The organism is Devosia ginsengisoli (assembly GCF_007859655.1).
GTDB classification, from domain to species: Bacteria; Pseudomonadota; Alphaproteobacteria; order Rhizobiales; family Devosiaceae; genus Devosia; species Devosia ginsengisoli.
The window spans coordinates 962,770-1,018,163 of sequence record NZ_CP042304.1; the positions used below are offsets into that span (position 1 = coordinate 962,770).

51 protein-coding genes, 2 tRNA genes and 4 pseudogenes (2 of these 57 only partly in view) are annotated in these 55,394 nt (G+C 64.6%); 33 read left to right on the forward strand and 24 right to left on the reverse strand.

Going from position 1 to position 55,394, the window contains the following annotated elements:
- Positions 1–741 carry the final stretch of a glucose-6-phosphate isomerase gene (gene pgi / locus FPZ08_RS04705; RefSeq protein ID WP_146288910.1) on the forward strand. It extends 897 nt beyond the left edge of the window, so only the last 741 of its 1,638 coding nucleotides appear in the window; the start codon falls outside the window, past its left edge; the stop codon is at positions 739–741.
- Positions 742–784: 43 nt separating this feature from the next.
- The gene (gene map / locus FPZ08_RS04710; RefSeq protein ID WP_146288911.1) at positions 785–1,540 is read left to right on the forward strand and encodes a type I methionyl aminopeptidase; all 756 of its coding nucleotides are present in this window, start codon (positions 785–787) and stop codon (positions 1,538–1,540) included.
- A 220-nt stretch (positions 1,541–1,760) separates the two neighbouring features.
- On the opposite strand, the gene FPZ08_RS04715 is transcribed toward map, so the two are convergent.
- The 5 genes from FPZ08_RS04715 to FPZ08_RS04735 all read right to left on the reverse strand — a co-directional run bounded on the left by FPZ08_RS04715 (position 1,761) and on the right by FPZ08_RS04735 (position 7,057).
- Positions 1,761–2,288 carry a hypothetical protein gene (locus tag FPZ08_RS04715; RefSeq protein ID WP_146288912.1) on the reverse strand — a complete coding sequence of 176 codons (528 nt, stop codon included), beginning with the start codon at positions 2,286–2,288 and terminating at the stop codon, positions 1,761–1,763.
- A 208-nt stretch (positions 2,289–2,496) separates the two neighbouring features.
- Entirely contained in the window at positions 2,497–5,022 is a 2,526-nt protein-coding gene (locus FPZ08_RS04720) for an autotransporter outer membrane beta-barrel domain-containing protein (protein WP_146288913.1), read from the reverse strand.
- A 17-nt stretch (positions 5,023–5,039) separates the two neighbouring features.
- Positions 5,040–5,927 (reverse strand): hypothetical protein, encoded by an 888-nt coding sequence (locus FPZ08_RS04725; protein WP_146288914.1) that lies wholly within the window; start codon positions 5,925–5,927, stop codon positions 5,040–5,042.
- A gap of 188 nt (positions 5,928–6,115) precedes the next feature.
- Positions 6,116–6,190: transfer RNA gene (locus FPZ08_RS04730), tRNA-Lys, on the reverse strand.
- A 78-nt stretch (positions 6,191–6,268) separates the two neighbouring features.
- Positions 6,269–7,057 carry a hypothetical protein gene (locus tag FPZ08_RS04735; RefSeq protein WP_146288915.1) on the reverse strand — a complete coding sequence of 263 codons (789 nt, stop codon included), beginning with the start codon at positions 7,055–7,057 and terminating at the stop codon, positions 6,269–6,271.
- Positions 7,058–7,199: 142 nt separating this feature from the next.
- On the opposite strand from FPZ08_RS04735, the gene glmU reads away from it, so the two are divergent.
- Positions 7,200–8,555, forward strand: coding sequence for a bifunctional UDP-N-acetylglucosamine diphosphorylase/glucosamine-1-phosphate N-acetyltransferase GlmU (glmU, locus tag FPZ08_RS04740; protein WP_146288916.1), 1,356 nt, complete (start codon positions 7,200–7,202; stop codon positions 8,553–8,555).
- 1 nt (position 8,556) lies between these two features.
- Positions 8,557–10,384: pseudogene (gene glmS, locus FPZ08_RS04745) on the forward strand (glutamine--fructose-6-phosphate transaminase (isomerizing)).
- A gap of 32 nt (positions 10,385–10,416) precedes the next feature.
- Here glmS and recG read toward each other — a convergent pair.
- Both recG and FPZ08_RS04755 read right to left on the reverse strand, forming a co-directional pair.
- Positions 10,417–12,525, reverse strand: coding sequence for an ATP-dependent DNA helicase RecG (recG, locus tag FPZ08_RS04750; RefSeq protein WP_146288917.1), 2,109 nt, complete (start codon positions 12,523–12,525; stop codon positions 10,417–10,419).
- A 22-nt stretch (positions 12,526–12,547) separates the two neighbouring features.
- Positions 12,548–13,453, reverse strand: a complete 906-nt coding sequence (locus FPZ08_RS04755; RefSeq protein WP_146288918.1) for a LysR family transcriptional regulator — start codon at positions 13,451–13,453, stop codon at positions 12,548–12,550.
- Between the two features lie 98 nt (positions 13,454–13,551).
- Here FPZ08_RS04755 and FPZ08_RS04760 point away from each other — a divergent pair, with 98 nt between their 5' ends.
- The 4 genes from FPZ08_RS04760 (at position 13,552) to FPZ08_RS04775 (ending at position 19,300) form a co-directional block, all read left to right on the forward strand.
- Complete coding sequence (locus tag FPZ08_RS04760; protein WP_146288919.1) at positions 13,552–14,562, forward strand: YeiH family protein; 1,011 nt, start codon at positions 13,552–13,554, stop codon at positions 14,560–14,562.
- A gap of 94 nt (positions 14,563–14,656) precedes the next feature.
- Positions 14,657–14,935, forward strand: coding sequence for an FAD assembly factor SdhE (locus FPZ08_RS04765; protein WP_246132806.1), 279 nt, complete (start codon positions 14,657–14,659; stop codon positions 14,933–14,935).
- Positions 14,932–18,417 carry a transcription-repair coupling factor gene (gene mfd, locus FPZ08_RS04770; RefSeq protein WP_146288921.1) on the forward strand — a complete coding sequence of 1,162 codons (3,486 nt, stop codon included), beginning with the start codon at positions 14,932–14,934 and terminating at the stop codon, positions 18,415–18,417. The genes FPZ08_RS04765 and mfd overlap by 4 nt, the downstream gene beginning before the upstream one ends.
- Positions 18,418–18,562: 145 nt before the next feature.
- Positions 18,563–19,300, forward strand: coding sequence for an invasion associated locus B family protein (locus FPZ08_RS04775; protein ID WP_146288922.1), 738 nt, complete (start codon positions 18,563–18,565; stop codon positions 19,298–19,300).
- Between the two features lie 178 nt (positions 19,301–19,478).
- Here the strand turns inward: FPZ08_RS04775 and FPZ08_RS04780 are convergent, their stop codons facing one another.
- The 3 genes from FPZ08_RS04780 to FPZ08_RS04790 are packed head-to-tail and all read right to left on the reverse strand — an operon-like array spanning position 19,479 to position 21,549.
- Positions 19,479–20,630 carry an FAD-dependent monooxygenase gene (locus tag FPZ08_RS04780; RefSeq protein WP_146288923.1) on the reverse strand — a complete coding sequence of 384 codons (1,152 nt, stop codon included), beginning with the start codon at positions 20,628–20,630 and terminating at the stop codon, positions 19,479–19,481.
- A complete protein-coding gene (locus tag FPZ08_RS04785; RefSeq protein WP_186767209.1) occupies positions 20,627–21,097 on the reverse strand; it encodes a DUF6691 family protein in 471 nt (156 codons plus the stop codon). Before FPZ08_RS04785 ends, FPZ08_RS04780 begins: the two co-directional genes overlap by 4 nt.
- Positions 21,097–21,549, reverse strand: coding sequence for a YeeE/YedE family protein (locus FPZ08_RS04790; RefSeq protein ID WP_146288924.1), 453 nt, complete (start codon positions 21,547–21,549; stop codon positions 21,097–21,099). The genes FPZ08_RS04785 and FPZ08_RS04790 overlap by 1 nt, the downstream gene beginning before the upstream one ends.
- A gap of 179 nt (positions 21,550–21,728) precedes the next feature.
- On the opposite strand from FPZ08_RS04790, the gene FPZ08_RS04795 reads away from it, so the two are divergent.
- The 8 genes from FPZ08_RS04795 (at position 21,729) to FPZ08_RS04825 (ending at position 26,949) form a co-directional block, all read left to right on the forward strand.
- Positions 21,729–22,610 carry a TerC family protein gene (locus FPZ08_RS04795; protein ID WP_146288925.1) on the forward strand — a complete coding sequence of 294 codons (882 nt, stop codon included), beginning with the start codon at positions 21,729–21,731 and terminating at the stop codon, positions 22,608–22,610.
- Positions 22,607–23,578, forward strand: coding sequence for a quinone oxidoreductase family protein (locus FPZ08_RS04800; RefSeq protein ID WP_146288926.1), 972 nt, complete (start codon positions 22,607–22,609; stop codon positions 23,576–23,578). The genes FPZ08_RS04795 and FPZ08_RS04800 overlap by 4 nt, the downstream gene beginning before the upstream one ends.
- A gap of 182 nt (positions 23,579–23,760) precedes the next feature.
- Positions 23,761–23,848 (forward strand) — tRNA-Ser (locus FPZ08_RS04805).
- 50 nt (positions 23,849–23,898) lie between these two features.
- Entirely contained in the window at positions 23,899–24,105 is a 207-nt protein-coding gene (locus FPZ08_RS04810) for a hypothetical protein (protein ID WP_146288927.1), read from the forward strand.
- Positions 24,106–24,224: 119 nt separating this feature from the next.
- Complete coding sequence (locus FPZ08_RS21845; RefSeq protein WP_156460475.1) at positions 24,225–24,401, forward strand: hypothetical protein; 177 nt, start codon at positions 24,225–24,227, stop codon at positions 24,399–24,401.
- A gap of 223 nt (positions 24,402–24,624) precedes the next feature.
- Complete coding sequence (locus tag FPZ08_RS04815; RefSeq protein WP_146288928.1) at positions 24,625–25,293, forward strand: 5-oxoprolinase subunit B family protein; 669 nt, start codon at positions 24,625–24,627, stop codon at positions 25,291–25,293.
- A gap of 2 nt (positions 25,294–25,295) precedes the next feature.
- Positions 25,296–26,186, forward strand: coding sequence for a 5-oxoprolinase subunit C family protein (locus FPZ08_RS04820; RefSeq protein WP_186767210.1), 891 nt, complete (start codon positions 25,296–25,298; stop codon positions 26,184–26,186).
- A gap of 1 nt (position 26,187) precedes the next feature.
- A complete protein-coding gene (locus FPZ08_RS04825) occupies positions 26,188–26,949 on the forward strand; it encodes a LamB/YcsF family protein (RefSeq protein WP_186767211.1) in 762 nt (253 codons plus the stop codon).
- A 207-nt stretch (positions 26,950–27,156) separates the two neighbouring features.
- On the opposite strand, the gene FPZ08_RS04830 is transcribed toward FPZ08_RS04825, so the two are convergent.
- The 5 genes and pseudogenes from FPZ08_RS04830 to FPZ08_RS04850 form a co-directional block, all read right to left on the reverse strand.
- On the reverse strand, positions 27,157–27,912 hold the full coding sequence (locus tag FPZ08_RS04830; RefSeq protein ID WP_246132874.1) for an ABC transporter ATP-binding protein: 756 nt from the start codon (positions 27,910–27,912) through the stop codon (positions 27,157–27,159).
- Between the two features lie 14 nt (positions 27,913–27,926).
- A pseudogene (locus FPZ08_RS04835) lies at positions 27,927–28,690 on the reverse strand (ABC transporter ATP-binding protein).
- 12 nt (positions 28,691–28,702) lie between these two features.
- Positions 28,703–29,851, reverse strand: coding sequence for a branched-chain amino acid ABC transporter permease (locus tag FPZ08_RS04840; RefSeq protein WP_146288932.1), 1,149 nt, complete (start codon positions 29,849–29,851; stop codon positions 28,703–28,705).
- A gap of 1 nt (position 29,852) precedes the next feature.
- Positions 29,853–30,884: a branched-chain amino acid ABC transporter permease gene (locus FPZ08_RS04845; protein WP_146288933.1), complete on the reverse strand. Its 1,032-nt coding sequence runs from the start codon at positions 30,882–30,884 to the stop codon at positions 29,853–29,855.
- A 166-nt stretch (positions 30,885–31,050) separates the two neighbouring features.
- Positions 31,051–32,409 (reverse strand): substrate-binding protein, encoded by a 1,359-nt coding sequence (locus FPZ08_RS04850; protein ID WP_146288934.1) that lies wholly within the window; start codon positions 32,407–32,409, stop codon positions 31,051–31,053.
- Between the two features lie 181 nt (positions 32,410–32,590).
- On the opposite strand from FPZ08_RS04850, the gene FPZ08_RS04855 reads away from it, so the two are divergent.
- From FPZ08_RS04855 to FPZ08_RS04875, 5 genes are read left to right on the forward strand one after another with little or no spacing between them, the layout of a single operon-like run.
- Complete coding sequence (locus FPZ08_RS04855) at positions 32,591–32,995, forward strand: helix-turn-helix domain-containing protein (RefSeq protein ID WP_146288935.1); 405 nt, start codon at positions 32,591–32,593, stop codon at positions 32,993–32,995.
- Positions 32,881–34,212, forward strand: coding sequence for a helix-turn-helix domain-containing protein (locus FPZ08_RS04860; protein WP_146288936.1), 1,332 nt, complete (start codon positions 32,881–32,883; stop codon positions 34,210–34,212). Before FPZ08_RS04855 ends, FPZ08_RS04860 begins: the two co-directional genes overlap by 115 nt.
- Before the next feature lie 56 nt (positions 34,213–34,268).
- Positions 34,269–34,652, forward strand: a complete 384-nt coding sequence (locus FPZ08_RS04865) for a response regulator transcription factor (protein WP_146288937.1) — start codon at positions 34,269–34,271, stop codon at positions 34,650–34,652.
- Positions 34,653–34,665: 13 nt separating this feature from the next.
- Positions 34,666–34,869, forward strand: coding sequence for a hypothetical protein (locus tag FPZ08_RS04870; protein ID WP_146288938.1), 204 nt, complete (start codon positions 34,666–34,668; stop codon positions 34,867–34,869).
- Positions 34,869–37,568, forward strand: a complete 2,700-nt coding sequence (locus FPZ08_RS04875; protein ID WP_146288939.1) for a sensor histidine kinase — start codon at positions 34,869–34,871, stop codon at positions 37,566–37,568. Before FPZ08_RS04870 ends, FPZ08_RS04875 begins: the two co-directional genes overlap by 1 nt.
- Positions 37,569–37,571: 3 nt before the next feature.
- On the opposite strand, the gene FPZ08_RS04880 is transcribed toward FPZ08_RS04875, so the two are convergent.
- The gene (locus FPZ08_RS04880) at positions 37,572–38,399 is read right to left on the reverse strand and encodes an ion channel (RefSeq protein ID WP_146288940.1); all 828 of its coding nucleotides are present in this window, start codon (positions 38,397–38,399) and stop codon (positions 37,572–37,574) included.
- Between the two features lie 79 nt (positions 38,400–38,478).
- On the opposite strand from FPZ08_RS04880, the gene FPZ08_RS04885 reads away from it, so the two are divergent.
- Positions 38,479–38,979, forward strand: coding sequence for a DUF1993 domain-containing protein (locus FPZ08_RS04885; RefSeq protein WP_146288941.1), 501 nt, complete (start codon positions 38,479–38,481; stop codon positions 38,977–38,979).
- Positions 38,980–38,985: 6 nt separating this feature from the next.
- On the opposite strand, the gene FPZ08_RS04890 is transcribed toward FPZ08_RS04885, so the two are convergent.
- Positions 38,986–39,816, reverse strand: coding sequence for a FecR family protein (locus FPZ08_RS04890; RefSeq protein WP_146288942.1), 831 nt, complete (start codon positions 39,814–39,816; stop codon positions 38,986–38,988).
- Between the two features lie 217 nt (positions 39,817–40,033).
- Here FPZ08_RS04890 and FPZ08_RS04895 point away from each other — a divergent pair, with 217 nt between their 5' ends.
- From FPZ08_RS04895 to FPZ08_RS04905, 3 genes are all read left to right on the forward strand, one after another.
- Entirely contained in the window at positions 40,034–40,780 is a 747-nt protein-coding gene (locus FPZ08_RS04895) for a glycosyltransferase family 2 protein (RefSeq protein ID WP_146288943.1), read from the forward strand.
- A gap of 139 nt (positions 40,781–40,919) precedes the next feature.
- A complete protein-coding gene (gene fliK, locus FPZ08_RS04900) occupies positions 40,920–42,623 on the forward strand; it encodes a flagellar hook-length control protein FliK (RefSeq protein WP_146288944.1) in 1,704 nt (567 codons plus the stop codon).
- Positions 42,620–42,892, forward strand: coding sequence for an EscU/YscU/HrcU family type III secretion system export apparatus switch protein (locus tag FPZ08_RS04905; protein ID WP_146288945.1), 273 nt, complete (start codon positions 42,620–42,622; stop codon positions 42,890–42,892). Before fliK ends, FPZ08_RS04905 begins: the two co-directional genes overlap by 4 nt.
- Positions 42,893–42,942: 50 nt before the next feature.
- Here the strand turns inward: FPZ08_RS04905 and FPZ08_RS04910 are convergent, their stop codons facing one another.
- Positions 42,943–43,362: a hypothetical protein gene (locus FPZ08_RS04910; RefSeq protein WP_146288946.1), complete on the reverse strand. Its 420-nt coding sequence runs from the start codon at positions 43,360–43,362 to the stop codon at positions 42,943–42,945.
- A gap of 178 nt (positions 43,363–43,540) precedes the next feature.
- Between FPZ08_RS04910 and FPZ08_RS04915 the strand changes: the two genes are divergently transcribed.
- Both FPZ08_RS04915 and FPZ08_RS04920 read left to right on the forward strand, forming a co-directional pair.
- Complete coding sequence (locus FPZ08_RS04915; RefSeq protein ID WP_146288947.1) at positions 43,541–44,071, forward strand: DUF2076 domain-containing protein; 531 nt, start codon at positions 43,541–43,543, stop codon at positions 44,069–44,071.
- Positions 44,072–44,156: 85 nt separating this feature from the next.
- Complete coding sequence (locus FPZ08_RS04920) at positions 44,157–44,630, forward strand: hypothetical protein (RefSeq protein WP_246132807.1); 474 nt, start codon at positions 44,157–44,159, stop codon at positions 44,628–44,630.
- 15 nt (positions 44,631–44,645) lie between these two features.
- Here the strand turns inward: FPZ08_RS04920 and FPZ08_RS04925 are convergent.
- Both FPZ08_RS04925 and FPZ08_RS04930 read right to left on the reverse strand, forming a co-directional pair.
- A pseudogene (locus FPZ08_RS04925) lies at positions 44,646–45,107 on the reverse strand (cell wall hydrolase); the annotation flags it as partial.
- A gap of 92 nt (positions 45,108–45,199) precedes the next feature.
- Positions 45,200–45,538 (reverse strand): hypothetical protein, encoded by a 339-nt coding sequence (locus FPZ08_RS04930; RefSeq protein WP_146288949.1) that lies wholly within the window; start codon positions 45,536–45,538, stop codon positions 45,200–45,202.
- Between the two features lie 187 nt (positions 45,539–45,725).
- On the opposite strand from FPZ08_RS04930, the gene FPZ08_RS04935 reads away from it, so the two are divergent.
- Positions 45,726–46,061, forward strand: coding sequence for a hypothetical protein (locus FPZ08_RS04935; RefSeq protein WP_146288950.1), 336 nt, complete (start codon positions 45,726–45,728; stop codon positions 46,059–46,061).
- Here FPZ08_RS04935 and FPZ08_RS04940 read toward each other — a convergent pair.
- Positions 46,053–46,676, reverse strand: coding sequence for a 5'-methylthioadenosine/S-adenosylhomocysteine nucleosidase (locus tag FPZ08_RS04940; protein WP_146288951.1), 624 nt, complete (start codon positions 46,674–46,676; stop codon positions 46,053–46,055). The two genes, FPZ08_RS04935 and FPZ08_RS04940, sit on opposite strands and share 9 nt — an antisense overlap.
- A gap of 90 nt (positions 46,677–46,766) precedes the next feature.
- Between FPZ08_RS04940 and FPZ08_RS04945 the strand changes: the two genes are divergently transcribed.
- On the forward strand, positions 46,767–47,063 hold the full coding sequence (locus FPZ08_RS04945) for a hypothetical protein (protein WP_146288952.1): 297 nt from the start codon (positions 46,767–46,769) through the stop codon (positions 47,061–47,063).
- A gap of 11 nt (positions 47,064–47,074) precedes the next feature.
- On the opposite strand, the gene FPZ08_RS04950 is transcribed toward FPZ08_RS04945, so the two are convergent.
- Positions 47,075–48,097 carry an ABC transporter substrate-binding protein gene (locus FPZ08_RS04950; RefSeq protein ID WP_146288953.1) on the reverse strand — a complete coding sequence of 341 codons (1,023 nt, stop codon included), beginning with the start codon at positions 48,095–48,097 and terminating at the stop codon, positions 47,075–47,077.
- A 197-nt stretch (positions 48,098–48,294) separates the two neighbouring features.
- On the opposite strand from FPZ08_RS04950, the gene FPZ08_RS04955 reads away from it, so the two are divergent.
- Positions 48,295–49,647 carry an MFS transporter gene (locus FPZ08_RS04955; RefSeq protein ID WP_146288954.1) on the forward strand — a complete coding sequence of 451 codons (1,353 nt, stop codon included), beginning with the start codon at positions 48,295–48,297 and terminating at the stop codon, positions 49,645–49,647.
- Here the strand turns inward: FPZ08_RS04955 and FPZ08_RS04960 are convergent.
- Positions 49,644–50,861 carry an MFS transporter gene (locus tag FPZ08_RS04960; RefSeq protein ID WP_146288955.1) on the reverse strand — a complete coding sequence of 406 codons (1,218 nt, stop codon included), beginning with the start codon at positions 50,859–50,861 and terminating at the stop codon, positions 49,644–49,646. The two genes, FPZ08_RS04955 and FPZ08_RS04960, sit on opposite strands and share 4 nt — an antisense overlap.
- A 229-nt stretch (positions 50,862–51,090) precedes the next feature.
- Between FPZ08_RS04960 and FPZ08_RS04965 the strand changes: the two genes are divergently transcribed.
- On the forward strand, positions 51,091–51,528 hold the full coding sequence (locus FPZ08_RS04965; RefSeq protein WP_146288956.1) for an FKBP-type peptidyl-prolyl cis-trans isomerase: 438 nt from the start codon (positions 51,091–51,093) through the stop codon (positions 51,526–51,528).
- A gap of 114 nt (positions 51,529–51,642) precedes the next feature.
- A pseudogene (gene greA / locus FPZ08_RS04970) lies at positions 51,643–52,126 on the forward strand (transcription elongation factor GreA).
- A 27-nt stretch (positions 52,127–52,153) separates the two neighbouring features.
- Here the strand turns inward: greA and FPZ08_RS04975 are convergent.
- On the reverse strand, positions 52,154–53,038 hold the full coding sequence (locus tag FPZ08_RS04975; protein ID WP_146288957.1) for an AraC family transcriptional regulator: 885 nt from the start codon (positions 53,036–53,038) through the stop codon (positions 52,154–52,156).
- 362 nt (positions 53,039–53,400) lie between these two features.
- Here FPZ08_RS04975 and FPZ08_RS04980 point away from each other — a divergent pair, with 362 nt between their 5' ends.
- On the forward strand, positions 53,401–55,394 hold the 5' portion of the coding sequence (locus tag FPZ08_RS04980) for an autotransporter domain-containing protein (protein WP_146288958.1). Its footprint extends 139 nt past the window's final position; 1,994 of the gene's 2,133 nt are visible here — the first part of the coding sequence; its start codon is at positions 53,401–53,403; its stop codon lies off the right edge, out of view.

The window sequence follows — 55,394 nt, forward strand, 5'->3', positions numbered from 1 at the left end:
CATTTCCTCTCGGCGCCGCTGGAGGACAACCTGCCCGTCATCATGGGCCTGCTGGGCGTGTGGTATCGCAATGTCTGGGGCTTCTCGACCCATGCGGTCATTCCCTATGACCAGCGGCTGAGCCGCTTCCCCGCCTATCTGCAGCAGCAGGACATGGAATCGAACGGCAAGTCGGTGACGCTGGCGGGCAAGCCGGTCGGCTGGTCCACCGGGCCGATCGTGTGGGGCGAGCCGGGCACCAATGGCCAGCATGCCTTTTTCCAACTGATCCATCAGGGCACCGATGTCATTCCGGTCGATTTCCTGATCGCGGCGCGACCGCATGAAAACCTGCCGCCGCATCACGACAAGCTGGTGGCCAATGTGCTGGCGCAGTCTGAAGCGCTGATGCTGGGCAAGAGCGAGGCCGAAGTGGTGGCCGAACTCAAGGCACAGGGCCTGGATAAGGCGGCCATCAAGGCGTTGACGCCGCATAAGTTGTTCCCCGGCAATCGTCCGTCCAATACGCTGTTCTACGAGCAACTGACGCCCGAGACGCTCGGCTCGCTGGTGGCGCTCTATGAGCACAAGGTGTTCACCCAGGGCGTGATCTGGAACGTCAATTCCTACGACCAGTGGGGCGTGGAGCTGGGCAAGCAACTGGCCAAGGCGCTGCTGCCCAAGGTCGAGGGCAAAGAGAGCGGGGAGGGGCATGACAGCTCCACCCAGGGCCTGCTGGCATATTACCTGGATCACAAGTGACGATCACAACCGACGGCCGGCAGGCCGAACACCCCGTGAAGAAATGACCATCACAACCGAAGAACAACTCGAAAAGCTCAAGGCCATCGGCCGCATCTGCGCCATTACCCGTGACGCGATGGCTTCGGCCATGCGGGTGGGCATGACGACGGGTGAACTCGACGAGATCGGGGCGAAACTGCTAGCCGAGCATGGTGCGCGGTCTGCCCCCATCGTGACCTATGACTTTCCGGGCGCCACCTGCATTTCGGTGAACGAGGAAATCGCGCACGGCATTCCCGGCGAACGCGTGCTGCGCGAAGGCGACCTGGTCAATATCGACGTGTCAGCGGAAAAGGATGGCGTCTTCGCCGATTGCGGCGCCTCCTTCGTGCTGGGCGAGGGCGACAAGCGGCTCGACGCTTTGTGCCGCGACGGCAAGAAGGCTATGTGGGCCGGTATCCGCGTGGTGAAGGCCGGGGCGCCGCTGGCCGATATCGGCGAGGCCATCGGCAAATTCGCCAAGAAGGGCGGCTATACGCTGATCCGCAACCTGGCGAGCCATGGCGTGGGGGATAGCCTGCATGACGAGCCGGGCGAAATCGCCACCTGGCCGGACAAGGCCGAACGCCGCCGCATGACCAATGGGCTGGTCTTCACCATCGAGCCGTTCCTGTCGCTGGGCGGCAAGATGGCCGACCAGAAGTCGGATGACGACGAATGGACGCTGGTGGCAAGGCCAAGTGCGCCGTGCGTGCAATATGAGCATACGGTGGTGGCGACGCCGCGTGGCGCGGTTGTGGTGACGCTGGCGGCTTAGCCTCTTCACCTCTCCCTTGGGTGCTGCGTAAACCGTACGTGTGAGGTGCTAACCCTCTCCCCTTGAGGGAGAGGGTGGTTTTCCGCGTCCAGCGGAAAACCGGGTGAGGGGTGCTGCGCTACCCCATGCCTCTGAGCGTAGGGAGGGTTCGACACCCCTCATCCGCCCTTCGGGCACCTTCTCCCTCAAGGGGAGAAGGGGAAAGAGCCCAAGCACAGTGCTACAGCCACACCAGCAGCAGCGGCCCAATCACCACCATGCCTACGCCCACCACGAAGCGCAGATTGCCGAGCCGGCGCAGGTTCTGCACGCTGAGTACGCTCGACAGCACCAGGAAAACCGCCAGCGCGATGAAGACCGGCGTCAGCGGATTGAGCGAAAAGGCCGTGCCTTCGGTCAGTTGCAGATAGACCATGTGCCCGCCCACAAAGCCGAGCAGGGCGGTGATGACGACAGCCACGGCCTTGGACGTGATCAGCAGCGCCATGTCGATCGTGTTGCTGGCAATGATCAAAGCCAGACCGGCGGCCGTGACATGGGCCGCGGCCAGCGTGGTGAACAGGCGATTGTCCGCCAGCATGGGCACCATTTCGGGCGGCGCATTGAGGGGCAGGGCGCCCACCATGGGCAGGTTCGCACCATATTGGGCCAGCAGCAGGATCACATAGAGCATGACCAGCGTGCCGACCGCGAAAGTCAGCGCGGTGGCCACCAGCACCTTGAGCAGATCAGTAAAATCCTGGGACAAAGCAGCGGGCTCGTTCGGATAGCGGGAATGGTCGAGGGTTCGACCCTCTCGCGGCATATGGTTCGACCGAAGGGCACTTGTGAATCAAGCGACCAAGGTGTCTGAGACGATCTCACCAGAGGCTTAGTACTTCGTGTACTCCCCGGCGATATCTGCCGCCAGGCGGCATCCGCCCCGGCGTGCGGGCCTATGTTGAGCGGACCGCGGATCAGAAGCCCACGGCCAGCCTGGCGCGAATGCTGTGGTCCTGCATGGCCGCGGCGAATTGTCCGCCATAATTGATGCTGAGCGTGGCGCTGGCAGAGAGGTTCAGATCGAGCCCGGCTTCGACGACGACGCTGTCGCGCGTCACCGGCGCGCCGGTGATGATAAAGCCCGGTCCGCCGGCAAAGCTGTTGAACGTGGAGGGATCATTGGCAAAGGCGTGTCGCCAGCCGAGTGCGCCGCTCAGGGTAGCCAGGGTTTCGCCCCAGGCCATTTTGGTCGATGCGCGCAAGCCTATGGTCGTGAACGCGGCCTCGGTGGCGTTGGCGGCCACCGAAAGCGCGGCGGCGCCGCCCGTTTCCGCGAAGGCCTCGCTGTCGGTCCGCGCATAGGTCAGATTGGCATAGGCTTCGAGCTCTGTGCTGCCGCCCAACTCAAACCCATAGCCCAGTTCGCCGAAGGCCTGCACGGTGCCGGCGCCGTAGGCAGCCGAGAGGGTTTCGCCGAGGAGCGGAACCCGGCGCGTCGTCGTTATGCCGTGCCGGCTGTAGGCAAGCCCGGTGCGCACGGCCAGGTCGCCCCATTCGGTGCCGCCATAGAGGCCGACGACGAAGTCATCGCTCTTGCCCGAGGACCACCGCGCATCAATGCTGGAACTGGACTGGCCGTAGCCGGCCATCAGGCCCAGACGCCAGTCTCCAGCCAGGGAATCGGCGCCGACCAGGATGCCGCCCATTCCGGTGTCGATACCGGTAGCATTGCCGTTGCCATCGAGCGAGCGCCAGCCGCCCAGGGCCTGGCCCCAGATCGCCAGGTCGCCGCCATCGGGCGCGCTCAGTTCGGCGCCACCGGGGCCATAGGCCAGGATTGGCGTCGTCGAAGCGGGAACGCTTCCGAAGGCCGAACGCAGCCTGTCGGCCATGCTTGCGCTGTAGACGGTGCTGCTTTCGAGCAGCGCGCCGCGTAGCGAGGCATGGGCTTCGCCCGACAGCGCGTCAAACGTGGCGCGGACCAGATCGGCATCCGTGGTGAAGGCGATCGTGTTCCAGAGCGGATTGCCCGGGCCAAGGGCCTCGATCCCGGTCGCCGTGGCTCGCTGGTTGGCCGTGTTGCCCGCGGAGGCAAAGCCGACATCGTTCCGAACCAGGCTCAGATCGACATCGTTGCCGTCGCCGCCAGCGTAGTTGACGATGCCAGTCAGGAACAGGAGGTTTTTCGGCCCGGTCGCAAACGTCCCGGCGACCGCATCGGCAGCATCGTTGGCTATGATGGTGAAGGGGCCGCTAAGGGGGTTCCAGCTCGCGGCCGCTGTCGGAGACAGCAGAAGCTCCAGCGTCGCGCCGGCTATATCGACCGTACCGTTCACCACCAACTGGTCGGCCGCGACCGGCGTTGCTTCGATCAGCAGCACGCCGCGATTGACATAGGGTCCGTTAATGGTCTGGACGCCGATCGAATTGCCCGGCGCATGCACGCCCCCCGCGGCGATCGTCGTGGCGCCCAGCGTGCCGATGCCGGCCAGGGTCGCGCCGAGATTGACGGTGGTGCCCGAGACGATCGAGCCATTGACGACAAACGTGCCGTCATTGATCACAGTGGCACCGTTATAGTTATTGGCCCCGGTCAGCTCGAACGTACCGGTGCCCCGCTTGACGATCCCACCAGCGCCACTGATAGCGCCGGCAAAGCTCGTTGTGCCGGTATCGCCCAATGTCAGCGTGTTGGCTCCCAGCATGACGGTGCTGCCGGCCGCGCCGTCGAGATCGCCGATACTGCGGTCGCCGCTGGCACCACTAATATCGAAGTTCGTGCCGGCGGCGAGGCTGACGAAACCGCTCACTGAAAGGCTGCCGCCGGAAGACAGCGCTAGCGTGCCCGCATTGATCGTGGTGCCGCCCTGATAGCTGTTGGCGTCGGTGAACGTTGCCGTTCCCGAGCCCGCCTTGACCACGCCGCCGGTGCCCCCGATGACGCCGGCGAAGACCGAACTGGCCGCGTCGCCGAAGCCGAGATCGTTGCTGCCCAGGGCCACTGTCGTGCCTGCCACGCCGCTCAGCGCGCCAATGCTGCGATCGCCGGCAGCGCCGCTGATATCGAAACCCGTGCCGGCTGTGGCCAGGTAGAGGCTGCTGGTCATGGTGCCCGTCAGCGCCACCGTACCGCCATTGACCGTGGTGGTGCCGCCGAAGGTATTGGCACCCCCCAGCGTGAAGATGCCGGAACCCTCTTTCGTCAAGCCGCCCGTGCCCGAAATCGCCCCGTTGAACGCGGTGTTCGCCGCGTTCCCCAAGGTCAGCGTATTGGCACCGAGGACGACGTTGCTGCCTGCCGCGCCGCCCAGGCTGCCAATGGTGCGAAAGCCGCTGGCTCCCGCAATGTCGAAAGTGCCGGCGGCGCCGAGTGACACGGCTCCGCTCGCAGCGAGACTGCCCGAGCCGGACAGCGCCAGCGTGCCACCATCGATTTCCGTGCCGCCGATATAGGTATTGACGCCCGTCAGGGTCGTCGTGCCGCTGCCGATCTGTTGCACCGACCCCGTTCCGGAGATCACGCTCGAAATGGCGCATTCGAGCGGTTGAAGGACAGGATGCTGTCATTGAGGATGTTGCCGGCAATAAAGCCCGACGTTCCCGAGAACTGCAGGGTGCCGGCCTCGATGATGGTCATGCCACCGAAACCGGAGCTGTTGCCGGTCAGGTTGACCGTGCCCGCGCCGATCTTGTTGAAGGTGCCCGATCCGGTGAAGATCGGGCTGACAGCCATGATATGGCCGTTGGAATCGAACCAGACGCCCTCGGAGCCGATCGAGATCGGCAGGATGAAGTTGTTGAGGAAGGAGCCGTCGGCCGTCGTACGGAGGACGCCGCCATCGATCACCAGGGCAGCCGTGCCGTTGCCTGCGTTGATCCGGCTGGTCTCGATAACGCCGCGCCCACTGAGGGCGTCGCCCAGCAGGTTTATCGTCCCGTTGGAGGACGAACCCGAACCGATCGTGACCTCGCTGGCCCTGACGAGTCCACCCTGCTCGATGTTGAGGATGCCGGTACCGCCCTGATCACCCACCATCAGGAAGCCGCTGTTGCTCCAGCTGGACGGATCGCCGCTGACCGGGTGAGACCCGCGCACCGTGACCGTGCCAGCGCCGATATAGCCGACATAGCCATTGCCGTTGATGACCTGGCCGCCGTCCTCGACCAGCATCGTGCCCAGGGTCGGATAGCCGACCACCAGTTCATCGGTTCCGGAGATGCCGACAGTCCAGGTGGGTGAAGAAAGCGGCGTGCTGTTGGTGGTATAGATGTCGCCCGTCGTCGACACGGACTGCGCCAGGGCAGGTTGCGCCAACACGCCGCAAAGCAAGGCTGCTGCCAGCGCAGCGCCTGTTCGAACACTATTATCGGCGCGTGGCCGACCGATCCGAACCGGGCGTCTCATCTGCAGATTATCCTCCCCCGGACTCCGCTCGAGTCACCGGAGGTATTCGTAGGACATTTTCCGCTGTCCGCGCAATTGTCATCACAGCGGAAACGGGCTTGTTCAACAACCGGTCAGCCGCGCCAGGGTCCGGGCCGCGCAGCACCGCTTTCGACAGAACCAGACAGCTGATCTCTAAAGGGAATACTTGGTATGCCGGGAGGGGGTCGAACCCTCGACCATTCGATTAAAAGTCGAATGCTCTACCACTGAGCTACCGGCACGCACCAAGCCTGACGCTGCTGGCGTCGCGGCGGAACATAGCGGCGCATCTTCGACTGTCAACCGGAAACGCAGCATGGCTAATAGGCCAGTGGCGTTCCGGTGAACGGCATGGGCAGGCACGATACTGAGAGGCGCTCGAGCCGGGCACACAGCGCGGTCGCCTCCGAGAGCTGGGTTATGGGGCCGACCACGATGCGCTGGTCGTCGCTGCCGGCCTCGTCGACCAGGAGCGGCGCCAGTCCGAACAGCAGCGGGCCCAGTTTCATCGAGAGGTCGCGCCAGGCATCGGGAGCCGCCTCGAAGGCAATGGCCGGGCCGAGCGCAATGCCGAATTCCCGTTCATTGGGCATGGGAATGGCCGCGATCTGTTCGACCGGCGCGGGCAGGGGCTGTTCGCCGGCAATGACGGGCCGGGCCTCGGCCATCGGTTGCTGGCGCACCACCACCGAGCCGCCCTCGGCCTGGTAGACCAGAGCCGGATCCTGGCCAATCGCGGCGGTGAGATTATTGCGGTCGATATTGCCGCCATCGGGCAAGGTTTCGAGCAGGCGGGGCAGGCTGACCTCGAGCGCGCCGACACGCCGCGTGATCTCATTGCCCTGTTGTTCTTCGAGCGCGAAACGGGAGGTCAGCAAGCCGGTCTCACGTTTGAGCCGAAGCTGTTCCTCGCGCAATTCGGCGACCTGCAGCCGCAACTGATCGACCGAGGCGCCCTCGATGCGCGTCTTGTGCAGCCCGGCCAGCACATCATGCGGCATGAGGGCGGAGACATTGGACCCCATGACGGCAATGCCTGACAGCACCAGGGCAACGATGCCCCAGGTGGTGACGTCCGATTGCCGGAATTGTTCCGATGCTTTAGCCAAAGCCGCTATCCTGAAAACGCAGTCGAATCAGGCGCTGCGCCAGCATCAACCATGGGGCCGTCATTATGGGTTCGCCAACGGTTGCTTGCCATAATCTTGTGAAAATGCGCATGGAAAAGCATCGTGCCTCGGAGAATCTTTCATGACTGAGCTGCTGTCGATCATTCTTGCTGCGGGCGAGGGCACGCGCATGCGGTCGACGACGCCCAAAGTGCTGCATCCGGTGGGTGGCATGCCGATCATCGGGCATGTGGCGCGGGCGGCGCGCGAGGCCGGCTCGACGCAGATCGCCCTGGTGACCGGCCCGGCGCATGACGCCATCCGTAAATCGGTGTCGGCGCTACACCCCGATGTGGTGCATTTCGAGCAGAAAGTGGCCAGGGGAACGGCTCATGCCGCCTCGATGGCGCGCGACCTGTTCAGCACGGCCAAGGGCTATGTCGCCGTGGTCTATGGCGACCACCCGCTGCTGCGCGGCATCAATTTCCGCGCCGTGCTGGATCGGCTCGATGCCGGGCTCGACGTGGCGATCCTGGGCTTCGAGCCCAAGGATCCGAGCGGCTATGGCCGCTTCATCACCGATGGCGATACGCTGCTGGCCATTCGCGAGCACAAGGACGCCACCGAGGACGAGCGGCGCATCAGGCTGTGCAATGCCTGTATCCTGGCCTTCCGCGCCGAAGTGTTCCGCGACCTGATCGACAAGGTCGAGGCCAACAATGCCCAGAACGAATATTACCTGGGCGACCTGGTCGAACTGGCCAATGCCGCCGGCAAGAAGGTCGGCTATGGCCTGGCGCCGGAAAATGACGTCATGGGCGTCAACGACCGCAGCCAGCTCGCGCGCGCCGAAGGCTTGTTCCAGGACGTGCAGCGCGAAGAATTCATGAAGGCCGGGGTGACGCTCAAGGACCCCAAAAGCGTGTGGTTCTCCTACGATACCGAGATTGCTCATGACGTGACGGTGGAACCGAATGTGGTGTTCGGGCCGGGGGTGAAGATCGAAGAAGGCGCGGTGATCCACGCTTTCAGCCATATCGAGGGCGCCCATGTGGGCAGGAATGCTTCAGTGGGGCCCTTTGCGCGGCTGCGGCCGGAAGCCAATCTGGGCGAGGGCGCCAAGGTGGGCAATTTCGTCGAGATCAAGAAGGCCGAAATCGGCAAGGGCGCCAAGGTGAGCCACCTGACCTATATCGGCGACGCCAGCATTGGCGCCGAGGTCAATGTCGGTGCCGGCGTCATCACCGTGAACTATGACGGCTACAACAAGCACCGCACCGTGGTGGGCGATGGCGCCTTTATCGGCTCCAATGCCTCGCTGGTGGCGCCCGTGACTGTTGGTGCCGGGGCATTGGTGGCCAGCGGCAGCGTGATCACCGAGGACGTGGAGGCCGATGCGCTGGCACTCGGCCGCGCGCGGCAGGTGGCAAAGCCCGGTCGGGCCAAGGATATCTTCGCCGCTGCGGCAGCCAAGAAGCAGGCAAATAAGGACAAGTAGCATGTGCGGAATTGTCGGCATCGTTGGCAGCGAACCGGTGGCGGTTCGCCTCGTAGACGCGCTCAAGCGCCTCGAATATCGCGGCTATGACAGCGCCGGCGTCGCCACGCTGGAAGAGGGCGGCATTTCCCGCCGTCGCGCCGAGGGCAAGCTGGGCAACCTGGCGCAGAAGCTGAGCTTCGAGCCGCTGGCCGGTCGCATCGGCATCGGCCATACGCGCTGGGCCACCCATGGCGCGCCGACCGAACTCAACGCCCATCCCCATGCCACCGACCGGGTGGCCGTGGTGCATAACGGCATTATCGAGAATTACCGCGACATGCTGGCCGACCTGAACAAGGACGGCTACCTGCCCAAGACGCAGACCGATACCGAGGCCGTCGCCCTATGGGTGACGCGGGAGCTGGCCAATGGCGCGGACCCCGAACTGGCCGTGGCCCGCACGCTCAAGCACCTCCGGGGCGCCTTCGCGCTGGCCTTCCTGTTCAAGGGCGAGGACGGACTTCTTATAGCCGCCCGCCATGGCGCGCCGCTGGCCATCGGCTATGGTACGACCGAGATGTATCTGGGCTCCGACGCCATGGCGCTGGCCCCCTTCACCTCGCGCCTGACCTATCTGGAGGACGGCGACTGGGCGGTCATCACCCATAAGGGCGTGACCATCCGCGACGGCAAGGACGCCATCGTGCAGCGCGAACTGCAGGTGTCGCAGGCCTCGGCGCTGCTGGTGGACAAGGGCAACCATCGCCATTTCATGGCCAAGGAAATCTACGAGCAGCCCGAAACCATCTCCCATACGCTGAGCCATTACGTGGATATGGGCGCCGAAAAGGTCGCCCTCCGCGAGGCTCTGCCCTTCGATTTCGCCGATCTGAGCCGGCTGACCATCAGCGCCTGCGGCACGGCCTATCTGGCTGGTGCCGTGGCCAAATACTGGTTCGAGCGCTATGCGCGCCTGCCGGTCGATATCGATGTGGCCTCCGAATTCCGCTATCGCGAGCCGCCGCTGGAAAAGGGTGGCCTATCGCTGTTCATCTCGCAATCAGGCGAGACGGCCGACACGCTGGCCGCCCTGCGCTATTGCGCCGGGCAGGGGCAGCATGTGGCCAGCCTGGTCAATACGCTCGAATCCACCATTGCCCGGGAATCGAGCGTAGTGTTCCCCATCCTGTGCGGACCTGAGATCGGTGTGGCCTCGACCAAGGCACTGACGGCGCAGCTGACCGCACTGGCTAGCCTCGCCATTGCGGCAGGCCGGGCGCGCGGCGTGCTGGATGCAGGAAAAGAGCAGGAATTCGTGCAGGCATTGACGGGATTGCCGGCGGCAGTCTCGCAGGCTTTGGCCACCGAAAACCAGATCATGGACATCGCCAAGCGCCTCAGCAAGGCCAAGGACGTGCTCTATCTGGGCCGCGGCCCGATGTTCCCCATCGCCATGGAAGGTGCGCTGAAACTCAAGGAAATCAGCTACATCCACGCCGAAGGTTATGCAGCAGGTGAACTCAAGCACGGCCCCATCGCCCTGGTCGACGAGGACATGCCGGTGATCGTCGTTGCCCCCTCGGACGAGTTGGTCGACAAGACGCTGAGCAATATGCAGGGAAGTCGCCGCCCGCGGCGGCAAGATCATCCTCATCACCGATGCGGAAGGCGCCGGGACGGTGGGGCATGGCGTGGCCGATATCATTGTCATTCCACACGTTTCCAGCTTCGTGGCCCCGATCCTGGCGACGATTCCGGTACAGTTGCTGGCCTATCATACCGCCGTGTTCATGGGCACGGACGTGGACCAGCCGCGAAACCTGGCGAAGTCGGTGACGGTAGAATAATCGAAGCCGCAGGGGCGGGGATAAGTTTCCCGCTATCCGGCCCGGATCAACGGGATCGCCAGGTCTTTCCTGAACAAATACAATAATGTACGTGCCGCTTCGCCCTCTGCTCCCGCCAGCCCGGGATTGCGTTTCAGCAGATCCTTGGCTTCGTCATGGGCGTAATCGAGCAGGTGGCGGTGGACGTCGGGGACGGCGAGGCGGTAGCCGGGCATGCCGGATTGTCTTGTGCCGAGCACGTCGCCCTGGCCGCGCAGTTCGAGGTCCTTTTCGGCGATTTCGAAACCGTCCTCGGTGGATTTTATCGTTTCGAGACGGGCCTTTGCGGTCTCGCTCAGCGGGTCCTTGTAGAGCAGGAGACAGGCCGAGCGGGCCGAGCCCCGCCCGACGCGGCCTCGGAGCTGGTGGAGCTGGGCGAGGCCGAAACGCTCGGCATGTTCGATGATCATGATCGAGGCATTGGGCACGTCGACGCCGACTTCGATGACGGTGGTGGCCACCAGCAGCTTGAGTTCATTGGCGGAAAACCGCTGCATCACCTCCTGTTTGGCGGCGGCGCTCATGCGGCCGTGGACCAGGGCGACCTGGTCGCCTAAGGCCTTTTGCAGTTCGGCGAAGCGGTCTTCGGCGGCGACGACGTCGAGATGTTCGCTTTCCTCGACCAGCGGGCAGACCCAGAAGGCCTGGGCGCCTTCATCGAGCCGGGCGCGGAGGCGGGCGATGACGCGGTCATAATCGCCGATGGAAAGGACCGCCGTATCAATGGGTTGGCGGCCACGCGGCTTTTCGCGCAGCACGCTGACTTCCATGTCGCCGAAATGGGTGAGGACCAGGGTGCGGGGGATGGGCGTGGCGGTCATGACCAGCAGGTCGGTGTGCTTGCCCTTGTCGGAAAGGGCCAGACGCTGGTGGACGCCGAAGCGGTGCTGCTCATCGACCACGGTGAGGCCCAGATTGTGGAATTCGACGCCGGACTGGAACAAGGCATGGGTGCCGACGACGATGGTCGTCTCGCCGCTGGCTATGGCGGCGAGTTTGGCGCGGCGCTCGGCGGCGGGCATCTTGCCTGTCAGTAATTCGCAGCCGAGGCCGGCGGAATCGCATAGGGGTTTCAAGGTCTTGAAGTGCTGGGCGGCGAGCAGTTCGGTGGGCGCCATCATGGCGGACTGGGCGCCGCTTTCGGCCATGGCGGCCATGGCCATGAGGGCGACAACAGTCTTGCCGGAGCCGACATCGCCCTGCAGCAGGCGCGACATGCGGTCGGGCGAGGCGAGGTCGGCACGGATTTCACCAATGGCCTGCAACTGCCCCTCTGTGAGCGCAAAGGGTAACGTACTGCTAACCTTTGCCGTCACCAATCCGGTGAAAGTGCGACTGATTCCGCGCGCTGCGACCATGGTCGAGCGGATCAGCTGCAGCGTAAGCTGGCCGGCAAGATATTCATCATAGGCAAGGCGTTGGCGGGCGGGCGCCCAGAGTTCGGCTTCGCCCGGACTGGCCGGCAAGTGCACCATGCGCATGGCATCGGCGAAACGCGGCCAGTTGCGCTCGGCCATTGTAGCAGGCGCGATCCATTCGGGGATAAGGGGCAGGTCGTCCACCACCTGCCGCACCAGCTTGGCCAGGGCCTTGGAACTGAGACCCTGGGTGAGCGGATAGACCGGCTCAACCAACGGCAGGGTGGCGAACTTGTCGGGCTCGACGATGTAGTCGGGGTGGGTGATCTGCTTTTCGCCGTTGAAAAAGCCGATCTGGCCGGACACGAACCGCTCTTCGCCTATGGGCAGGGCCTTTTCCACCCAGCCGCCCTGGGCACGAAAGAAGACCAGTTGCACATCGCCCGTGTCGTCATGGGCGAAAACGCGGTGCGGGATGTGCTCGCGGCCACGCGGTGGCGGCAGGTGGCGGTCGATATGCAGGCGCAGCGTGACGATCTGGCCGAGATAGGCCTCGGCAATGCCCACCTGCCGGCGGCGATCGACCACACCCGACGGCATATGCATGAGAATATCGAGGGCAATGGCTTCCTGCCCCTCGGGCGCCCCGAAATAGCGGGTCAGCAGCGCAGCCAGCTTGTCGCCGACACCCTTGATGGAATGCAGCGAGCGGAACAGCGGTGAAAGGGCTTCGGGGCGGGACAAAGGCGATTCTCCTTGGCGCAGACTATAGCGGCTGCGCCGCCCCTGCCGATATGGCCGATGGCGCAGCCGCGTCGAGGCAAAGGGCGCTGAATGCCTTGGCCGCCGTTGAAAGGGCGCGTTCACGGTGGGTCAGCAGGCCGAAATCACGGCGCGGCAGGGCGAAGGGCAGGATCTGGAGGCGGCCTGCCTCGACAAAGGGCGCAACCACCATTTCCGACAGCGCTGCCACGCAGTCGCTGCCCAGCACGGCGTTGAGAATGGCCTCGTTGGTGGGCAGAGTCAGCACCACGTTCAGCTTTGCCGGATCGAATCCGAGCCTGTTGATGCCCGCTTCGAATTCCGTCCTTGTGCCGGAGCCGGGCTCGCGCATGATCCATTCGAGATCGGTCGGATGGCGCTTATCCAGGGCGAGGGCGGCGGATGAGACGACGACGAGGCGATCGTGCCCGATGGGCCGGACGGAAAGCGCCGGCACATCGATATGGCCTTCCACCACGCCCAGCTCTGCTGCGCCCGACAAGACGGCGGCAGCCACGTCGTGGGTATTGGCCGGGGTGAAATTGATGCTGATGCCGGGATAGCTCGCGGCAAACCGGAACAGGCGCTGCGGCAGCCAGTAATTGGCGACGGTCTGGCTGGCCATGATATCGAGGTCGCCGCGCCGCAACCCGCCCAGATCGTCCAGCACGCGTTCGGCCTGTCGCAAGCGGGCCAGCGTCTGGCGGGCCTCTTCGAGAAAGGTGCATCCATCACGGGTCAGTTCGATGCCACGCCCGACCCGGTCGAACAGCCGCACGGCATGAAACGCCTCCAGCGCCTTGATCGCCGCGCTGGCCGCCGAAGGGGTAAGGCCGATGGCTGAGGCGCCCCGGGTCAAGTGCTGGCGCTCTGCCACAGCGATGAAGATGGCCAACTGCTCGATGGTCATGGATCGTGCGGTCCTGCTGTATGGAATGTCCATAATTATGCGATAGAAGCGAATGAACGCAAGGTTCATGCTCCAATTCAACTGGATTGGAGCAATTCATGCCCTTGATATCGCAAGTCTGGCGGGTCTTTCCGGGGCTGCTGCTCTCGGCCGGCGTCGCGGCACTGGCGGTTGCAGGCGAGCATGTTCAGCATGGTTTGCTGGGCTGGGTGATGCTCGACGGGCTGGTGATCGCCATTCTCGCCGGCATCCTGCTGCATACCTGTTTCGGGTTGGCTGAGCGCTATCGCGCCGGGGTGCATTTCGCGTCCAAGACGATTCTCGAAATCGCCATCGTGCTGCTGGGCGGCACGATCAGCACCGGGGCGGTGTTGCAGATTGGGCCGGTCATGGTGGGCGCCATCATGCTTGTCGTGGCCACGGCTTTGGTGCTGAGCTACGGCATCGGGCGGCTGCTCGGCCTTGATGGGCGCCTGGCGACGCTGGTCGCCTGCGGCAATTCCATTTGCGGCAATTCGGCCATCATGGCGACTGCACCTGTCATCCGGGCGCCGGCCGGGGACGTTGCCGCCTCTATTGCCTTCACTGCGGCGCTTGGCGTGGTCATCGTGCTGCTGCTGCCACTCTGTTTCCATTTTCTCGGTATCAGCGAGTGGCAATATGGCGTCATTGCCGGCCTGAGCGTCTATGCGGTGCCGCAGGTCTTGGCGGCCACGGTGCCCGTGGGAATCATGAGCACCCAGATCGGCACGCTGGTGAAGCTGATCCGCGTGCTCATGCTCGGCCCCGTCGTGCTGGTTATCGGCCTGGTTCAGGGGCGCAAGGGCGGGGGCGCGCTGCCATTGGCGATGCTGGTGCCGTGGTTCGTGGTGGGGTTCCTGGCCATGATGGGCGCGCGGTCGGCAGGCCTCCTGCCCGAGGCTGCGCTGCCGGCTTTGCAGACGGTTTCGGCCGACCTCACTGTGGTTTCCATGGCGGCGCTTGGCCTTTCGGTCGATCTGCGCTCGGTTGTCGCCTCGGGCGGTCGCGTGCTTGCCGCGGGTTTCTTCTCGGTGGTCACGCTCATTCTGTTGGCTGTGGCGACGGCTTTTGTACTGGGTGGGCCATGATTGCCGGCCGCTTTCTTAAGGGCTGACAAGCCGGCGCAATCCGCGTAAGAGACATGTCCAAATCGGGAACAAACTCAGGATCATGGCGCGTCAAATGACAGCCGGTGAAGACATTGCCATGCGCCGCAAGAAGCTGCGCTACCGCGCCTGGCACCGCGGCACCAAGGAGATGGACCTCATTCTTGGGCCTTATGCCGACGCGCATACCGAGAGCATGGACGCTGGCCGGCTCGACCGGCTGGAAGCGCTGATGAGCGAGGAAGACCCGCCGCTGCTGACCTGGGTCATGGGGCAGGCGGAGCCGCCCGCCCATGTCGATCGGGCATTCCTCGACGAGGTGATCGCCGACCATTCCGCCCGGCTGGCCAAATGAACGAAATCGTCGCCCAGCGCCCGACGCGCACCATTGCCAATGTGCCCGACGGCATGCAGCCCATGGTGCTGGCGCGGCTGGTGCAGCAGCGTATCGAGGCGGCGCCGGAGGACGCGGCGAGCCTGGTTTTCGTGGCGCGCGACGGGCGGCGCATGCAGCGCATGGCCGACATTCTCGGCGCCATGCTGCCGGGACATACGATATTGACGCTGCCGGCCTGGGACAGCCTGCCCTATGACCGGGTGTCGCCCAACAATGTGACCATTGCCGCGCGGATGAACACGCTGGCGGCGCTGACGTCAGGCGCCAAGGGCGCCGTGGTGCTGACCGCGGTCAATGCGCTGATCCAGAAGCTGCCGCCGCGTGACGTGGTGGAGACGATGAGCTTTTCGGCCGCGACGGGCCGGTTCGTCGATAGCGACAAGCTGATCGCCTGGGCGGCGAATAATGGCTATCTGCGCGTGCCGACGGTGCGGGAGAGTGGCGAATATGCGGTGCGTGGCGGGCTGGTGGACCTGTTTCCGGCCAGCGCCGAAGCGCCCCTGCGCTTCGACTTTTTCGGCAGCCAGCTCGAATCGATCCGCACTTTCGATCCGGACAGCCAGCGGACCACGGGCCAGCTCAAGCGGGTCGACCTGACGCCGATGAGCGAGGTGGTGCTCACCGAGACGACCATTCGCCGGTTCCGGCAGAATTACACCGCGGCGTTCGGCGGCAATACGGTCGATGACACGCTCTATGCCTCGGTCAGCGGCGGTTCGCGCTATTCGGGCACCGAGCATTGGTTGCCGTTTTTCTACGAGCATCTGGATACGCTGGCCGACTATGTCGGCGATGCGCCATTTGTGTTCGACGAGCAGTCCGTGGATGCCTATGCCGAGCGCGTGACGCAGGTGCGCGACTATTACGAGGCGCGCGAAACGGCGCGGCTGGCGCCTGTCGTGGCGGGGGCAGGGGCGCCGTACAAGCCCATTGCCCCGGAACTGCTCTATGACGTGGATGCGCATCCCTATGCGCTGGCGGGCGCGTCGGTCATCCAGCTCAGCCAGTTCATCGCGCCGGAAACCAAGGCGAGCGACGATGCCGGCGGGCATATCGCGCCCAGCTTTGCGGCCGAGCGGCAGGCGACCGACACCAATCTGTTTCAGGCCGTGGTGGATCGGCTGCTGGCCGAGCGGCGTAACGGCCGGCGGGCGATCATCGCCTGCTGGAGCACGGGCACGCGCGACCGCATGGTGCAGGTGCTGAAGGATCACGGCCTGACCAATCCGCGGCTGGCGGAAAACTGGCGTGATGCCGAGACGACAAGCGCCGCGACGACCTCGCTGGTGGTGCTGCCGCTGGAAACCGGCTTTGAGACGAAAGACCTGCTGGTGCTCAGCGAGCAGGATATTCTGGGCGAGCGCATCCTGCGGCCGCAGCGCAAGAAGAAGGCCAGCGATGCCCTGACCGAGGCGGCGAGCCTGTCGGCCGGCGACCTCGTGGTGCATGTCGATCACGGTATCGGCCGCTTCATCGGCCTCAAGGTGATCCAGGCCGGTGGGGCACCGCATGAATGCGTCGAGCTGGAATATGGTGGCGACACCAAGCTCTACCTGCCGGTGGAAAATATCGAGTTGCTGACCCGCTATGGCAGCGACGACGGCAATGTGACCTTGGACAAGCTGGGCGGCGTGGCCTGGCAGGCCAAGAAGGGCAAGCTCAAGAAGCGCATCCGCGAAATGGCGGAGCAGCTCATCAAGATCGCCGCGGCGCGCCTGCTGACGCGGGCCGATGTGGTCGAGATCAATCCGGGCGCCTATGACGAATTTGCCGCGCGTTTCCCCTATGAGGAGACCGAGGACCAGATGGCCGCCATCGAGGCGGTGTTCGACGATGTGACGTCGGGCCGCGTCATGGACCGGCTGGTCTGCGGCGATGTGGGCTTCGGCAAGACCGAAGTGGCGCTGCGCGCGGCATTCGCCGTGGCGCTGTCGGGCAAGCAGGTGGCTGTGGTCGTGCCGACGACCTTGTTGTCTCGCCAGCATTTCAAGACGTTCTCGGAACGCTTCAAGGGCCTGCCGGTGCGGGTGCGCCAGGCGTCGCGCATGGTGCCGGCGGCCGAACTCAAGGCGACCAAGGACGGGCTGGCCGATGGGCAGGTCGATATCGTGGTCGGCACGCATGCGCTGCTGAGCAAGACCATCAAGTTCAAGGATCTGGGCCTGCTGATCATCGACGAAGAGCAGCATTTCGGCGTGGGCCACAAGGAGCGCCTCAAGGAGCTCAAGGCCAATGTGCATGTGCTGACGCTGACGGCGACGCCGATTCCACGCACGCTGCAACTGGCGCTGACCGGGGTGCGCGACCTGAGCCTGCTGGCGACGCCGCCGGTGGACCGGCTGGCCATCCGCACCTTCATCTCGCCCTTTGACGCGCTGTCGGTGCGCGAGGCGCTGTTGCGCGAAAAATATCGCGGCGGGCAGAGTTTTTATGTGGTGCCGCGCATCAAGGATCAGCACGAGATTGCCGATTTCCTCAAGGCGCAGGTGCCCGAAGTCAGCTTCGTGGTGGCCAATGGGCAGATGGCGCCGGGCGAACTCGACGACATCATGAACGCCTTCTACGACAACAAGTTCGACGTGCTGGTGGCGACGACGATCGTGGAATCGGGGCTGGATATTCCCAATGCCAATACGCTGATCGTGCATCGCGCCGACCATTTCGGGCTGGCGCAGCTTTACCAGATCCGCGGCCGCATCGGCCGGGCCAAGGCGCGCGCCTATGCGCTGTTCACCGTTCCACCTGACAGAAAATTGACCGACACGGCCGAACGGCGGCTGGGCGTGCTGCAATCGCTGGAAAGCCTGGGGGCAGGTTTCCAGCTCGCCAGCCATGATCTCGACATCCGCGGGGCAGGGAACCTGTTGGGCGACGAACAGTCGGGCCATATCCGCGAAGTGGGCTACGAGCTTTACCAGGCCATGCTGGAAGAGGCCGTGGCGAACCTGAAGAGCGGCGAGGAGGAATACGAGGATCGCAACGAGTGGAGCCCGCAGATCTCGCTGGGCATGCCGGTGATGATCCCGGAACACTATGTGCCCGACCTGCAATTGCGCATGCAGCTCTATCGGCGGCTGGGCGATCTCACCGATATCAGGGATATCGACGCTGCTGGCGCAGAATTGATCGACCGTTTCGGGCCGCTGCCGGAAGAGGTCGAGGCGCTGCTCAAGGTGATCCTGGTCAAGGCTTTGTGCCGGCAGGCCAATGTCGAAAAGGTGGATGCCGGGCCCAAGGGTGCGGTAATCTCATTGCGCAACAACGAGTTCCCCAATCCCACGGCTTTGGTGCGGCTTGTCAGCGATCCGGCCAACCAGGTTCGCATCAAGCCCGATCAGAAACTCGTGTTCGCCCGCAACTGGCCGACGCCCAATGATCGGCTCAAGGGCGCGGCCGCAATCCTGTCGCGCCTGGCAAAACTGGTAGAAAATGCATCCTGACCTGATCGCATCAACCCTGTCCTGCCATAATGCTTTGGCAAGCAGTATCGGTCATGTTATTGCCCGAATTCAGCACTTGAAGGGCAGTTCAATTCTCAAGGTGGCACAAGGTCACCGGGACCGCCAAAGAAGCCAAGGAAATTCTATGAACATCAGGAAACCCCTCGTCGCCGGTTTCGCGGTGGCCGCGCTCATGCTGTCCCCCCTCGCCAGTTTTGCCCAGGAAGCCGCGCCCGCCGAGGCGCCTGCTGCCGGAGCGCCTGCGGCAGCCGCTCCCGACGCTAACGCGGCCACTGCCGCTGCCGGCCCGGCCAGCCAGAACTGGCTCAAGGTCTGCGACCCGCTGCCCGATGGCCAGCAGGCCTGCATCATGCGCCAGGTGGTTTTGGCCAATGGCCAGTTCCTCGGCTCCTTCCTGCTGCGCGACGATCCGGGCCAGGAAAGCCGGCTCCTCGCCGTTGCGGCTGTGCCGCTCGGCGTGCTGCTGCCCTTCGGCCTGACCTGGCAGATCGATGGCGCCAAGCCGATCCGCGTGCCCTATATGCTGTGCGACCCCACCTCCTGCGCCACCCAGCTGGTCATCAACGAGCAGTATGTGAACTCGCTCAAGAAGGGCAACACGCTCAAGCTGACCGCCAAGAACCGCCAGAACCAGGACCTGACCATCGAAATCACCCTGGCCGGCTTCACCGCTGCCTATGATGGCGATGCCGCGCTGACCTTCGAGCAGTTCCGCCAGGAAACTTCGGGCGAGAACGCGCTGGAGCAGGTGCTGCAGGACCGCGCCGAAGAACTCCGCCGCCAGCTGGACAGCGGTGCCGCACCGGCCGAAGGCGCTGCCCCGGCCGAGGGCGACGCTCCGGCGGCAACGCCGGCCCAGTAAGGGGTGGTGATTGTTGGATTATGAGGAGCGCGGGAAACCGCGCTCTTTTTTGTTTGGGGTACCCCTCCTAGCCTCCCCCTGATAGGGGGAGGAACAGATCGGGGATTTGGCACTATGTTGCCCCAACCACTGTGCAGCTTCTCCCCCTGATAGGGGGAGGTTGGGAGGGGGTATCCGCTTAGCGATTCCCCATGCCCACGGCAAAAGCCTGTTTGCGCAAGGCCGGGGCCAGTTTCAGGGCCCACAAGCCGCCGGCCCGGAGCGCCTGGGCGGGGAGCATGTCGGCCAGCAATGAGCGGAACAGGGTATCGACCATGCCGCCGGTGCGGGCGAGGTCGGCTGCGCGGCGGGCGATGTAGTCGGCGCTGACGCGACTGGCCCAGTCGGGCGCCGTGCGATCTATGGCCGCGAGGGAGGCGGCGAGGTCGGCGACGTCGCGCAGGCCCAGATTGAGCCCCTGCGCGCCGATGGGCGGGAAGGCGTGCGCGGCTTCGCCCACCAGCACCACGCCATCGCTGCCGGCCTTGTCGACGCTGAGCGTGCTGAGCGGGAAGACGAAGGCGGGGCTGGCCAGGGTGATGGCGCCGAACAGGCGCTGCGATTTTTCGCGGAAAGTGGCGATCAGCGCGTCATTGCCACCCGATTTGGCGGCTTCCAGCGCGGCGCGATCGTCGATCCAGACGAGGTTGGCACGGTTGGCGCCGGCTGGAACCAGCGTGAACGGTCCCTGCGGATAGTGGAACTCGATGGAGGCGCCGCCAATGGGGCGGCCGAGATCGAGATCGCAGACCAGGGCGGCCTGGGTGAAGGCATTTTCCCGTGCCGTGATGCCTGATGCGGCACGGATCAGTGATTTCTTGCCGTCGGCGCCGACGATCAGCGGGGCGCTGAGACTGGAGCCATCGGTGAGGGTGACCGTATTGCCCGAGAGATCGGTAGCGCCCGCGTTACGGGTTTCGAGATTGAACAGGCCGGCCGCGACGGCGTGGAAGCGCTCCATCAGCCGCAGGTTGGCGAAGTTCCAGCCAAAGGCCTGCATGCCGGCCTCACTGGCGTCGAACAGGGTTTCCGGCGCGCGGATGAGGCGGTTGGTGGCGTCGATGATGCGTATCTGCGTCAGCGCATGGCCGAGGCTGGCGGGATCGTCGATAAGGCCGGCGCTGCGGAGATAGTCGATGCTGGGCATCATCAGGGCCGAGGTGCGGCGATCGGGCGGGCCTGACGGCGCGAGGTGCACGGTCTTGAGCCCGGACTGGGCTACGGCAATCGCGGCGGCGACCCCGGCAAGGCCGCCCCCCACCACGACGGCATCGGCATCAAAGGCGCTCATTTGGCGTCCGCCAGACGGCGGGCATGGCCGCTCGGTATGATGACGCTGCCGGCCAGCGAGCCGGCGAACATGGCGAGCAAGAAAATCCAGAGATTGTCCGGCAGGAAGGCGATCAGCGAAATGGCGGGGCCAGGGCAAATGCCGGCCATGCCCCAGCCGATGCCGAAGAGCACGGCACCACCGATCAGGCGGCGATCAACCTTGCGGTATTCGGGCTCGTGGAAGCTGGTGTCGAACAGCGGCGCCTGCCGCCCCTTGCCGATACGGACGGCGATGAACATGACGATGAGCGCCGCGCCCATGACGAAGGCCAGGCTCGGATCCCAGCCGCCTGATGGAATAGCGGTGAAATCGAGGAAGCGCAGGACTTTCAACGGATCGACCATCTGCGAGACATAGAGCCCGCTGCCGAACAGGGCGCCGCTGAGGGCGGCCGTGGCGAGATAGGGGAGTTTGAGATTGGCCATCACACCACCCCCGTAACGGTGACGGTGATGACGGCGACGCCGAAGAACACCAGCACCGCCACCAGCGAGCGTAGCGACAGCCTGGCCAGCCCGCAGACACCATGGCCCGAGGTGCAGCCATTGCCGATCTTGGTGCCGAGGCCCGTGAGCAGGCCGGCAATGGCCAGCCAGACCGGCGTCGGCACGCCCCAGGCGGCGGGCGCTTCGACCAGGCGGGCGGGGGTCTCGCCACCCACGCCGAGCGCGGGGAAGAGCTGGGCGGCGGCAAAGGTCGCGGCGATCAGCGCCACGAGGAAGACGACGCGCCAGACCACGGTTTGTGCCGGCGGCAGCAACTGGCCGAAAATGCCGGATATGCCGGCAATGCGGCCATTGCCCAGCCACAACACGGCGGCGGCCAGGCCGATAAGGGCGCCGCCCAGGGCGGCGGTGAGCGGGGTGAAGGATTCCATTGCACTACTCGCAAACAGGTTGGGCAAGGTTATCACCCGCTGCGGCGCCGAAGCCAGCGCCCGTGCAGCGACTTTGTGCCGCCAGCGGCACGCTATGCGGAAAACTCTGCCATGCGACCTTTTCTATGCGCCAAGGTCCGCTTAGATAGGCAGGTCACAAGACTCGCATGGAGCCCCTGATGCTTGAGCTGCTCGCCGATCCGAATGTCTGGGTCGCCTTCGCGACCCTCACGATCATGGAGATCGTGCTGGGCATAGACAATATCGTCTTCATCTCGGTGCTGGTGTCGCGCCTGCCCAAGGAGCAGGCCGACCGGGCGCGCAAGCTCGGGTTGGCGCTGGCGCTGATCTTCCGCATCCTGCTGCTGCTGGTCATTTCCTGGATCATCAGCCTGACCCAGCCGGCCATATCGGCCTTCGGGCTCGACCTGTCGTGGAAAGACCTGATCCTGATCGCTGGCGGCGTCTTCCTGGTCTACAAGGCGACCCATGAAATGCACGCCGCCATCGAGGAGCCGCATGAGGCCGAGATGGCGCAGAAGGCCACGGCTGCCTTTGCCGCCGTCATCGGCCAGATCATCGTCATCGACATGGTGTTTTCCATCGACTCCATCGTCACCGCCGTCGGCATGGCCGAGCATGTGGAGGTGATGATTGCCGCGGTCATTGTCGCCGTGGGCGTGATGTTCGTGGCCTCGGGCCCGGTCGCCAAATTCGTCGCCGACCACCCGACCACCAAGATGCTGGCTTTGGCCTTCCTGCTGCTGATCGGCGTGTCACTGGTGGCCGATGGCCTCGGCTTCCACATCCCCAAGGGCTATATCTACGCCGCCATGGGCTTCTCGGTGCTGGTCGAGGCGGTCAATATCATCGCCAAGCAGCGCAAGCTCAACCGCACGGGCGTCAAGACATCGGTGGCGCCGTTTACCGGGGCAACCGGCTCGGTCACGGCGGGGGCCGGCGTGGCGGCGGTCAAGAAGCCGAGCGCCAAATCCAGCCCGACCGCTCGCGCCCAGTCGCGGCCCAAATCGGCGCCGCGCAAGCCGAGGACCCCGAAATGAGCCGCGCCATTGTCGTCCATCAGACCGGTGGGCCCGAAGTTCTGACGCTGGAAGATCGTGCGCCGGGCGCGCCGGGACCGGGGCAGGTGGCCCTGCGCCAGACGGCTATCGGTCTCAACTTCATCGACACTTACCAGCGCTCCGGGCTTTATCCGATGCAGACGCCCTTCGTGGCGGGCAATGAGGGCGCCGGCGTCATCACCGCCATCGGCGAGGGCGTGACGGGGCTCACGGTGGGCGAGCGCGTCGCCTATCAGGGCCAGATCGGCGCCTATGCCGAAGAACGGCTGATCGCCGCCGACCGGGTCGTGCCCATTCCCAAGGGGATCGACGACCGCGTCGCGGCGGCCATCATGCTCAAGGGGCTGACGGCCTATTACCTGCTGTTCAAGACCTGGGCCGTGGCCAGGGGCGAAACCATTCTCTGGCACGCGGCGGCGGGCGGAACCGGCCTCATCGCCACGCAATGGGCCAAGGCGCTCGGCGCCACAGTTATCGGCACAGCCGGCAGCGCCGAAAAGGTGGCTTTGGCCAAGGCGCATGGCTGTGACCATGCCATCAACTACGCCGAGGAAGATTTCGCCGCCCGCGTGCGTGAAATCACGGGAGGGCGGGGCGTCGACGTGGTCTATGACGGCGTCGGCAAGGCGACGTTCGACAAATCGCTCGATTGCCTGCGGCCGCGCGGGTTGATGGTGAGCTTCGGCAATGCCTCGGGCGTGGTGGCGATCCCTGACATTACCGTGCTATCGCGCAAGGGCTCGCTCTATATCACCCGGCCGACCGGCGTGCATTACCTCGCCACGCGCGAGGAATTGCTGGAAGGGGCCGAACTGCTGTTCGCGGCGGTGAAGAGCGGCGCCATCAAGGTCGAGATCGGCCGAACCTTTGCGCTGAACGAGGCCGCGGATGCGCATCGGGCGCTTGAAGGGCGCGAGACGACGGGCTCGGTGGTGCTGCTGCCATAGGGCGGACGCAGTCAGGCAGGGAGCCCTCATGGTGAGCTTGTCGAACCACGAGGGCGAGCTAGTGGAGGCATCGTGCCATGACCTCGTGGTCCGACAAGCTCACCATGAGGTCTACTCAGAGGCGCTGCCGGTGACGCGCCGCTCTGGACAGCCCGACGCTCTGCCGCTAAAGCCTGATCCACGGAAGGGTGGCAGAGTGGTCGATTGCAGCGGTCTTGAAAACCGCCGATGTGCAAGCATCCGTGGGTTCGAATCCCACCCCTTCCGCCAAAGCCACAAGAGGACGTGCCGTGAGCCGGAAGGAATTTGATGCATCGCGGATGCGCCGGTTGAAGCGGCTGGCGGCGCGCTATGGGCTGACCATTCTCACTGACGAGAAGATGAAGGTGCTCGGGCATGCCGGCGGCCATGCCGTTCGCGACGACGAGAGCTTCAAGGTGATCTACGGGAATGAGCCGAAGCCCTTTTCGGCCAGCCTCGAAGACATCGAATCCTGGCTCGAGGCAAACACGGCGCCGGAAGAGTAAGGGTGCCTGCCCCTTCTGGCAATTGCCCGCAAACCGGGCAGAGGCCAATTTCCATTATTTATTCCGTAACGGGAATCGCCGCACACTCTCTCCATTGGCTAACTTGGAGGCGCGTTATTGTGTTCACTCTGATCAACGCCGACGCCGAAGACGACGACGCCGAAATCACCGATCCCCAGGAAATCGCAGAACTGTTCGCGGCCATCGCTGCCGTCGCCATTGAGGCGATTGGCGTGGGGCAGGCCAGGGAACTTTTCGATGCCGTGATCGAACAGGACGGCAAAGACCCCAACTGACGGACGGATTTTGATGGTCGCGCTTTCGAACCGCAAAAGTGGTATCCACTTAGGCTGAAAGCGCTCCAGACGCCCGGCAGGTCAAATCCGGCCGCTATCCGAGGATAGTGGCACTACCGAACGGTCTTCCGAGCGCGGCAGAGTTCCGCCGCTTATGGACCGGGTTGACTGATCCGGGCGGGTCCGACATGGACTGACCGAGTGCTGCAGCCAAGGGCTGAACATGACCGGTTCGTCCGACCCACAGACATTTCCCACGCCGACGATCATGCCGCTCGGCGATAGCGGCCTTCTCGTGCGCTTCGGCAATACGCTGAATGATGCCGCCAACCGGGCCGCCATTGCGCTGGCCCGCGCGCTGGAGCGAGACCCAATCGCCGGCGTGGTCGAGGTCGTGCCCAACCTGGTCTCGGTGCTGCTGCGCTATGATCCGCTGGCCGCGGCGCCGGCGACAATTGCCGGGGAATTGCGGCTGCGATTGTTTGCCTTGGGCAATGCGACCCAGCCGGCACAGAGCTGGACCATTCCGACGCGGTTCGATGGGCCTGATATCGACGAGGTTGCGGCGCTGTTCGGCATGACCACGGCCGACTTCGTGGCGGCGCATAATGCACAGCCGCTGCGCGTGCTGGTGACCGGCTTTGCGCCGGGCTTTGTCTATTGTGGATTGCATGGCGACGGGCTGATGCTGCCGCGACGGACCAGCGTGCGGCCTGCGGTGCCGGCCGGAAGCGTGCTGTTCGCTGCGGGGCAGACGGCGATCACCGCGACGGACATGCCGACCGGCTGGCATGTGATCGGGCATACCGATTTCCGCAATTTCGATGCGGCCAGCGAGCCGCCGACCCGGCTGCAACCGGGCGATAGCGTGACTTTCGAGGCGGAAACATGAGCGTGGCGCTGACGATTCTGCGGGCAGGGCCGCTGACCAGCATCCAGGACGCAGGGCGCTTCGGCATGTTGCGGCATGGCATCAGCGCGTCCGGGCCGATGGATGGCGGAGCTTTTGCGCAGGCGGGGGCGCTGGCCGGCGGCAGGCGCGGCGGGGTGGAGTTCACCATGGCCGGGCTGGAAATCCGGCTGGAGAGCGGGCGATGCCGGGTCGGTTTTGCCGGCGGCGATTTCGTGGCCAGGCATAATGGCGCGGTGCTGGACTGGCCGGGCGTTGTGATGCTGGGTGAGGGCGATACCCTGTCGGTGACGCCGGGCGGCTGGGGCAATTACGGCTATCTGCGCTTCGATGCCGATATCGACGTGCCGCTGGTCATGGGCAGCATGGCCACCAGCAGCCGGGCGCAACTGGGCGGGCTCGAGGGGCGCGTGCTGCGGGCTGGGGATGTCATTGCGCTGAGCGGGGATGGTGGATCAGGCGTCTTGGAGGTGGAGCAGACCGAGCCGGTGACCGGGCCGATCCGGGTGATCTGGGGGCTGCATGCGGACCTGTTTCCGCAGGCGCTGCGGCAGCGTTTTCTGGCGACGCCATTCGTCATCTCGTCGCGGCTCGACCGCATGGGCGTACGGCTGGAGGATGCCGGCAGCGTCTTTGCCGAAGCGGTGGCACTGTCGCTGGTGTCGGATGCCATCGTTCCGGGCGATATCCAGATTCTGGGCGATGGTACGCCCATCGTGCTGATGCGCGATCACCAGCCGACCGGCGGCTATCCGCGCATTGCTACTGTTATCACCGCCGATCTCGACCGTTTCGCGCAATTGCGGCCCGGAACGCCAGTTGCCTTCGAGCCGGTCACTGTGGAACATGCGCACGCGCTGTTGCGGAGCCGCTGAAATGACGTCGATCGACCTCAACGCCGATCTGGGCGAGGGCATGGGGACTGACGAGGACCTGCTCGATATCGTGTCGAGTGCCTCCATTGCCTGTGGCGGCCATGCCGGGGATGCACCGACGATCCGGCATATCCTGAAAATCTGCAAGGCGCGCGGCGTGCGGGCCGGGGCGCATCCGGGATATGCCGACCCCAAACGGTTTGGGCGCTTCCGCGTGGTCATGCCGCTCGACGAGCTGCTGGGGCAGATTCGCAGCCAGTTGTTCCTCGTTCGCTTCATCGCCGACGAGGTGGGCGTACCGCTCAGCTATGTGAAACTGCATGGGGCACTGGCCAACCAGACGGCGGAGGAACTGGCCTTTGCCGTGGGTATTTTCGCCACCATCCAGGGCATGGACCCCAAAATGGCGGTGCTGGCGCTCGACAACAGCCAGCAGGTGCGCGCGGCCAAGGCCGTGGGCATGCCGCTGATCCGCGAAGCCTATGCCGACCGCGCCTATACGGCCGAAGGCCTGCTGGTGCCGCGCAGCCAGGACGGCGCTGTCATCCATGACGTCGAAGTGGTGATCGCACGGTGTTTGCGATTGGCCAGGGACGGGGAGATCGTGGCGATCGACGGCACGGTGCTCAAATCCACAGCGCGCTCGATATGCCTGCATGGCGACACGCCTGGCGCGGTCGACCTGGCACGGGACGTACGTGACGCGCTGGAGGCCGAGGGGATCGAGATCAAGGCGGATGTGCCGGAAGTGGCGGAGGAGTAGGGGTTCACGTCCAAGTAGACCTCATGGTGAGCCTGTCGAACCATGAGGTCGTGGCACGAGGCCTCCACTCGCTCGCCCTCGTGGTTCGACAAGCTCACCATGAGGGCTTTTTGAATGGCGCGCTGCAGCGGTAGGAAACTTACCCTGGGCCTCTCTGGGGAGAGGTGAGATCGGCGGAATGCCTTGGTCGAGGGGCCCAGGGTAGCTTTAGATCGCCAAGTATTCGTGGCGAAGTTCGGTATTGTCGAGCACTTCCTTGGCGGTACCGGCGAACGCGACTTCCCCGGTATCGAGGATGACGGCGCGGTCGGCCAGCTTAAGGGCGGCTACGGCGTTCTGCTCGACGATGATGGTGGTGATGCCCAGCGGCTTGATCGAATGCAGGATGCGCTCGATCTCGTGCACGATGACCGGGGCCAGGCCCTCATAGGGCTCGTCGAGCAACAGCAGCTTGAGGTCGCGCGCCAGGGCGCGGGCAATGGCCAGCATCTGCTGTTCGCCGCCGGAGAGGGTCACGCCCTCCTGCTTGCGCCGCTCGGCCAGGCGCGGAAAGCTCTCGTAGATCTGCTCGAGGCTCCAGCCATTGCCGGGCGCCACCTTGGCGAGGGCGATGTTTTCCTCGACAGTCAGGCCCGAAATGATACGGCGATCCTCGGGTACGAGCTGGATGCCTGATCGAGCCGCTTCGTGCGACTTCATCTGGTGGATGGGCTTGCCGTCGAGCCAGATTTCGCCCTGCCGCATCTGCGGATCGTCGGTGCGGGCTATGGTACGCAGGGTCGAGGTCTTGCCGGCGCCGTTGCGGCCGAGCAAGGCCAGGATTTCACCCTGGCGGATGTCGAGCGAGACACCCTGCACGATATAGCTTTCACCGTAATAGGCGTGCATGTCGCGGATCGAGAAGAAGGGCCGCGAGGTTTCGACCGAGGCGGCCTGACTATTGGTGACGATCTGGGTTTCCATGGCAATCGCACTCATCAATGGGCCCCTCCGAGATAGGCTTCCTGCACCTTGGGATTGCCGCGCACCTGATCGGGCGTGCCGTCGGCGATGATGCGGCCCTGGGCCAATACGGAAATCTTGTCTGCCAGCGAGAATACCACATGCATGTCGTGTTCGATGATCACCTTGGTCATGCCGCGGCTCTTGATCTTCTTGAGCAGCTCGATCGTGGTGTTGGTATCGTGGCGGCTCATGCCGGCGGTGGGCTCGTCCAGCAGCAGCAGGCGCGGATGCTGGATCAGGCACATGGCCAGTTCCATGCGACGCTTGTCGCCGCGGCTGAGGCTGCCGGCCGCCATTTCGCGCCGGCTATGCATGCCGACATCTTCCAGCATGTCCTCGGCCTCTTGGCGGATGGCCGTCTCGCTGTCGAGCGAGCGCAGCAGGTTGAGCTTGAAGGCACCGTCGCGCTTGGCCAAAGCAGGGATCATCACATTGTGCAGCACGCTGAGATCGGCGAAGATTTCCGGCGTCTGGAACACGCGGGCAATGCCGAGCTGGTTGATCTCATAGGGCTTGCGGCCGGTAAGGATGGCGCCGTCGAACACCACCTGGCCGCTTGATGGCGCCAGCTTGCCGATGATGACATTGAGCAGGGTGGACTTGCCGGCGCCGTTGGGGCCGATAATGGCGTGGGTCTGGCCTTCCTCGACCTGCAGGTCGATATCGGCCAGGGCATGCAGCCCCCGAAGCGTTTGTGGACGTCGGCAACATGCAGGACGACATTGGGTGTGGTCATGGCGATCTCGTCCTATTCGGCAGGTTGCGGATGGGGCGTGGCCTTGCCCGGCTTGGTCGGCGAACTGCGGGAGCGGTCGAACAGGTGCGCGATACGGCGCACCCCTTCCATGATACCGCCCGGCAGGAACACCACGATCAGCACGAAGACCAGGCCCAGCGTGAGGAACCAGCCCTCGCCGACGAACTTGCTCGATATGGCGACCAGCACATTGTCGACGCCATCGGGCAGGAAGTCGAAGAAGCGGTGCAGGATATTTTCGTTAATGGCCGAGAAGATGTTCTCGAAATACTTGATCAGCCAGGCGCCGATGACAGGGCCGACCAGCGTGCCGGCGCCGCCCAGGATGGTCATCAGCACCACTTCGCCCGAGGCGGTCCACTGCATGCGCTCGGCGCCGGCCAGCGGATCGGTGACCGCCAGCAAAGCACCGGCCAGGCCCGCATACATCCCCGAAATGACGAAGGCCGCCAGCGTGTAGGGCTTGGTGTTGAAGCCGGTATAGTTCATGCGGGTCTGGTTGGACTTGATGCCCTTGAGCATCATGCCGAAGGGCGAGCTGGTAATGCGCTGCGCGATGAAGAAGGCCAGGATCAGGAAACCCGCGCAGAAATAAAAGCCGGCAAAGCCGCCGAGCGACTGCCCGAGCAAGGTGGGCACCGGCTGGCCGGGCGCCGCCTCGAACAGCGCGCGATCGAGATAGCGCGGATCGTTGAGGGTGAGCTGGAGGCCGGTTTCGCCATTGGTGATGGGCGTCAGCACCGAATAGGCGAGATTGTAGCTCATCTGCGCGAAGGCCAGTGTCAGGATCGAGAAATAGATGCCCGACCGGCGCAGGCTCACATAGCCGATGATGAGGGCGAAGAGGCCAGAAATCACGATGGCGAAGATCATCGCCGGGATGGCATCGAGGCTGAGCAGCTTGAACGACCACACCGCGGCGTAGGAGCCCACGCCGAAAAAGGCGGCATGGCCGAAGCTGAGATAGCCGGTAAGGCCGAACAGGATGTTGAAGCCCACGGCGAAGATGCCATAGATCATGAAGCGCTGCAGCAGGTCCGGATAGGCCGCGCCGAATGGGTGCAGCCAGATCGGCATGGCCAGCACCACGATGGTGAAGCCGAGGAAGAGCAGCAGGTCGTTGCGGGACATGACAGCCATTTCAGGCCTCCATCACGCCACGCCGGCCGAACAGGCCCCGCGGCAATACGAGTAGAATGACGACGGCGACGAGATAGATGATGATCTGGTCGATGCCGGGAATGAGGGCCTTGACCTGCGTCATCGAGGCGAAGGACTGCAGGATGCCGAGCAGGAACCCGGCAGCCACCGCGCCGGGCAGCGAGCCCATGCCGCCCACCACGACCACCACGAAGCTGAGGACCAGGAAGTCCATGCCGATATGGTAGTTCGGCGGCAGGAGGGGCGTGTACATGACCCCAGCAAGCCCCGCGACCACCGCGGCCAGGCCGAACATGATGGTGAAGCGCCGGTCGATATTGATGCCGAGCAGGCCCACGGTTTCGCGGTCGGCCATGCCGGCACGGACCACCATGCCGAATGTGGTGAACTGTAGGAAGGCGAAGACCCCGCCGATGATGACGAACGAGAACAGGAAATAGATCAGCCGCCAGATCGGGTAGGTGATGACATTGGCCTGCATGCCCAGGAACGCACCGATATCGGCAGCGCCGCGCAGGTCGGTGGGCATGGGCTGGGGAATGGGATTGGGTCCGAAGAAGGATTTGATGACTTCCTGCGCCACGATGGCCAGGCCGAAAGTCACAAGGATCTGTTCGGCATGCGGGCGTTTGTAGAAGTGCTTGATGATGCCGCGCTCGAGCGCGATGCCGACCAGCAGCATGATCGGAATGGTGACGATGATCGAGGCCGGCACCGAATAGTTGACCAGCACAGCGCCGAAGTCGCCGAACCAGGCCTGCACCAGCGGCTCGCGTATTTCGAGCGGCGCGCCCCAGGGCGAGAGCTTTTCGGGATCGAGGGTTACGGTTTCCAGCGTCAGCAGCTGGCGGAACATCACAGCGCAGAAGGCGCCGAGCATGAACAGGGCGCCATGGGCGAAGTTGACGACGCCCAATGTGCCGAACACCAGAGTGAGGCCCAGGGCGATCAGCGCATAGGCCGCGCCCTTGTCCAGGCCATTGAGGAATTGCAGAAAGATGACTTCGAACATGGTGTGCTCCGATCAACCGCGCCGGCGAGATGCTCTGCCTTGCGCAAGCGTCACCGCCAGGCTTGCCCGGCGGTCCATGCGATGACTGGCATCGGAATGGATTGTCCGGATGGACCGGGCAATGACTGTGGTAGAGGGGCAGGCTCGAGCCTGCCCCTTCATCGCATCAGGCGCAGAGCGGCGCCGGTTCTGCCGGCCCAAGCTCGCCGCCGAACATGGCGGGATCGTAGGCCACCTCATCGCGCGGGATTTCCTGCACGATGTTGAGCACGTCATATTCGCTCGACGGGTTCTCGTTGCCCTGCACGACCAGCACGTTCTTGATGCACTGGTGGTCTTCGGCGCGATAGAGCGTGGGACCATTGCCCATGCCGTCGAATTCGTGGCCTTCCAGCGCCTTGATGACTTCGGGCGGATAGAAGGTGCCGGCGCGCTCCACGGCATCTGCATAGAGCAGGGCCTGCACATAGGCGGTGTGGGCAGCCTGGGACGGCGGGGAACCATAGGCGGCGCCGAACGACTTGGTGAAGGCGATCGTGCCCGGATCCTGCAGGTTCCAGTGCCAGTTCGACGTCCCGAAAATGCCCTTGACGCTTTCGCCTGCGCCCTTGGCCATCAGCTCGGAGATGAGCGGGGTGACGATCTGGAAGTCCTTGCCGTTCGCCTGGCGGTCACGCATGCCGAACTGGACCGCCTGGGTCAGCGAGTTCACCATGTCGAGGCCATAGTGGTTGAGAATGAGCACGTCGGCGCCCGAATTGAGGATGGGCGTCAGGTACTGCGAATAGTCGGTGGAACCGAGCGGCGTGCGAACGGCAGCCACGGTTTCCCAGCCCAGGGCCTCGGTCGCGGCCTTGATCGATTCTTCCTGGGTCCAGCCCCAGGTATAGTCGGCGGTCAGGTGATAGGCGCGGCGGTCGTTGCCATATTCCTGGCCGAGCACGGGGGCGAGGCCGACACCGGACTGGTAGGCGTTGAAGAAGTGGCGGAAGCCGTAGCGGCGCTTGTCCTTGCCGGTCGTGTCGTTGGAATGGGTCAGGCCCGCCATGAAGATGACGCCCATTTCCTGGCACAGGCCCTGCACCGCGATGGCTTCGCCCGAGGACGAGCCGCCGGTGATCATGATGGCGCCATCGCGTTCGATCATGCGGGTGGCGCCAGCACGGGCGACGTCGGACTTGGTCTGGCTGTCGGACGACACATAGCCGACCTTCTTGCCGAGAATGCCGTTGCCTTTGAGGGCGGTCGGGGAAAGCACGCCGATCAGGCCGCCATCGCCTTCGCCGTTGAGATGGGCGATCGCCAGTTCATAGGCCTTCTGCTCGTCGGCGCCTTCTTCGGCATAGGCGCCGGTCAGCGGCAGGTTGAGGCCGAAGGTTACGGTATCGCCGGTCGGGTTGTTGCAGAATTCCTGCGCCCAGGCACCCTTGGTGAACATCAGAGGGGCAATGCCCGAGCCGATAATGCCGGCCATGCCGGTCTGCAATACCCTGCGGCGAGACAAGCCACGCTTCAAAAGTGTCATTGATTTCCTCCTTTTGGCGCGGGGCGACTGATACATGGCCAGCAGCTCACCGCGGGGGGGATTATGGCCTTCGGAAGAAAATGACGGCAATAGGGCATTGTAATTGCAGCGATATTCTGTAAATTATTGTCCTGTGACGAATGAATATTAGTCAATTCGTTGACAGGCGAGGGAGGGTGGCATGCGCGCGCCGATCGGCTTTCGCATCAGCAACAGGCGGAAATCACTCAAGATTTCTCAGGCTTTTCTCGCAAGAAGCCTGGGGATTTCTCCCAGTTACCTGAACCTGATCGAGAACAACAAACGCGATATCGGCGGCGCGTTGCTGAACCGCGTGGCGGCTCAACTGGACATCGACATCGATGAACTGGCTGGGCGGATGGAGCAGAAGCTGCTGCAGGACCTCGAAGAGGCCTTCGCTGACCCCATGGTCGATCGCTGCCGTTTCGCCCCGACGAGCGACGCGAACTGGTGGCGCAATACCCGGCCAGCGCGGCGGCACTGGCGCGACTGCACCGGGCCTATTCGGGCGCTATCGCCAATGCTGACGCCTATGCCGACCGGCTGCGCTCGGACCCGCTGCTGAGCCAGTTGCTGCACCAGATCCTGTCGGGGATCACCGCGGTGCGCTCCAGCGCTGAAATCCTGGAGGATGTCAGCGATCTCGACGAGGCCGAGCGGCGGCGGTTCCTGGCGGCCATCGGGCGCGATGCGCGAACGCTCTCTGATGTGGCACGCAACCTGATCGGTCAGTTCGAGACATCGAGCCGCAGCCGGCGCAGCGTGTCGCCGGCACGCGAAATCGACGATCTGATCATCGAGCAGGAAAACCACTTTCCCGAACTGGAACGGGTTGCCGATGCGCTGCGGGCTGAGATTGTCGGGGCAGGGCCGTTCGGCATCGCCACGCTGACCGAGTTGCTGGACAGCAAGTTCGGCGTCTCGGTCGTGGTGGGCGGTCCTCCGCCGGACCCCGAATTTCCCGGTCAGCACCGGTTCGATGCCATGCGGCGGGTGATGTGGTTCCAGGGTTCATCCACGCTGGCGACACGGCAGTTCCAGTTGGCCCGGCTCTATGGCGAACTGGCCGCGGCCGACGCCATAGCCCATACGCTGGAAAGCGCCACCCTGTCGACACCGACGGCGCGCCGGCTGGCATCCCGGGCCGTGGGGTCATACCTGGCCGGGGCCATGGTCTTTCCCTACAGCAAAGTGCTGGAGGATGCCGAGGCGGCGGCCTATGACATCGCCCATATCAGGCAGGTCTATAATGCCAGCTTCGAGCAGGTGGCCCATCGCCTGGTGACGCTGCGCCGGCCGGGAGAGGAGGGGCTGCCCTTCGGCTTCCTGCGCTCGGACCCCGCCGGGCGGCTGACCAAGCATTTCCCGCTGCCCGGCCTGCTGCTGCCCAATAGCGGCCATGCCTGCCCGCTCTGGGCCATCTATGGCGCCTTCCGCAAGCCCGATGCCCTGTTGCGGCAGGTGGTGCGCTTCTCGGACGGGTCGCGCTACCTGTTCCTGGCGCGCACCGTGCAGAAGCGGGCCGGCTCGTTCCGCGAACAGCCGGCTCTGTCCTCGGTCATGCTGGCCTGCGACGTGCTGCATGCCGACCGCACGATCTACGCCTCCGGCCTCGACCTGCTGGACCTGTCGGCGGATATTCCGGTGGGGCCGAGCTGCCGGCTCTGCACGCGGCGCAACTGTGCCAGCCGGCAGGAAGAGGCGCTGTCGCCCGGCGGAAACCGCCCGGAAACCCGGGCGCCGCTGCTGCCGTCGGATTTGGCCCTTGGCGATCCGGCATGATTGCGATTTAGTGGCACCACCTGCGGAGGGGAGACCGCGGGTATCTGGGGGGGATTTTGGCAGTCGATATACTTATTGCCGAGGATGAACCGAGCATTCTCGAATCGCTCGATTTCATCCTGCGGCGCGCAGGCTGGACGATCAGCGCCGTTACCGATGGCGAGGCGGCGATCGAAGCAGTGCGCCGGCTCAAGCCGCGCGTGCTGGTGCTCGACGTCATGCTGCCCAAGCGCAGCGGCTTCGAAGTGCTCAAGCAGATCAGGGCCGATGCCGAGACCCATGCCCTGCCGGTGCTGATCCTGACGGCCAAGGGCCAGCAGCAGGACCGGCGCATCGCCGAGGAATTCGGCGCGGACGAATTCGTCACCAAGCCCTACGCCAATGCCGAAGTGGTCGGCGCCGTGCGGCAATTGCTGAGTAAAAATGGCGGAACGGCCTAGGCTCCAGGGTGGCATGCTGCTGCTGACCGTGCTCGGCGCCGCGCTGATGCTGCCGCCGCTGGTCTACGTATTCGACCAGCCCATCGCCCATTTCGGCATTCCCCAGATTGTCGTCTACCTGTTTGCGCTGTGGCTGCTGCTGATCGTCGGCACGGCGGTGCTGACCCATGCGCTGCCGCGCGAGCCGGGCAGCGACGAGGACGAGGGTGAGCGCTGATGCTGTCGGCCGATTTCGTCATCGCCACGGCGGTCGGTTATGTCGGGCTGCTCTTCGTGCTGGCCTATTTCGGCGACCGGCGGGCGCGGGTCAATACGCGGTCGTTCCTGCATTCCCCAGCGGTCTACACGCTCTCTATCTCGGTCTATTGCACGAGCTGGACCTTCTATGGCGCGGTGGGCAATGCGGCGCGCAGCGGGCTGGAATTCCTCACCATCTATCTCGGACCGACGCTGGTTTTCGTCGGCTGGTGGTTCCTGTTGCGACGGCTGGTCCGCATCAGCCACAACCAGCGCATCACCTCGGTCGCCGACCTGCTGTCGTCGCGTTTCGGCAAGTCCAACCGGCTCGCCGTGCTCATCACCTGCATCGCCGTTATCGGCATCGCGCCCTATATCGCGCTGCAGCTCAAGGCCGTGACCTCGTCGATCCAGGCCGTGGCCGGCTCGTCCGAATTCGGGCGCGGCAGCCTCAAGGGCATTGACGATGTGGGCCTGGCCTTTGGCGTCGCGGCGGCCATGGCGCTGTTCACCATCCTGTTCGGTACACGGCATGTCGATGCCAAGGAGCAGCATCACGGCGTCGTCGCCGCCATCGCCTTCGAAGCGGTGGTGAAACTGACGGCGCTGGTGGCCGTCGGCGTCTTCGTGGTCTTCGTTGGCGGGGGCTTCGAGAACATCTTCGCCCGAGCCGCCGAGGCCGGTGTCACCGTCGATGCGACCAATACGTTCGACTCGCGCTGGTTGACCACGCTGGCTTTGTCGGTGGCGGCGATCGTATGCCTGCCGCGCCAGTTCCAGGTGACGGTGGTGGAAAATTCCGACGAGAACCACCTGCGCGTCGCCAGCTGGGCCTTTCCCGCTTACATGCTGCTGATGAGCCTGTTCATCCTGCCCATCGCCCTGTTCGGGATGACGACCATGCCGGCGGGATCGAACCCCGACATGTTCGCGCTGACCCTGCCCATGGCCTTCGGGCAGGACGCACTGGCGCTGTTTGCCTTTATCGGAGGCTTTTCATCGGCCACGTCGATGATCATCCTCGAATCCATCGCGCTGTCGATCATGGTCTCCAACCACATCGTCATGCCGCTGATCCTGCGGTTCAGCCCGGTGGGTAATGGCGACGGGCAGGGGGTGACCAGCCTGCTGCTGGTGGCACGGCGGTTCTCCATCGTGCTGATCCTGTCGCTGGGCTTTTTCTACTTCTTCTTCACACGCGATTCCGACGCCCTGGCGCCGATCGGGCTGATCTCCTTCACTGCCATCGCCCAGTTCTTCCCGGCTGTCATCGCAGCCCTGTTCTGGCGCGATGCGTCGCTCAAGGCGGCGACGGCAGCCATCGCGGCGGGTTTCGTGTTCTGGGTGTGGTGCAGCTTCCTGCCCTCGTTCGAATCGGTCTCGCCGCAGGTGGCCATGCTGCTGGACCGCGGGCCGTGGGGCATTTCCTGGCTGCGCCCCGAAGCCATGTTCGGGCTCAACGGCATCGACCCGCTGGCCCATGCCGCGTTCTGGAGCCTGCTGGTCAATATCGTGACCCTGACGCTGGGTTCGCTGCTGACCAGCCAGTCGGCGCTGGAGCGTATCCAGGCCAGCGTCTTTGTCGATGTGTTCAGGCGCGGCCAGAGTGCGCGCGGCAATTTCGTGCGCGGATCGGCCACCGCCAATGACCTGTTTTTCGTGGCCGAGCGCGTGCTGGGCGAGCGCCGCGCCGCCGCCCTGTTCGAGACCGAGGCGCGCGACAGCGGCGTCGAACCAGACATGCTGGAGCCGTCGCCCCAGTTTATCGGCCGGCTGGAGCGCGAACTGGCCGGCTCCATCGGCGCCGCTTCGGCGCATGTCATGCTGTCCAAGGTGGTTTCTGGCAGCGAAGTGTCGCTGGAAGAAATGATGCAGATGGCCGACGAGACCCAGCAGGTCATCGAATATTCCCAGCAGTTGGAGAAGACCTCGGCCGAACTGCGCTCGACCGCGCGGCAACTCGAGGATGCCAATGCGCAACTGCGCGAGCTCGACAGCCAGAAGGACGAATTCCTGAGCCAGGTGAGCCACGAAGTGCGCACGCCCATGACGTCGATCCGCTCTTTCTCGGAGATCCTGCTCGATAGCGACGATATCGATGTGGGCCAGCGCCAGCATTTCGTTTCCACCATTCACCAGGAAAGCCTGCGGCTGACCAAGCTGCTCGACGAAATCCTCGACCTCAGCGCCCTGGAGCGCGGCGAGCGGACCTGGGACAATGTCCCCATCGATGCCGAGGCGGCACTCGACCGGGCGCTGGCGGTCTGCGAGGCGCTGCTGCGCCAGCGCGGCATGAAGGTGGAACTGGGCGACCGGGCGCAGCCCACCATGGTGGAGGGCGATGCGGACCGGCTGTGCCAGGTGTTCATCAACCTCATTTCCAATGCGGTGAAATACAACGACTCGGACAAGCCGGTCATTCGCATCGCCTCGTCGGTCAAGGCGGGCAATTACGTGGCCGAGATCGCCGACAACGGGCCGGGCATCGCCAAGCGCGAGCGCAAGCTGATCTTCGAAAAATTCTGGCGCGGGCCGGGCGGGGTGGCCGATCAGGGCGGCGCGGGCCTGGGCCTCGCCATTTCGCGGCAGATCGTGGCCCGCATGAACGGTTCGCTCGACCTCGTGCCGGGGCCGCTGCCCGGCGCCTGCTTCCGCATCCGGCTGGCGGTGATGAAATAGCCCCTAGCGGTGCCCGTCGTCCGGAATGTTGAGCAGGTGGCCGCAGGCCTTGCAGTGGACGGCGTCCGGCTCGTGCTTCTGCAGGCCGCATTGCGGGCAGGGGAAATGCACCTTGGCCGGCCGGAAAATCGCCTGTGCCAGCCGGACGAACAGCGATATGCCCGTTATCATGATGGCAATAGAGGCGAGCTTGCCCCAGGTGCCCGGCAGCACGATATCGCCGAAGCCGGTGGTCGTGACGGCGGTAACGGTGAAATAAAGGGCATCGATGTAGCCCTCGATGCTGGGCGCGTTGCCGCGATTGGCGAAGGCCGTATAGACGAAGCCGGTCACCACGAAGAGGAAGACCAGCAGGTTGATCACCGCCTGCACTGGTTCCTGGTAGCGATCGAGCCCACGCTTGCGCAACGGCCGCCAGAACGTGCCGGTCCGCGTCAGCGTCCACAGGCGCATGATGCGCAAGAAGCCGAGATTGACCAGCCATGTGGGCGCCAGCAGCGTCGCCAGGATGAAAATGTCGATGATGACAGGCATCTGCCGCAGCCAGCGCAGGATATCGGTGGAAGCCAGCGCCCGCGCCACCAGGTCTGCCAGCAGCAGGGTGGCGATGGAATAGTCGATCCACAGGAACGAGTCGTCATTGCGCAACAGGGGTGTGGCGATGAAGAAGGCGATGATCGCCAGGTCGACCACCAGCACCGCGGCCTGGAAGCGCTGCGCGCCGGGCGCCTGGCTATGGTAGAGCAGCCGCAATTTGGAGCGCAGCCGCGCAAAGCCCGTGAGTTCCTCGTCCTTGTCGCCGTTCACCGGCTTGTCTTGTTGCTTGCTCATACAACCGCCTTGCCAGCCACCAATGGCGGGCGCAGAACACTGTTCCCGTTCGGGGCTCGACAATCAAGGTGACTTTGCGATGACTATTTCCGTTTACGGCATGACCGTGCCGATCTTCACCCGCATGCTGACCAACCTGCTCGCCGTCATGGACAAGGCCGAGGCCAATGCGGCCGAGCGCAAGGTCGATACGCTGGTACTGTCCAATATGCGGCTGGCGCCGGACATGATTCCGTTCCGGGGCCAGGTGATGATCGCCACCGACCATGTGAAGGGCTGCGTGTCGCGCCTCGCGGGCCGCGACGTGCCGTCCTGGCCCGATACCGAGGAAACCTTCGACGAGCTGCGCGCCCGCATCCGCAAGGCGCTCGACCTGCTGGCCACGGTGCAGCCGGAAGACCTCGACGGCGGCGACACGCGTGAGGTGACGCTGAAACTGGGCGGCAAGGATGTCGCCATGTCGGGCCAGGCCTATCTGACCGAGCGGGCGCTGCCGAACTTCTTCTTCCACGTCACCACGGCCTACGCCATTCTCCGCCATGCAGGCGTGCCCATAGGCAAGCGCGACTATATCGGCTGAAGCAGGTTAGTTCTTGCCGCCGGCGACCGGGGTTCCTGGTGTTGGCCGTGTCGTCGGGGGCGGCGTCGGCCTCGTTGTCGGAGGCGGGGGAGTCGTAGTGGTCGTGGGCGTCGTTGGGCGGGTTGTCATGCCGCCTGAGCCTTCGCCACTCGATTCCTCCAGCGGCGGCTCGGCACAGAGCGCGGCGCCGCTGACCTTGAAGGGCGGCAACAGGGGTGCCTGGAAGCGCGCATAGCGGAATTCGTAGCTCAGCGGCAGGCGCAGCGGGTCATGGCGCAGGAACAGGTTCACCTGATCGCGCGCGGCTGTCGCCACCTCGCAGCGGTGGGTCAGCTCTTCGCAGGCGCCGCCGGCATTGCAGATCTGCAGGGCGCCCTCATAGAGCATGACCCGCGTGCTGGTCGGCTCGGCGATGATGTCGAATTCGGTGCCCCGCACGGCAATGGCGGCCGTTGGCGTCAGAATCGAATAGGCGGGCTTGGGGCTGTTGCCGGTGATGAAGCGGAACGAGCCGCCCAGCGCATTGATGGTGAGTTGCTGGGCCGTATTGCTGCTGGCCATCAGGTAGGTCTCGATCAGCAGCGCACTACGCGGGCCGACCACGAGCCTGGTATCGTCATCGAAGATGATCTGCACCTGGCCGGACGGGCCGGTGATGATCTTCTCGCCCACTGAGACATCGGTGCCGACAGCCAGGATGCGATCGGTGGAATTGATCTGCGCCACTGCATCGGGATTGACCCCGACAGCCGTACCCTCATTGGCGGCAAAGGCGGCGGGCGCCGCGGCCGACAGCAGAAGGACAAGCAAGTGTCTGAACAGAAGCTGTTTCATCATGGCCCGCTTGTCGCAATCCGCAACTGAACACTGAATGAACGAGAATACTGCCGGGCCAGCCTAGCAAAGCGTGATGATCTGGGGAAGCGGGCATGGATTTGCCCCTCCAGTCGTGCCTAAGCTGCGGGAAACCCGCTGCCATCTGTTGCCGTTGCGCCGGGCAGGGGCTATTTGCTGGCGATTGGGCACTCCGCCCTCGGCCCAGCAAGAGGCAGCCATGAGAAAACTGGCTTTCGTCATACCCGCCTATAATGAAGAGGCGCTGATCGGCAAATGCCTGGAATCGGTGGTGGCGGAAATCGCCCGCTCCGGCGCCGATGCCGATATCATCGTGGTCAACAATGCCTCGACCGACCGGACCGGGGAAATCGCCCGCAGCTTTCCCAGTGTGCGCGTGGTCGACGAGCCCAAGAAGGGCCTGGTCAATGCCCGCGACGCCGGCTTTGCCGCCAGCGAGGGGTTCGAACTGATCGCCAATATCGACAGCGACACTATCGTGCCGTCGGGCTGGCTCGATACCGTGCTCAGTGAATTCGCCCGCGACCCCAAGCTGGTCTGCCTCAGTGGGCCCTATGTCTATTACGACATGAGCGCCTGGAGTCGGTTCCTCGTCAGCATGTTCTATGGGTTGACCTGGCTGATCTATGTGGTCAACCGCTACATATTGCGGGTCGGCTCGGTGGTGCAGGGCGGCAATTTCGTGTTCAAGCGCGCCGCCTGGCAGCGGGTCGGCGGCTATGACCGCTCCATCGAGTTCTTCGGCGAAGATACCGACGTTGCCGTGCGCCTTTCCAAGGTGGGCGGGGTCAAATGGACCTTCGCGCTCAAGATGAAGACCTCGGGTCGCCGGCTGGAAAAGGAAGGCGTGTTCCGCACCGCGGGCACCTATACGCTGAACTTCTTCTGGGTGACCTTCCGCGGCAAGCCGGCCACCAAGCAATATACCGACATCCGCCCCGACTGACGCGTGCTGGCGTAACGGCACCGCATTTACGCTGAGCTTTGCTTAGCTCGTGTTAAGTTTCCCGGCAGGCGGGAATCATCGGATGTTTGTCCTGCGCTAGAATGGGTTGCCGCATGGTGCGGCAGAGGGCCGGAACGCCATGTCGATCCCCTCGCAACTGCCCCAATTCGTCACGGCGGCCCGCCCCGGCGCGCTGCAGGCCCTGGCTTTGCAATCGGGGCAGGTGCTGGACGCCCGGATTGTTGGCGCGGGTGCCAACGGCATGACCCAGGTGGACATCCGCGGGCAATTGCTGAACCTGATGCTGCCTACGCCGACCAAGGCAGGAGAAACCATCCGGCTGGAAGTGCAGGGCGCCGGCACGCAACTGCGCCTGGCACTGCTGCCGGCAACCAGTCCGGTCGCGCCGCCCATCCAGTCCGCGCCGGCTACGCCGGTTATCGTGGCCCTGTCGCAGCCCAATCCGGCGCCTGTGCCGCAAGCGGGGAATGCAAGCCCGCTGCCTGCATCCGTTGTCGTCCAACCTGCACAGCCGGCGCTGGCGCAGGCGCCACTACAACCCATTGCGACGCAGCCCTTGCCGTCCACGCCAAGCGCCCCGGCGCAGGCCTTGCCTGCCGCGGCCCAGCCTGTACCGACTCCGACACCTCAGGCGTCAACTCCGGCACCCGCTGCGTCGCCTGCCATCACCCAAGCCACGGGCACACCCACCAGCGTACCGACCGCGCCACTATCGGCCGCGCCCTATCCGCAGGCGGCCATGCCCGCGCCACCCAATCCGCTGGCCGCCGCTGCTGCCGCTACGGCAACAGCGCCGCCACAACCGGCTGCGCCTGCTGCCGTGGCCGGCCCGGTGCGCCCGGTGGTGGCGACGACTGTCACCACCAATGCGACGGCCCATGCGCCGCCGGGAAATACTGCGCCCCCACCGGCCGCACCGCCCCCGGCAACGCCGCAATCGGCTTTGGCCCAGATGGTGCAGGCCTCGGTGCCGCGGCAGGGATCAATCACGGCCCTGACCACGGCGCTTTCCGCCATTGCCGGAAGAGTCGTCCTGCCAGAGCCGGTGGCGCGTGCGGCCCAACAGGTGCTGGCCGGGCGGGTGGCGATCGACGGGCCGCGCTTCGACGGCACAGCACTGCAAACGGCGATGCGCGGATCGGGCGTGTTTCAGGAGGCCAACCTGGCGCGGGGGCAGGGCCTGACGCAGCCGGACATGAAGTCGGCGCTGCTGACCCTGCGGAACACGCTGACCTCCTGGCTGGGCCAGCAGGCGCCAGTGGCGCCGGTGGCACAGATTCCGCCGCCTCTGCGCGGCAGCATCCCGCGGGCGCGCGGCAACGAGGCGCCGCCGCTCGATCCCAATGCGGCGCCTGACGAGGTCGGCCGGCAATTGCTCGACCGCACCGAATCGGCGCTAGCCCGGGTCAGGCTGCACCAGCATGCTTCCTTGCCCGATCCGACAGGCCGGACGGCGGATCAGAGCCTCGACCTGCCCGTCATGGTGGGGACGCACCAGACGCTGATGCAGCTCCAGATCCACCGGGACCAGCATAATGAATCCGATACTGCGGCCGAGCGCGGCTGGCAGATGCGCTTCGCCCTGAACCTGCCCGATATGGGCGAGGTCGGCGCGCAGGTCACGCTGCGGGCGGGTTCCATCGGGGTCATGCTCTGGGCCACCGAACCCGCGGCCTCCGCGGCGCTGGATGCCGAGATCGGCGCATTGCGGGAGGCGCTGGCCGGTGCCGGCCTGCAACCGGGCGCGGTGCTGGTGCGGCATGGCGAGCCACCGGCGGCGCCGACGGCGCCATCGGGCCATTTCGTGGATTCGCGCCGATGAGCGACGAAATCAAACCCCGCGCGCTGGCCGTGGCACTGCAATATGAGAAAGGCACGCGGGAGGCGCCGCGTGTCATCGCCAAGGGCCGTGGCCTGCTGGCCGACCGCATTGTCGAGCTGGCGCAGGAAAACGGCGTGGTCATCGAGACCAACCCGGTGCTGGCCGAAGCGTTGAGCGGGGTGGAACTGGACGAGACCATTCCGCTGGAGCTTTACGAGGCAGTGGCCATCGTCATCGGCTATGTGCTGCGGGTCAGCACGCAAAAATAAGCCCCGCAAACCAGGGGCTTGCAGGGCTTATTTAATCCGTAACGCCAGTGTTACTGGACGCCGAGCATCTGCTTGGTGGCCTGCTCGGCCATGTCGCCAGCCTGCTTGACCTGGTCGTCGGTGAGGCCCTGTGCCTTGGCGGCATCCTCGGCGGCCTTGCGGGCTGCGGCGATGGTCTCGGTCTTCTGCTCGTCGCTCATGGTCGCGGCCTGGGCCTGGACGGCCTGCATGGCCTGCTCCGGCGTCATCGTGGTCGCGTCGGCAGCCGGCGCCATGGCGGGCTCGGCCGGCACTTCCGGAGCAGCTTCCGGCGCGGGAGCAGCTTCAGGAGCCGGCTCCGCAGCGGGGGCGACTTCGGCCGCAGGCGCAGTATCGGTCGCGGCAGCATCGTCGGCCGATTCAGGGTTGCTGCAGGCGGCAAGGGCGAGCAGGGCGGCAGCGGCAAGTGGCAGGAGGAGCTTCGTGTTCATGATTTTTCCCTGTGATGTCGGCAGTTTACCGATCACGACCTCGTTACACCGGGAGTTCAGGCAAAGTTTTGGCGAAGCGATGGCAATTGTGAGGCAGCCAAAGGATTGGCCTGCCCATTGCAACGAAGCGCGGCCTTTCCCACTTCTTCTGCATCACCAGTTACCCGGGAGTGGGCACATGCCGAACCAGCAAGACCAGCAGGCCATCAACAGCCTGTTCGACCGCATCGAGGACGTGGCGCGCAAGAGCCCGCCGCGCGATCGCGACGCCGAGGCGCTGATCCAGCAGCGGCTGCGCGACTATCCACCGGCGCCCTATTACATGGCCCAGACCATATTGGTGCAGGAACAGGCGCTGTTGCAGGCGCAGGAGCGCATCGAGCAGCTCGAGGCCAGCCAGCGCCCGTCCGGCGGCTTCCTCGGTGGTCTGTTTGGCGACAATGACGAGCCGGCACGGCGACCGGCACGCTCACGCGGCCCGTGGGACCGCCAGCAGGACGGGCAGGGCGGTGGCTTTCTTGCCGGCGCCGCGCAGTCAGCCATGGGGGTTGCCGGCGGCATGCTGCTCGGCAGCGCCATTGCCGGCATGCTGACGGGCGGCGCCCATGCGCAGGACTATAGCGGCGGCGATCCTTCCGCCGATCAGGATTATGACGCCGGTGGCGACGATTTCGGCGGCGGTGACTTCGATATGGGTGGCGATTTCTAAACGGCGTCTGAACGGCCGCTCCAGCGCCGGTTCAGTCCGGCGCTGCCATACCTCTCTCACTGCAACGCCAATGAGGGTCATGGCCATGCTCACCACAAATCGCCAACGCCGCGCCTTGCTGCGCAATTCGCTGATTTTCGCCGGCTTCGCCACCCTGGTCGTGCTGCTGGGCGTGCCGGCCAAGGCCTATGAGCCGCAGCAGCTCTTCGCCAATGACGAGGGGCAGGTGGAATTCGTCATGCCCTCGGGCAATATCGGCTGCATCTATACCCCGATCGGCGGCACCTCGTTCTACGAGACCGCCGACGGGCTGGCCGAAATCCAGTGCGACCGGGTCGAGCCCAGCTATGTCCGCGCCATTCTCGGCGGCCAAGGCGAGGGCTATCTGCTCGACAATGTCGGCGATGCCAGCTGCTGCTCGCTGAGCCAGAAATTCGAGTATGACCATGTGGTCACGCTCGGACCGTTCCAGTGTCTGTCCGAGCGCCGCGGACTGACCTGCGCCCGTCAGGATGGGCACGGCTTCTTCCTGAGCCGCGCCATGGTGCAGGCGCGCTGATCAGAAGGTGCCGGGCGTACGCTTTTCGTAGAACTCGTTGCCGCCCGCTTCGAGCACGTAATACATGTTGTTGTAGGGGAAGCGCAGGCCGGCGGTGTGGAAATGCTGGGCATTCTGCACGCCGGGATGCCGCGCGCCGCGCAATACCTGATCGGCCACCTGCGAGGCCAGGACGGCGCCGCTATCGGTCATCTTGCGGGTCAGCACGCCCTGCGCGAACTGGTTCTTCTGGCCCACCACGCCGCAGACCGACTTGGGATAGCGCGCATCGTTGACGCGGTTCATCACCACGGTGCCTACAGCCAGCATGCCATCGGCGCTGGAGCGGTTGGACTCGAAATACATGGCGCGCATCATGCATTCCTTCTCGGAAAGCTGCGCCATGCCGAAATTGAGGCCCAGGAAGCTGCAGCCGCCCAGGCTCGTTGCGGCCACGGCCAGTGCGGCCAAGCGCAGTATGGCTTTGGAAAGCGCCATGGGGCATCTCCGGTCTGTTGCAATTGTGCAAGTCCGACCGAAAATGCCCCAACAGACTTAAGGAAAGTCTGAGCGACGCGGTTAACGAAGCGTCAACGCTGATCGCGCGTGAAGACCAGGGCCGAGAGCAGGGCGATGGTGCCGAGCGCCACGATGACCGGCACCGGGTTTTCCTGGATCGCCTTGCCGGCAGCGCTGGCCTGGTGGTTCACCTGCCGCGCCACGACGGCGCCCTGGTGACGCACTTCCTTGGCGAGGGCGCGTGCATTGTGCTGCATGTCGCCCAGCGTATCGCCGCCATAGTCGCTGACGGCCTCGGATATGGCCGCGATCTCCTTGCGCAGAGAGGCAAGCTGATCGAACAGCGCATCCGAGACGCCTTCACCGGTGTCTTCGATTGTCTTGATAGTACGTTTTGCGGCACTGGCCATGAGGACGCTCCGGATTGGTTGAGTCTTGCTGGCTCAACTCGCCCATTGCCCGGAAGTTCCGGCCAATGGTGGCGCGGCACCTGTTTCAAGCCCGCTTCCCGCGAAAAAGTGACTGCGTCACCCTTGGACTGGCGTTTCGGCCATCCCAGATGCAATTATGGATCATCGTCAGCCGAGGGGACCCGATATGGCATCCAAGAGCCGAGCCCGCCTCAATCGCCAGTTCGACCGCCTGCAGCGCCGCATACCCGAATTTGCCGCCCGCTGGCTGGAGCGCATCCGCCGCCCCGAAGCCCGCTGGATCCGCATTCCGCTTGGCCTGCTGCTGGTGCTGGGCGGCATTTTCAGCTTCCTGCCGGTGCTCGGCATCTGGATGCTGCCGCTCGGCCTGCTGCTGCTGGCGCTGGATCTGGTGTTCCTGCAGGGGCCGGTCAACAGCACCGTCGTCAGGGGCACCCGCAAATGGTCCACCTGGAGCCGCGCCCGCCGCGATAAGAAGGCGGCGGGGAACAAGTCAAACTAGCGCGGGTTCAGTGGCCTTCTGCGCCTCGATCAGGTCGATGGCCGCAGCCAGCTTCTCATCGATGATATGCAGGTATTGCCGCCAGTCATCGACATGGCTGAGTTCCTCGGCGCCGTCGGAAATACCGCGCAGGGCCAGCAGCGGCACGCCAAAGGCCTGGCAGGCGCGCAGCACGGCATAGGTTTCCATATCCACCATTTCGGCCGCGATGCCGTCATAGGCGCCGCCTGAGACGACATTGGCACCGGTCGACAGCGTGGCCGTGGGCAGGCCGGCAATGGTGCGCAGGGGCAAGATGGGTGGCAGGTCGAGCAGGGGCGTCTGGCCCTTGGGGAAGCCTAGGGCGGAGGCATCCATGTCCCGATAGGAGACGCTGCTGGCCTGGTAGAGCCCGCATTGCTCCAGCACGCGCGAACCGGCCGAGCCGAGCGAGACGACCAGCTCGGGCAGGGCGCCGGCATGGCGCGCATCGGCCAGCGCACGCGTGACGGCAACAGCCGCTTCCACGGGGCCGATGCCCGATATCAAAGGGGTGATGCGCGACCGCAGATGCGGTCCATATTCGGCCTCGACGGCCATGACATAAAGGATGCTCATGGCCGCGGACCCTAGCATGACGCCCCCGCCTGCCAAGCCGTTTCGTTACCAGTTCCGTAACGCAGTCTTGGTAATCTGACGCAGTGGAGTAACCATCAGGGGACTGAAGTGCGTTTCGCGGAGATCGAGGAAAGCAGGGAATGGACGGAGCCGGTACGGCTCGTGATCAAGCCTGTACCGGCGGCCGTTCTCGTCGAGGATGTCGAAGCCGAGGCCCGACGCCGCCTGCGCGCCTGCCATATCCAGGAATGGCGCACCCGCGAATTCATCACCGGGCGGCCGATGCCGCACGAAATCCGGCATTTTGCCCTGCAGGTGGAATTTGCCGCCAATGCCATATCCCAGCTCTCGCCGATCCCCGACGATTACGACAGCGACGTCTACTGGCCCAAGTTCTGGGCCTAGTCGCGGTTGCCCTATTGCGACAGCGCCTTGGCGACGACTTTGAGAAAGGCCAGCTGGCCACTCGGCGAGCCATAGACCATTTCCATCTCGAACGGCACGATATGGCCATTCCTGACGACGTCGAGCTGCGCCCATACCGGGTTCCGGGCGGCGTCCGCCATCCTCTCCTCATGCTCGGTCATGCCGGTCTCGCCGACGCCGACCGTGGTGAAGATATAGTCGATGCCAGCGAGTTCGCCGGCCTGCTCGGCGCCCAATGAGACACCATTGCCGCCATCGGCCAGGGCGCCCTCATAGATGGTCAGTCCAAGATCGCGGAATACGGTGCATTCGACGCCCGCATAACAGCTGGCATTGAAACTGCCGTCCCAATAGCTCAGCGGCGCGACGACGGCCCCCGCATTGTCACCGATGGCGGCTTTGACCTCGGCGAGCCGTGACTCGTAGATGTCCAGCCAGGCATCGTAGCGGTCCAGGCGTCCAAGCGCTTCGGCCGTTTCCCTGAAATGCGCCTGCCAGGAGCGGCCGTCGAAGGCATTCACACTATAGGTCGGCGCGATCTGCGGCAGCCGCTCGTTGACCGCCTCGTCATAGCCTAGACCATTGAGGATGAAGTCGGGTTCGGCGCGCAGGATTTGCTCGTAACTGTATTCGGGATAGTTGCCGAAAGTGGTTATCCCCTTGAGCGGCTCCGGCGGGAAGAAGCAGGGGAAGGTCTGGTAGCCACTGTCGCCGCGGATCGGCTGGCTGTTGGTCAGCGGGTAGCCGAGCCAGATCAGGATATCGACATCGGTCGTATACATCCCGAGCGCCGCACCGGGCGCGGTGGGCAGCTCGACGTCGCCGAATTCGGAGACGACCGTGGTGCTGCCTTCGGCGGCCGCTATCGGCGCAAGCGCGGGGAAGGCAGGCGCCGAATAGTCGCCACACTGGGCGGAGCCGGTTTCAACTGCGCCCGCCGCCATCGGTGACAGGCAAAGAGCGACCGAACCGACCAAGGCGAGCACCGGGCGGACGTGCGAAGCGACGAACATGAGAAGCCTTTCGTATAAAGATGAGTATTGTACTCACCTTAAACCGATCAGGCAATTTCCGGCAATCCGATTGTCGGATTGACCCGGTCCGGCGCGTCCTCGAGCGACGAGGTCTGCTGACACGAACTGTCGGCGCGACGCGTCATGGATTGAACTAATTTCGATTGCCAATAAGTTGGGCCGCCCGAGGAGCCACAATGACCAAGCCATTCCATCTGATACTGGCCAACAACCTTGTGGCCAACATCACCAATTTCACCGTCTGGTTCGCGCTGACCTTCTGGGTCTTCATCGAAACCCGCTCGGTTTTTGCCACCGGCATGATTGCCGGCGTCTATCTGGTATTCACCGCCGGCTTCGGCTTCTGGCTAGGCAGCATCGTCGATCACAATCCCAAGAAGCTGGCCATGATGGGGTCGAGCGTCGTCTCCTTCGCCTTCTACGGGCTGTCGCTGGTCATGCTGCTGCTCGAGCCGGAGGGCGCCTTTACCGACCCTTACGGCTGGTATCTCTGGGGCTTCGTGTTCCTGGTCATGCTGGGCGTCATCGCCGGCAATATCCGCAGCATCGCCCTGCCGACGCTGGTGACGATCCTGATCCCCGAGGACGAGCGCGACAAGGCCAATGGCCTGGTCGGCATGGTGAGTGGCATCGGCTTCCTCACCACCTCTGTCATATCGGGGTTCCTGGTGGCCTGGGGCGGCATGTTCGCGACCGTACTGCTGGCCCTGGCGCTGACGCTGCTGGCCTTCCTGCACCTTCATTTCGTGCATATTGACGAGGGCAGGACCGAGGCCGTGCCGGGCGAGCCGGCCGCGCCGAAGACGGTGGACATCAAGGGCACGATAAGCGTCATCGCCGCGGTGCCCGGCCTGTTCGCGCTGATCTTCTTTGCCACCTTCAACAATTTCCTCGGCGGCGTCTTCATGGCTCTGCTCGACGCCTATGGATTGTCGCTGGTGTCGGTGGAAGTCTGGGGCCTGCTGTTCGGCGTGCTGTCGACGGCCTTCATCGTCAGCGGCATCATCATTTCGCGGACCGGCCTGGGCAAGAATCCGCTCAAGACGCTGCTCATGGTCAATGTCATCACCTGGTCGGTGTGCTGCGTCTTCACGCTGCAATCTTCGATCTGGCTGCTGGCGGGCGGTATGTTCGTGTGGATGCTGCTGGGGCCCTATGCCGAGGCGGCCGAGCATACCACGCTGCAGAAAGTGGTGCCGCTGGAACGGCAGGGCCGCGTTTTCGGTTTTGCCCAGTCCATCGAGCAGTCGGCCTCGCCGCTGACCGCCTTCCTGATCGGCCCACTGACCCAGTTCTACTTCATTCCGCTGATGACCGATGGCGCCGGCGCCGACGCCATCGGCAGCTGGTTCGGCACCGGGCCGGAGCGCGGCATTGCCCTGGTGTTCACGCTGGCCGGCGTCTTCGGCGTGCTGGTGACCATCCTGGCGTTCAACTCGCCGCAATACCGCCAGCTCTCGGCCTTCTACGCCAGAAGCCGTGATGATGACGACGCGGCCGGCGGTGCGCCGGCCGCCAGCCCCGCCTAGGCGGGTTGCAACTGGCCTTCCTGCGGTGCGGATGGCCGTGGGAAGGTCAGCGCCACCAGTGCCGCGGCCAGGCCAATGGCGGCCGAGCTGATATAGAGCCACTGGTAATCGCCGAACGTATCGAAGATCCAGCCGCCACCCACCGGGCCGAAGGCCATGCCGATGCTCGACGTCATGGTGATGCCGCCCAGCACAGTGCCCATGACATGGGCCGGGAAATAGTCGCGCGCCAGCACGGCGTAGAGCGGCATGACCCCGCCATAGGCCAGGCCCAACACCACGGCCAGCATGTAGAACTGGGTCAGCTCGCCGATATAGATATAGGTGTAGATGCCCACGGCCTGCAGCACGAGACCGCCGATAATGACGCGCTTGACGCCCAGCCGGTCGGCCAGCACACCGAAGATCAGCCGGCCGAACAGGCCCGCCACGCCTTCCACGCTATAGATGCTGGCCGCAGCCAGCGCCGAGGCGCCACACAGCATGGCATAGCTCACCGTGTGGAAGATCGGGCCCGAATGGGCGGCGCAGCACAGGAAGAACACGCCGGCCAGCACGATGAATTGCGGCTTGCGGAACACGCTGGCAATGGACGGGCGCTCGGCCGGCACTGCCGCGGTGCCATCGGCAGCGGGCGCTTCCCCAGCACTGGCCGGCGGCCGGCGGATCAGCATGGCGGTCGGCAGGATCAGTACCGTGGCCACCAGAGCCGTGGTCATCATGGCATTGCGCCAGCCCATCTGTTCGATCAGCACGGTAGCCAGCGGCGTGATCACCATGGGGGCGACGCCGCCGCCGAGCGAAACCAGCGAGACGGCCAGGCTGCGATGCTTGTCGAACCAGCCGATGACCGTGGCCATCAGCGGCGCGAAAAAGGCGCCACCCGAGGCGCCGACCAGCCCGCCATAGGCGATCTGGAACACCAGCAGGTCATTGGCCCGGCTGGCGATGAACAGGCCAAGGCCCAGCGTCACCGCAGCGATCAACACCACTGGCCGGGCGCCGATGCGGTCGGTCAGGGTCCCCCACAAGAAGCCGGCCACGCCCATGACGATGAAGCCGATGGTCATCGCGCCGGAAATGCCGGCCCGTGACCAGCCGGTCTCGTCGGCCATCGGTTGCAGGTAAACCGGCAGGGCGAACATCGCGCCCATTGCCAGACAGGTGATCAGCGCACCCGCGCCGACGATGACCCAGCCGTAATTCCGTTCCATTTTGCGTATCCCTCGCGCAGCATTCTATCTGCTAGACGAATGGAGGGCAGCCGGCACGACACGGTTCGCAAGTTTATTTTGCGACCGGCTGATTGCGCAGGTTTACCCCGGCAGCGGTTTACATCTGAGCCTCAGTCCCTACATTGAACCTTCGCTGTCGCGCGCCGAATGCGCGGCCTCACTGGAAGGGCGTCGAGCAATCCGCCCGCATTCACAGAAGGAAACAGCCATGACGGAAGCCAAGATGGGCGACGTCGTCCGCATCAATTATACTGGACGCCTGACCAACGGAACGCAGTTCGATTCCTCTGCTGGCAAGGAGCCGCTGGAATTCACCATCGGCCTGGGCCAGGTGATCAAGGGCCTTGAAGCCCATGTCGCAGGCATGGAGCCGGGCAACAAGAGCACCGTGACCATTCCCTGCGCCGAGGCCTATGGCCCGCACCGCGCCGAAGCCATCCAGACGCTGGACCGCGCCAAGGTGCCCTCGGGCATCGATGTACGCCCCGGCACGCAACTCCAGGCCCGCACCGCCGATGGCGGCGTGCTGCCGATCACCGTGGTCGAGGTGGACGAGCAAAGCGTCAAGGTCGATGCCAACCACCCGCTGGCCGGGCAGGACCTGGTGTTCGACGTCGAACTGGTCGAGATCGTCCAGGCCGCCTGACGGCGTCGGGACTGGCGGGGGCAGGCTTTTCGGCCAGGCCGATTTGCGCTGCCCCGCCCGGCGGCCTATGCCCGCAGCAGCGCCCGATCGGGCGGAGCGAGTCGGAGACCACACGTGAGCGTCGCCTTCACCAAGGAAGACAGTGCCGAGACCGCCTCGGAAACCATGCTGCCGGACCGTCCCATTCCTGACGGCCCCAACCTGGTGACCGCGGCCGGCTTTGCTACGCTGGAGCGCCAACTGGCCGAAGCCCGCGCCGCCTATGAAGCCGCCATGGCCATGGACGACATCAACGAAAAACGCCGCCAGGCTGCCAATCCCTTTCCGCGACCTGCGCTATTTCACCGAACGGCTGCGCACCGCCCAGGTGGTGCCGGCGCCGGAGAACAACGCCGTGGTGGCCTTTGGCAGCACGGTGACCTTCGAACGCGACGACGGCCGCGTGCAGACCTATCGCATCGTCGGCGAGGACGAGGCCGACCCCAAGGCGGGGACGCTGTCCTTTGCCTCGCCCATGGCGCGGGCGCTGCTGGGCAAGGGCGTGGGAGATGACGCCAGCGTGGGCGGGCGCGCGGTGGAGATCGTGACGATCGGCTAGATCTCACCCCGCCCGCGCATCCGTCCGCTATTTCAACGGCAGGAACAGTTCCAGCACGACTTCATGCGCCTCGACATTGGGGATGAGGGCGAGCTGGCGCCGGCTATACATCGGGAAGTCGCGCGCCTCCTCGCCACTGGCCGGAAGCCAATCGCGATAGAGATAGAGCGCGGCCGGTTCCAGATTGGTGGTATTGCCGGGATAGCGCAGCACCGCGCAGCGCCCGCCGGGGATCACCCCGGGCTTTATCGGCGCATCATCGGGCTCGACCGGCAGGTCGGTGCCGATACACAGGTCCATGCTGTAGTCGGCCGGAACGGCGGGCATCCGTTCCGAGCGGAAGATCATGAAGGTGGGGTTGGTCTCGGGCGACAGGCCGGCCGCCTTGCGCCAGGCGGTAAAGCGCCGCCTTGTGTCGGGGATTGTCGACCGGTCGCCCCGATGCTCCAGGATCGCCACAGGCGTCGGCGGCACGTCGCGGATGGTCACGTCGTCTTGGTCAAAGATAATCTGCATGAGCTTGTTTCTCGCATTGTCCAGAGGCCCGAAGGCGGTCAGCCACGGCTCCCAATCGGGAGATTTCCGGAACGCGGAGGGCGATTGCCCCAGCCTTTGCCGAAAGGCGCGGGCGAAGGCATCGGGCGCATCGTAACCGGCATCCATCGCGATATCGGTGACGCTTTGGGCGCCCCTGACGGCCAGCCGGTGCGAAGCCCGCTTCATGCGGGCAAGCTGGACATAGCGATGCACGGACAACTCGAAAGTCGCCGTGAACTGCCGGTGGAAATGGAATTTCGAAAAGGCGGCGACCTTGCTGACCGTTTCCAGGTCCAGATCGCCATCGAGATGCTGGTCGATATAGTCCAGCACCCGCTGCATCCGGGCATGGTAGTTTTCAAGCGGTGCCGTCATCATCGGTTCCTTCGTGGCGCCCTCATCTAGCCGCCCAGCACCATACCGCGCTCGACCGATCTTGCGGTTTCTGTCGTTGCGAGCCCGGAGGGTACAGGCGGTAGCAGCGACGGCAACCTTGCAGAATATGTTTCTCTGGGTGCTGGGGGAAGCGGGGTTTTCATGCCCGGCACAAAGACGTCCTGCAATATGGAGAGCAATTCGCCGCGGCGTCGGCAAAAAAGAGGCGGGCAACGGCAATAAGTTGTTTACCTGCAGAAAATCTTGGCGCAAAAAACGGGTGCGAGGTGGCAGTTTTGCCGCTTTTTTGCATGCGCTTGGGGAGTTAGCGTCTCATCGTCAGCGGCGCGGGGGGCATCGTGATGAAGCAGGCAACGGCAGCGAACCGCCCGCACGACCTTCCGGGCCGCTACCGCCCCGCGCTGGCGCCCTTGCTGTTCCTGCTGGTCGCCTTCGCCACGTTGGCCGGCATGGCCGCGCCGGTTTATGCGCAAACGATCTCCATCAGCGATATCAGTCAAAGCGAAGGCGATTCCGGCACCACGTACTTCGAGTTCAGAGTGACGTATAATGGGCCGCCTCTGGCAAGCGACGTGACATTCGGTCTTGATACAAGCTCCGGCACGGCGACGGAGGACGTCGACTATGAGGCTTTCCACATACCGCCCGTTCTTACTATGGGAAGCCCATCGGACGGGTCATATTTCCCCTTCTCCGTAAGCGTGACCGCCGACACGACGTACGAGCCCGACGAATTTTTCTATATCAACATCACTGGCGCAACCGGCGCGGCGGTGCTCGACGGCCAAGGGCTGGGGACCATCCTCAACGACGATCCTCCTCCTCCTCTTGTCCAGATCGACCCACCCGATGGCGCGACGCTGATGGCGGGGGTGGTTGGCGTGTCCTATTCCGACACATCCATCCAGGCACAGTTCGGAACCGGCTCCAACGCCTTCTACGCCATCAACATGCCGCCAGGCCTCGGCATCGACATAGTCAGCGGTGCTATCACCGGTACGCCCAGCGCGGCCGGCACGTTTAACCCCACAGTGACGCTCGTCGATACCGGCTATGGCGGTAGCGCCGTCGTCGCGAACTACACCATCACCATTGCCCCCACGCCCGCTATCACGGTGGTTTCACCGGCCTCTGGTTCGACTGCCGGCGGCACTACCATTTCCATCTCCGGCACCGGCCTGACCGGCACGAGCGCGGTAGTGGTCGGCGGCGCGGCAGCAACCGGCATCGCGGTGGTGAGCGATACCCTGGTCACCGCCATCACGCCGGCTCATGCAGCGGGCCCGGCCGATGTGTCGGTGACGACACCGGGCGGCACGACCACGCTGCCTGCTGTCTTCACCTATATTGCGCCCCTTCGCCCCGATCCGACGCAGGACGCCGAGGTGCAGGGCCTTATCAATGCGCAGGCTCAGGCCGCTGAGCGCTTCGCCACGACCCAGATCGATAATTTCAACGATCGGCTGGGCCAGTTGCATGACGAACAGAGCCGGCAGGCGCAGTCGCTCGGCATCCAGATGGGTGTAACGCCGGGCAATGGGGTCGCACCCATGGGCTATGTCGAGCAAGCACCGGTCGACGATCCGGCCGGCCGCGCCATGGGCCTGCCGCCGGCCGGCTCACCCGCGCTGCCCGTCGAACCTCTCTTCAGCGACACGGCCTTCTGGAGCGGCGGCTTTATCAATTTCGGCACGACCAGCAGCGGCACGATCGACCTCGGCCATACCCTGGTCGGCGTCAGTGGTGGCGTCGATCACCGGTTCACGCCCGATTTCGTGGCCGGCATCGGCTTCGGCTATGGGCGCGACAGGACCGATATCGGCTCCAACGGCACGACCAGTTCCGGACAGGCCGTGAGCGCGGCTGTCTATGGCAGCTATCACCCGGCGCCATTTTACCTCGACGGCCTGATCGGGATCAGCCGGCTCGATTTCGACAGCACGCGCTATGTGACGGCAACCGGCGGCTTCGCCTATGGCAACCGCGACGGCACACAGCTTTTTGCCTCGCTGTCGGCCGGCTACGAATATCGTCAGGACGGGTTGGTCGTCTCACCCTATGGCCGGCTCGATGCGGCCGTCACGCGGCTCGACGGCTTTGTCGAAACCGGGGCAGGGGCCAACAATCTCGCCTTTGGCGCGCAGGGCTTCGACATGCTGGCCGGCATTGTCGGTGTCAGCGCCCAATATGCCATCCCGATGGAATGGGGCGTGCTCAGCCCGCGGGCGCGGCTGGAATATACCCATGATTTTGCCGGCTCCAGCCAGGCCAGCATCGGTTATGCCGACCTCGGCACCTTGCCCTACACGCTGACGCTCGACGACGTCCTGCACGA

Coding starts and splice junctions, on each gene's coding strand:
- map (WP_146288911.1), top strand. CDS start 785: ATGACCATCACAACCGAAGAACAACTCGAAAAGCTCAAGGCCATCGGC.
- FPZ08_RS04725 (WP_146288914.1), bottom strand. CDS start 5,927: ATGAGACGCCCGGTTCGGATCGGTCGGCCACGCGCCGATAATAGTGTT.
- glmU (WP_146288916.1), top strand. CDS start 7,200: ATGACTGAGCTGCTGTCGATCATTCTTGCTGCGGGCGAGGGCACGCGC.
- FPZ08_RS04755 (WP_146288918.1), bottom strand. CDS start 13,453: ATGACCATCGAGCAGTTGGCCATCTTCATCGCTGTGGCAGAGCGCCAG.
- FPZ08_RS04760 (WP_146288919.1), top strand. CDS start 13,552: ATGCCCTTGATATCGCAAGTCTGGCGGGTCTTTCCGGGGCTGCTGCTC.
- FPZ08_RS04765 (WP_246132806.1), top strand. CDS start 14,657: ATGACAGCCGGTGAAGACATTGCCATGCGCCGCAAGAAGCTGCGCTAC.
- mfd (WP_146288921.1), top strand. CDS start 14,932: ATGAACGAAATCGTCGCCCAGCGCCCGACGCGCACCATTGCCAATGTG.
- FPZ08_RS04775 (WP_146288922.1), top strand. CDS start 18,563: ATGAACATCAGGAAACCCCTCGTCGCCGGTTTCGCGGTGGCCGCGCTC.
- FPZ08_RS04780 (WP_146288923.1), bottom strand. CDS start 20,630: ATGAGCGCCTTTGATGCCGATGCCGTCGTGGTGGGGGGCGGCCTTGCC.
- FPZ08_RS04785 (WP_186767209.1), bottom strand. CDS start 21,097: ATGGCCAATCTCAAACTCCCCTATCTCGCCACGGCCGCCCTCAGCGGC.
- FPZ08_RS04790 (WP_146288924.1), bottom strand. CDS start 21,549: ATGGAATCCTTCACCCCGCTCACCGCCGCCCTGGGCGGCGCCCTTATC.
- FPZ08_RS04795 (WP_146288925.1), top strand. CDS start 21,729: ATGCTTGAGCTGCTCGCCGATCCGAATGTCTGGGTCGCCTTCGCGACC.
- FPZ08_RS04800 (WP_146288926.1), top strand. CDS start 22,607: ATGAGCCGCGCCATTGTCGTCCATCAGACCGGTGGGCCCGAAGTTCTG.
- FPZ08_RS04810 (WP_146288927.1), top strand. CDS start 23,899: ATGCGCCGGTTGAAGCGGCTGGCGGCGCGCTATGGGCTGACCATTCTC.
- FPZ08_RS04815 (WP_146288928.1), top strand. CDS start 24,625: ATGACCGGTTCGTCCGACCCACAGACATTTCCCACGCCGACGATCATG.
- FPZ08_RS04825 (WP_186767211.1), top strand. CDS start 26,188: ATGACGTCGATCGACCTCAACGCCGATCTGGGCGAGGGCATGGGGACT.
- FPZ08_RS04830 (WP_246132874.1), bottom strand. CDS start 27,912: ATGGAAACCCAGATCGTCACCAATAGTCAGGCCGCCTCGGTCGAAACC.
- FPZ08_RS04840 (WP_146288932.1), bottom strand. CDS start 29,851: ATGGCTGTCATGTCCCGCAACGACCTGCTGCTCTTCCTCGGCTTCACC.
- FPZ08_RS04845 (WP_146288933.1), bottom strand. CDS start 30,884: ATGTTCGAAGTCATCTTTCTGCAATTCCTCAATGGCCTGGACAAGGGC.
- FPZ08_RS04850 (WP_146288934.1), bottom strand. CDS start 32,409: ATGACACTTTTGAAGCGTGGCTTGTCTCGCCGCAGGGTATTGCAGACC.
- FPZ08_RS04855 (WP_146288935.1), top strand. CDS start 32,591: ATGCGCGCGCCGATCGGCTTTCGCATCAGCAACAGGCGGAAATCACTC.
- FPZ08_RS04870 (WP_146288938.1), top strand. CDS start 34,666: ATGCTGCTGCTGACCGTGCTCGGCGCCGCGCTGATGCTGCCGCCGCTG.
- FPZ08_RS04875 (WP_146288939.1), top strand. CDS start 34,869: ATGCTGTCGGCCGATTTCGTCATCGCCACGGCGGTCGGTTATGTCGGG.
- FPZ08_RS04880 (WP_146288940.1), bottom strand. CDS start 38,399: ATGAGCAAGCAACAAGACAAGCCGGTGAACGGCGACAAGGACGAGGAA.
- FPZ08_RS04885 (WP_146288941.1), top strand. CDS start 38,479: ATGACTATTTCCGTTTACGGCATGACCGTGCCGATCTTCACCCGCATG.
- FPZ08_RS04890 (WP_146288942.1), bottom strand. CDS start 39,816: ATGATGAAACAGCTTCTGTTCAGACACTTGCTTGTCCTTCTGCTGTCG.
- FPZ08_RS04895 (WP_146288943.1), top strand. CDS start 40,034: ATGAGAAAACTGGCTTTCGTCATACCCGCCTATAATGAAGAGGCGCTG.
- fliK (WP_146288944.1), top strand. CDS start 40,920: ATGTCGATCCCCTCGCAACTGCCCCAATTCGTCACGGCGGCCCGCCCC.
- FPZ08_RS04905 (WP_146288945.1), top strand. CDS start 42,620: ATGAGCGACGAAATCAAACCCCGCGCGCTGGCCGTGGCACTGCAATAT.
- FPZ08_RS04910 (WP_146288946.1), bottom strand. CDS start 43,362: ATGAACACGAAGCTCCTCCTGCCACTTGCCGCTGCCGCCCTGCTCGCC.
- FPZ08_RS04915 (WP_146288947.1), top strand. CDS start 43,541: ATGCCGAACCAGCAAGACCAGCAGGCCATCAACAGCCTGTTCGACCGC.
- FPZ08_RS04920 (WP_246132807.1), top strand. CDS start 44,157: ATGCTCACCACAAATCGCCAACGCCGCGCCTTGCTGCGCAATTCGCTG.
- FPZ08_RS04930 (WP_146288949.1), bottom strand. CDS start 45,538: ATGGCCAGTGCCGCAAAACGTACTATCAAGACAATCGAAGACACCGGT.
- FPZ08_RS04935 (WP_146288950.1), top strand. CDS start 45,726: ATGGCATCCAAGAGCCGAGCCCGCCTCAATCGCCAGTTCGACCGCCTG.
- FPZ08_RS04940 (WP_146288951.1), bottom strand. CDS start 46,676: ATGCTAGGGTCCGCGGCCATGAGCATCCTTTATGTCATGGCCGTCGAG.
- FPZ08_RS04950 (WP_146288953.1), bottom strand. CDS start 48,097: ATGTTCGTCGCTTCGCACGTCCGCCCGGTGCTCGCCTTGGTCGGTTCG.
- FPZ08_RS04955 (WP_146288954.1), top strand. CDS start 48,295: ATGACCAAGCCATTCCATCTGATACTGGCCAACAACCTTGTGGCCAAC.
- FPZ08_RS04960 (WP_146288955.1), bottom strand. CDS start 50,861: ATGGAACGGAATTACGGCTGGGTCATCGTCGGCGCGGGTGCGCTGATC.
- FPZ08_RS04965 (WP_146288956.1), top strand. CDS start 51,091: ATGACGGAAGCCAAGATGGGCGACGTCGTCCGCATCAATTATACTGGA.
- FPZ08_RS04975 (WP_146288957.1), bottom strand. CDS start 53,038: ATGACGGCACCGCTTGAAAACTACCATGCCCGGATGCAGCGGGTGCTG.